Here is a 57,671-nt window from a genome sequence, read left to right on the forward strand (position 1 = left end):
TTTTACACGTCCTAAAGGCAAGGCTATGGGAGGTGACGCAGGATTTCATCGTGAAGTTTCTATAGATAGTCTAAAGTTTAACGAAGATGGTTCGATCATTGAAGTTAAACCAACTCTAGAAGGAATAGCACCCCTAGAATGAGAAAATGAGAAATTTGCTTACATGGTGTGTTTTTGTGTTGGTTTTTTCAGGAGTTATTTCTTGCAAACAAACTTCTTCTGAAGATAATTCAGAGAAGGCTTCAGGTCTCAATTCCGAAGAAAAAGCTAAGGAAATAATGGCCGCTTATTTAATGGTCTATTTTAAGGATAACGATCATAGCTTGCACATGGCTTTAAGTAAAGACGGTAAGAGTTTTAGTGATATTAATGATGGCAAAGCCGTAATTGCCGGCGATACTATTGCAGAGCAAAAAGGAATTCGCGATCCTCATATTTATCGTGGCCCGCAAGGCAACTTTTACTTGGGAATGACCGATCTTCATATTTTTGCAAAACGTGACGGCATTCGAGAAACCGAATGGCAGCGCGATGGCGATACATATGGATGGGGAAACAATCGCGGATTTGTACTGATGAAATCCAACGATCTAATTCACTGGAGCAAAGCAAATATTCGTTTAGATCAATCTTTCTCTGGTTTAGATGAAATTGGCGCTGCCTGGGCACCAGAGACGTTATTCGATAAAAAAGCGGGTAAATTTATGCTGTATTATACTATGCGAATGGGTAATGAGCGTAATCAGATGTACTATTCGTATGTAAACGATGATTTTGATAGTTTGTTGAGTGCACCAAAACTGATTTTTGAGTATCCAAAAGAAGTATCTTATATCGATGCCGATATTAGTGAAATTGAAGGGAAATATCATATGTTTTACACTCCACATGATGGTATGCCGGGCATAAAGCAGGCGGTTTCTTCTGAAATTAATAAAGGATATAAGTACCAGGAAAAATGGATTGATAAAGAAACAGAGGCTAGTGAAGCTCCAAACGTATGGAAAATTATTGGTGAAGATAAATGGATTTTGATGTATGATATCTACGGAATTCAGCCGCATAATTTTGGATTTTTAGAAACAACAGATTTTGAAAATTTTAAAAACCTTGGACATTTTAACGAAGGAGAAATGAAGGCCACTAATTTTTCTTCTCCTAAACACGGTGCGGTGATTCATCTTAGCCAAAAAGAAGCTGAAACTCTGGCTGATCATTGGAAGTTTGATTTTTAAAATAGAATTATGAAATTAAGATTTGGTTTATTATTCCTATTATTTATTTCACAAATATCGATCGCCCAGGATAGTATGGATGCGTATCTTTTTGCTTATTTTGAAGGAAAAGGAAAAGGCGAACTTCAGGAGCAGTTACGATTTGCAGTAAGCAGAGATGCTAAAAACTGGAAAGCTTTAAATAATAACCAACCTATTATAGGTTCAGATAGTATTTCGAATTCCGGCGGTATTCGTGATCCTCATATTCTAAGAAATGAAGGTCAGTTTTTTATAGTTGCTACAGATATGTTCACCATAAAAAACGGCTGGGGAAGTAACCCTGGAATCGTTTTAATGCATTCCGATAATCTGATAGATTGGAAAACTTCAGCAATAGATTTTAAAAAACAGTTTCCTGAAACTTTTAAAAATGTACAATGGGTATGGGCACCACAAACTTTTTACGATAAAGCCAAAGATAAATACCTAATCTATTTTACGATTCGATTTGAAGGACAGGATAATCTTGATTTTTATAGTGCGTATGCCAATAGAGATTTTACCGGATTTGAAAGTGAACCTACTTTAATGTTCAGAGCTAAATATGGTGCAATAGATGGTGATATCATTTATAAAGATGGTCTTTATCATCTGTTTTATAAAGGAAATACAAAAAATGAAGAAGGAGAAGAAATAAAAAATGGAATTCAGCAGGCGGTTAGTAAATCTTTGGAAGGGCCATGGAAAGAAGATTTTAAATATTTAGATGCCTATGCCGGTACAAAAACACATGTAGAAGGATCTTCTGTATTTAAGCTGAATGATAGTAAAGAATATATTTTAATGTACGACCTGTATTCTAGTGGTCGTTATGAGTTTCAGAGAAGTAAGGATCTTTTTAATTTTTCAGAAGAAACCGAAAGTTTTACTAAGGATTTTTTTCCACGTCATGGTAGTGTAATTGGTATTACTGAGGTTGAATTAGAGCGACTTGATAAGAAATGGGGTGGTGTACCCGAAAAAAATAAATTAATATTTAAGATTAATGAAATTAAGAAACATTTTTTTAGTGATAATATGTTCACTTTTCGCAGTGAACACTTATGCGCAGCAAGATTCATCTGTAGTTTTTAAACCTACTCAAAATCCAATTTTTACGCATAAATACACAGCAGATCCAGCTGCTCTTGTAGAAGATGATGTTTTGTGGTTGTTCACAGGACATGATTATGAAGGTGGACAAAAAGGTTATAAGATGAAGGATTGGCTCGTATTTTCAACAAAAGATATGAAAACCTGGAAAGAACATCCCATCCCTTTAAAAATTACCGATTTTAAATGGGCAACTAGTGGTGATGCTTATGCTGGTCATGTTGCTAAAAGGAATGGAAAATATTACTGGTATATTAGTACCAATTGGAATGGAATTGGAGTGGCAGTAGCCGATAAGCCAGAGGGGCCTTATAAAGATGCATTGGGAGAACCACTATTGACCAATGAAGATTGTTTCGCTTCATCGCATAACTGGACGTGTATAGATCCTGCAATTTTTATTGATGATGATAATCAACCATGGATTTTTTGGGGAAATGGGGTTTGTTATTATGCAAAGCTTAAGGACAACATGATCGAGATCGACGGAGAAATCAAGAAAATAGATTTTGAAGGTTTAAATTTTACCGAGGCACCTTGGGTGCATAAGGCTAATGGAAAATATTATCTGACGTATGCTACAGGTTTCCCCGAAAAAATAGCTTATGCCATGGCCGATGATATCGAAGGGCCTTATGAGTATAAAGGAATCTTAAACGAAATTGCAGGGAATAGCAATACCAACCATCAGTCAATCGTAGAGTTTAATGACGACTGGTATTTTATTTATCATAATGGGGGTATTCAAACCGATGGTTCCAGTTATAGTAGATCTGTTTGTATTGAAAAAATGGAATACAACGAAGATGGAACTATAAAACCAATTGTTATGACTACTAAAGGAATTTATAAAGAAGAATAAATTATTCATTTGCTTCTAAATTCTAGAAATTACTCAACTGCCAGAAACAAATAAAAGTTCTGTAGACTCTGAGGAATAAATCTAGATCACCACTTTATTCATTTTATTAAAAAAGATTTTTTTTGAATAGGCTAATTTTTATACAGATGGTAATTTATGTTTTAAAATTTCAGAAATCTGTATTTCAATCTTTATAAAAGTATCTAAATTAATTAATTCTGATTTTAAGTGCGATAAAATTAAATTGCTATCGAAAACGATTTTTTATTTTTTTATATCTTAATGCTAAACCTTACAAAATATGTTTTTATGGGTTGTAAACAGACCTTATTTTGGTTAATATTAATTGTTTAAATTTTGATGTTATGTATGCTGATATGAAAAGGACAGAAATTAGAGATTCTTTAAAAAAGTTAATTACTCAATACATTGAAGAATGTACAAATTGTGATAAAATTTCAGACGATTTCTATAATTTATTAAAGCATAATTTCATGGCGAAATTTGTGTTCTATAATAAAGAAGAAAAAACCATAGAGATTGGTATAAATGAAGGATCAGAGCCAACTACCTATCCTAAAATTAAGGTTTTTAGTTTTCCGGTTACTAAGTCTACAGAATGGTTAGATAAATCGTTTAAAAGCAATCGAACCGATCTAGAATTTTATGGAAAGTTATTAAATAGAGGCGATATTCTTAGTGCTTCAGAATTGACGCTTATTTAAGCTATAACGTATATTTTAAAGAAAATAGATACAATAAAAAAAGGCCGAATTTTGGCCTTTTTTTATTGTTAGTATGTATTAGTTTTTATGCAAAATATGATTCACAATAATTTTAGCATGCATTCTAGAATTTTCAATAAACCATTTGTAAGTTTCCATTCCTCCACAAATTACACCTGCTAAATAGATTCCTTTAATATTGGTTTCCATTGTTTTTTCATCATACATCGGTATTTTTTTATCTTCGTCTTTTAGAGAAATACCAATTTTATCTAGAAAAGCAAAATTAGGTTGGTAACCAGTAAGTAAAAGTACAAAGTCATTTTCCAGAGTTTGTTCACCATCTGGAGTATTTACAATAACCTTGTGTTCTTTAATTTCTTTGATATCAGAATTAAAAAGAGCTTTAATACTTCCTTCTTCAATTCTATTAACAATATCAGGGCGTACCCAATATTTTACACGGGGACCTATATCTTCAGATCTAATAACCATAGTTACTTCTCCACCTTTACGATAAATCTCTAAAGCTGCATCTACAGCAGAATTACTGGCACCTACTACAATTGTTTTTTGTGTGGCGTAGTAATGAGGATCGTTATAATAATGGGCTACCTTAGGTAAATTTTCACCGGGAACATTTAAGTGATTCGGAATATCGTAAAAACCGGTAGCAACAATTACATTTTTGGCTTTATAATTACCTTTTGTAGTTGTAACTTCTTTTAAATTAGAATTTGATTTTACTTGAGTAACTTTTTCAAATAATTGAATATTTATTTCATTCGAACTTACAATTCTTCTGTAATATTCAAGTGCTTCAGCTTTTCTAGGCTTCGGATTATTGCTTATAAATGGAATATTATCTAACTCTAATTTTTCAGAAGTAGAGAAAAATGTCATATTCGTTGGATAGTTATAAAGGCTATTTACTAAACATCCTTTTTCAATAATAAGATAAGAAAGATTATGTTTCTTGGCTTCTAGTCCACAAGCAATACCTATTGGGCCGCCTCCTATTATAATTAAATCGTAATTTTCGTTATGCGTTTGCAAGGGTTTTTAAATCTTTAATTGTTTGTGTTTGGTTTTCTGCTTTAAAAACAAAGCTGCCAGCCACCAAAACATCGGCTCCAGCTTTAATTAGTTTGGCAGCATTTTCAGTAGTGACACCGCCATCAATTTCAATAAGAGTATCTGCGTTTTGGTCTATTATTAATTGTTTTAAACGCATAACCTTATCGTAAGTATGCTGAATGAAACTTTGGCCACCAAAACCAGGATTTACACTCATTACAAGTACTATGTCGATATCTTTAATAACTTCTTTCAATAAATCTACAGGAGTATGTGGATTTAAAGCTACTCCGGCTTTCATACCTTCATTTTTAATAGATTGTAATGTGCGGTGTAAATGCGAACAAGCTTCATAGTGAACTGTAAGATTAGTGGCACCTAATTTAGCAAATGTTGAAATATACTGATCTGGATTGGTGATCATTAAATGTACATCCATAGTTTTTTTGGCGTGTTGTTTAATAGCACTAACTACAGGCATACCAAAAGAAATATTAGGTACAAAAACACCATCCATAATATCTACGTGAAACCATTGTGCTTCACTTTGGTTAACCATTTCGATATCTCGCTGTAAGTTACCAAAATCTGCTGCTAATAACGACGGTGCGATTATTTTTTCTTTCATTATAAAAGTTCTATGTTCTATTTACAAAAATACTAAGAATAAGTTGCTGTTTAAAAATAAATCGAAGAACTAATTTTCCTTTTTAAATTGAATATCTTTGAGGTAGTTTTTAAAAAATGAACTATGGTATTTATCGAAAACGAAGGAATTACCAATCCTTTTATAAATCTAGCATTAGAAGAATATATTTTACGAAATTTTGACGATAGTAAAGATTATTTGCTTTTTTATATAAATGAACCTTCAATAATAATTGGGCGAAACCAAAATACAATTGAAGAAATAAATCATTCCTATGTAGAAGAGAAAAATATACATGTAATTCGTCGAATCTCGGGTGGTGGAGCCGTATATCACGATTTCGGGAACTTAAATTTTAGTTTCATCACTAATTATGATGTGAAAAGTTTAAATAATTTTAGAAAATTCACAGAACCCGTAATTAAAGTGCTTAATAAAATGGGTGTTCCGGCAGAATTAAAAGGACGAAATGATATTGTTGCTAACGATCGTAAAATTTCCGGAAATGCACAATTTAGTAGTGTAAAACGGATGTTTAGTCATGGAACATTATTATTAGACTCCGATTTAGATGAGGTTACCAAAGCGCTTCAAGTAAAAATGAGTAAAATTCAATCTAAGGGGCATAAATCGGTTCGTAGTCGTGTAGCTAATATTAGCGAATTTTTAGAAGAACCAATGGATATTAATTCTTTTCGAGCATCAGTTTTAAAAGGGTTATATGAAGAGCGAGAAGAATTCGAAACTTACCATTTAACGCCAGAAGATTGGGAGGGCGTGCATAAATTGAAAGCTGAAAAGTACGATACATGGGATTGGAATTACGGACGATCGCCAAAATTTAATATCCAACGAACTAAACGATTTTCGGTTGGTGAATTAGATCTTAGAATTTTTGTTGAGAAAGGAATTATTGAAGAATTTAAAATCTACGGAGATTTCTTTGGTAAAGAACCAGTCACTAATATCGAAAACCGATTAATAGGGGAGCGTTACGATAAAAAAACAATTGAATCTAAATTAGCCGATATCGATACTAAATTTTATTTCGGCGATTTACCAAAAGAAGATTTTATCGAACTTATTTATGGAGAAGATGAAGAATAAGTAATCCATAATTTCTGTTTTTTGATAGTGTTTTTAGTAAAACAAAAACCTCTATAAATGAATCGACCCCGGGTCATCACTCCGGGGTCATTCATCAATCAAAAAACGAACAGTTATTATTGCAGTTGGGTCATCACTCCCAATACTAAACTGTTGTTACCTTAAATATTTTATAAAAAGATAAGTAAAATACTTCTCTAATTTTAGTTATTATCAATTTCTAATCGACAAATTAAATACGTTTTATTCGGAAATAATAAATTTTAATTAAAGTTTAGTATTTCAATTCTTACCAAATTCTTTTAAATATCCAGAAAAACACTCGTTTTATTCGCTTTTATAAAAGCAGTAGGAGATTGTCCTGTAAATTTTTTAAAGGTTCTGCTAAAATTACTTAAGGTATTGTAACCTACGCTATAGCCTACCTTTTCTATATCTTCATTATAATCGGTGAACAGTTCTATAGCATGTATAATTCTAACATGGTTTAAATAATTAGTAAAACTCATCATTTCTTTTTTAAATAAGCGCGTTAAATTTCGTACTGAAAATCCAAATTTATCCGCAATTTGTGTTAAGTTGATTTGTTCCTGATAATTCTTGTCGATAAAAGATAAAACGTTTTGAAGCCTTTCATTTTTAGAAGAAATAAAGCCTTTTAAAGGAAACGATTGTAAGCTATCGATGGTTTTAATCATTTCAAGAAACGAGTAAGTAAAATTATATAATTCTAAATGTTTTTTTTTGTTTAATTGTTCGGATTGTTGGCTTATGTAGAGTAAATTTTCTAAAACAAAACTATTTGAAGTGAGCGGTAAAAACTGTTCTAATTTTATTGAATTAGGGAAATAAATAAGGAACATTTTTACCCTTTCGTTACGACTTTGAAGATTATGAGCACATTTAGCGGGTATAAGTCCAATAAAGCGTTCAGGTAAAAAGTATTGTTTTTTATCAACGGTAATATGTAACGTTCCCTTAATCATAAAAATAAGTTGATGGTGCTCTTCATGTAAGTGTGTATCCATATTTAGATACTCAATTTCAGTAGTTGTACTATAAATGTCGCTTTTGTTCATTCTGAAATCTTAATATAATCATAATGGCCAAATAAGTTAAAAAGTAGTCTTTATGTACCATATCGGCTCAATACGTATCGTCTAATTTAGTAAAAAAATAAAATCATGGATACTATAAAAGAATTAGATGAATTTTTAGGAGGACATTTCCTATATACTTACGATAATGGATGGAATTACGAAATGTATGTGAAGAATAAAAATACCATAGATTATAGAATACATAGTGGTATGGTTGGTGGCCGTTGGGTAAGAGACCAAAAGGTTGATATCGTAAAAATTGTGGATGGTGTTTTTAAAATTTGTTGGACAGAGCCAACAGGTACCGATGTTAGTTTAGATTTTATACCGAATGAAAATAAATTACATGGTGTAATATTTTTTCCAAAATGGGTACATGAGCGTCCTGATATTACAGTATGCTTTCAAAATGATCACATCGACCTCATGGAAGAATCTAGAGAGAAGTATGAAACGTATCCTAAATATGTTGTACCAGAATTCGGGAAGATTTTCTTCAAAAAGAATGAAGGTCAGAATAACGAAAAAGTGGTAGCAGAAGGCCCTAAAGAAGGTATGATAGAAAAAATGGTTAGTGGAGAATTAAGCTTTTCATAAAAATTACATCCAGAATAGTGTGAAGCTATTCTGGATGCTTATAATCCTTAAATAAATTAGTTCAAAGTAATTATAAAAAAGATAGGCATGTCAAATTTAAAAATTAAGGTTTTTAACGGGGGAGATACCCTAGCTGGGTTTGCTGTAAACTCCGTTTTAATTTATAGCGAAAACGATGCAGTACTATTAGACACGCAATTCTCACAAAGTAGTGCCCATAGGTTTGTAGGTATGGTAACAGAAAACGGCGTAAAACCATCTCGTATTTATATAAGCCATTTTCATCCCGATCACTTTTTAGCTTTAAATGTCATAAAAAAGAATTTCCAGATATCGAGGTGCTATCGCTTCCCAATATTGCAGATTTAGTTAATGGTGCATTCGATTTTAAAATTGACTATTGGGGAAAAGAAGTCTTAAAACTAAATGGAGCAAAAGAAGCCATAGAAGTAAAACCTATGTCGAAGCCTTATTTAGAATTGGAAGGTGAAAAAATTGAAATTTTAGGACCTCTTAGAGGAGATTCTGATGATGCCTCAGCGCTATGGATCCCATCTATAAAAACCTTGCTCGCGATTGATGCCGTTTTTGCTGATGCTTACGTTTGGATTGCTGATGCAAAAACAATCGAATCCCGTAAAGATTGGTTTAAAGTTTTAGATGATTTTGAAGCTTTAAATCCAGAAGTTGTGGTACCCGGACATTCTCCTTCTAATGATCCTAAATATTTCGATCCAAAAAATATAAAGTTCACAAGAAAATATATTAAAGATTTTGAAGAAGTCTGGAGAAATGCCAATTCAAGTGATGAAATTATAGATAAGATGCTGGAAAAATATCCAGGACTTGCTGCAAAAATTTGCTTAGAAATGAGTGCTAAAATTTTAAAAGATCGTTATGCATGGCCAGGAGAATATCCACAGGAGTTAAGAGATCTTGAACCTGAGATTTAATAGTAAAACCAATAAAAAGACAGAATTATGGAAAATAATATAAAATTTAATTATAGTAATAAAACAGTAGTAATTACTGGAGCTGCATCCGGTATTGGAAGATCTACAGCTATAGCATTTGCCAAAAATAATGCTAATGTGATTATAGGGGATATTAGTGATGATGCTAAAGAAACAACTAAAATGATTCAGGATCTTGGTTTTAAGGCCGATTTTGTCAAAACTGATGTTTCAAAGTCTACAGAAGTAAAAAACCTTATCGATTATGCTGTAGAAAAATATGATAAGATCGATTTTGCTTTCAATAATGCGGGAATTTTGCCCCCAACATCTCCATTTGCGGAGGTGGAAGAGAACGACTTTGATAAAATTATTGATGTAGATTTAAAAGGAGTTTTCCTTTCAGTGAAATATGAAATCGAAGCGATGCTAAAAACTGGAGGAGGAGCGATTGTGAATACAGCATCTGTCGCTGGTGTGGTTGCAGATCCAGGGATGGCACCTTATGCGGCTGCTAAACACGGTGTAATTGGATTAACAAAAGCCGCTGCTTTAGATTATGCACAAAAGAATATTCGTGTAAATGCAATTGCACCGGGGTTAATACGAACACCAATGACGGAGCGCTGGTTAGATGATCCAGAAATTAATGAAGCACTGATGAATAACAGTCCTATGAAACGTCCGGCAGAACCAAGTGAAGTTGCTCATCCTGTATTATTCTTATGTTCGCCAGAAGCTTCTTTTGTTAATGGAAGTGTATTTACGGTAGACGGTGGTCAAACCGCTCATTAAATTAGTTTCATTTGGATTATAATTCCTATTATTGATTAAATTAAAAGCTTTTCTCATTTGGAGAAAAGCTTTTTGTTTTTAAGCATATAGAAAAGTCAAAACAAAAACCTTTATAAATGAAGCGACCCCGGGTCATCACTCCGGGGTCATTCATCAATCAAAAAACGAACAGTTATTTCCATGGTTGGGTCATCACTCCCACCACTAAACTGTTGTCATCTTAAATATTTTTAACCTAAGTAGGTTTTTAAAATTTTACTGCGAGACGTATGTTTTAAACGTCTAATCGCTTTTTCTTTAATTTGTCGAACACGTTCTCTTGTAAGATCAAAAGTCTCGCCAATTTCTTCCAATGTCATTGGATGTTGGTCACCCAATCCAAAATATAGACGAATAACGTCGGCTTCACGAGGAGTTAATGTCTCTAAAGCACGCTCGATTTCTGTTCGTAAAGATTCATGTAATAAATCTTTATCTGGGTTAGGAGATTCACCAGAACGCAATACATCATATAAGTTAGAATCTTCACCTTCTACTAAAGGAGCATCCATCGATACGTGACGACCAGAATTCTTCATCGATTCCTTAACGTCATTAACCGTCATGTCTAACTCTTTCGCAATCTCTTCAGCACTAGGAGAACGTTCATGAGATTGTTCTAAGAAAGCAAAAGTCTTATTGATTTTATTAATAGAACCAATCTTGTTTAAAGGTAAACGAACAATACGAGATTGTTCAGCTAAGGCTTGTAGAATAGATTGTCTAATCCACCAAACTGCGTACGATATAAATTTAAAACCACGAGTTTCATCAAAACGCTTTGCCGCTTTAATTAGTCCTAAATTTCCTTCGTTAATAAGATCGGGAAGTGTTAAACCTTGGTTTTGATATTGTTTTGCTACAGAAACTACAAAACGTAAATTCGCTTTTGTAAGTTTTTCTAAAGCACGGTTATCACCCGCTTTTATTCGTTGTGCTAATTCTACCTCTTCATCAGCGGTAATTAAATCTACTTTACCAATTTCTTGCAAATACTTATCTAGCGAAGCAGTTTCACGGTTAGTTACCTGCTTCGTAATTTTAAGTTGTCTCATCTATCTTCTCCTGGGTTTTTAAATATGAATAGCTCTTGTAAAGTGTTATACGTAAATAGCCCTGTAAATGTTACAAATAGAAATATAATTTTTTGTGAAGTATAATGAAAAACAGATATTTTTCTGCTTAAAATCTGCGTTACTTACAGTAAATAAGGGCTTTGAGTATGAATTTTGAAAGGGAAATAAAAAATTATAAAAGAATGTTTTTTTTGAAAATAAAATAAAAAAGGCATCGATTATCGATGCCTTTTTTAAAAGTATAACAGGAAAACGATTATTTTTTATCGTTTCTTGAATTTCTATCGTTACGTTTATTAGGAGTACGTTCTTCAGATTTATCATCTTGTTTACGTTCCGTACGTTCAGGTCTTGGAAGTAATGCTTTTCTAGAAACTTTCTCTTTTCTAGTTTTCGGATCAACTCCAAAGTATTTAACATCAATAACATCACCAAGGTTTACTACGTCAGTTACATTATTAGTACGTTCCCAAGCTAGTTCTGAGATATGAAGTAGCACTTCGTTTCCTGGAGCTTCAACATATTCTACTACTGCACCAAAGTCTAGCAATTTAATTACTTTAACCTCGTATACGCTACCTTTAACCGGTTTAAAAGTAAGTGCTTCTAGTTTAGCAAGTACTTTTTCGATTCCTTCTTGGTTTGTTCCTAATATTTCAACAATACCTTCTTCTGTTTCAGGATCTTCGTTTATTACGATTTCTGTTTCTGTAACTTTTTGAAGTTCTTGTATGTTTTTACCACCAGGACCAATAAATGCTCCAATAAATTCACCAGGCATTCTTCTGGTGATAATTTTAGGCGCATGTGCTTTTACTGTTCCATTAGGCTCAGCAATAGTTTCGGTTATTTTTCCTAGGATATGAAGTCTACCTTCACGAGCTTGTTTTAATGCATTTACCAAAATTTCATAAGATAAACCTTTAACTTTGATGTCCATTTGGCAAGCTGTAATACCGTCTTCTGTACCTGTAACTTTAAAGTCCATGTCTCCTAAGTGATCTTCATCACCAAGAATATCAGAAAGTACGGCATAATCTTCACCATCAGAAATAAGTCCCATTGCAATTCCGGAAACTGGTTTTTTCAATTGTATACCAGCATCCATAAGTGCCATTGTACCAGCACATACTGTTGCCATTGATGAAGAACCATTAGATTCTAAAATTTCAGAAACAACTCGGACAACATAAGGACAATCTTTAGGAATCATTCCTTTTAATGCACGTTGAGCAAGATTTCCGTGTCCGATTTCTCGTCTAGACGTTCCTCTAATTGGATACGCTTCTCCAGTTGAGAAAGGAGGGAAGTTATAATGAAGGTAAAAACGTTCTTCTCCTTCTATAGATGGAGTGTCTACTTTATTAACTTCTCTAGAAGTACCAAGAGTTACTGTAGCTAAGGATTGTGTTTCACCACGAGTAAATATAGAAGATCCGTGTGGAGAAGGCAAATAATCTACTTCGCACCAGATTGGTCTAATTTCAGTAGTTTTTCTTCCGTCTAAACGAAGTCCTTCTTTAAGTACAACATCTCTTACAGCTTTTTTATGAGATTCTCCGAAATAAGAAGAAATTAATTTTCCTTTTTCTTCTAATTCTTCTTCACTAAATAAGCCTAAAACTTCTTCTTTTAAATCAGCAAAAGCTTCTGTTCTTTCTTGTTTTGTACTAGCAGCTTTCGCTATTTCGTAAGCTTTGTTATAAGTAGCTTCGTTTATTTTATCTCTTAAAGCTTCATCATTCTGAGCAACTTCGTATTCACGAGTTTCTTTTTTACCAAAAGCTTCAACTAATTTAAGCTGAGCTTCACATTGAGTTTTGATAGATTCATGAGCAAATTTAATGGCTTCAATCATTTCTTCTTCAGAAATTTCATCCATTTCACCTTCAACCATCATTACAGAATCTGCTGAAGCTCCTACCATAATATCTAGGTCTGCTTTTTCTAATTGAGCAAAACTAGGATTAATCAATAATTCACCATCTACTCGAGCTACTCGTACTTCAGAAATAGGAGTCTCAAAAGGAATATCAGATAATTGTATAGCTGCTGATGCTGCTAAACCAGCAAGTGCATCTGGCATAACTTCAGGATCGTGAGACATTAACTGAATCATTACCTGAGTTTCGAATTTGTAATCTTTTGGGAAAAGAGGGCGCAATACTCGGTCTACCAAACGCATTACTAAAATTTCTTCGTTACTTGGTCGAGCCTCTCTTTTAAAGAATCCTCCAGGAAAACGACCAGCTGCCGCAAATTTTTCACGGTAGTCTAAAGTAAGCGGGAAAAAATCCATGGTAGTAGGCTTGTAAGATGAAACTACTGTACATAGTAACATTGCATCTCCCATTTTAACAACAACCGACCCGTGAGCCTGTTTTGCTAATTTTCCGGTTTCGATAGAGATTTGTCTTCCATCTCCTAAATCGATAACCTCTTTACATGTTTTTGGAATCATAAAATTTTAATTGTGGTATTACTGCTTTTTAAGCAGTTACTTGTTAAACAAAGGTCTGCGTCATTTTTCAGACGTCTAAAGTTGTGTTGTTGTAGGAAGACCAATGAAAAACTACCTAATAAGGTGACAATTTGTAATAGAAATAAAAAATAGTAAAATTTTTAGAAAAGAAATTAGATTATTTCTATAAAAAAGGGGGCAAAAAAGCCCCCTGAAATTTTATTTTCTTAATCCTAATTCTTTAATGATAGCACGATATCTCATGATATCTTTCTTCATTAAATAATCCAAAAGTCTTCTTCGCTTACCTACAAGACCTACTAGTGAACGCTCAGTGTTATAATCTTTACGATTCTTTTTTAAGTGTTCTGACAAGTGAGAGATTCTGTAAGTAAATAACGCGATTTGTCCTTCTGCAGAACCAGTGTTGGTTTTTCCTTCACCGTACTTTTCGAAAATTTCTTCTTTCTTTTCTTTAGTTAAATACATTCCAATATTTTTTAATGATTTTTATGTATTAACAGGATTTCTGTTACGGGCGCAAATGTACTACTTTTTTACAGATGAACCACTTAAAGTGAAAAATATTTTAAGCTCTTACTGGCTGATTTTGAATAAGATCCAGATAGAGGTTGATTTTGTTTTTTAGTTCTGACCGTTTAGTAATGAAATCTAAAAAGCCGTGTTCTTGTAAAAATTCTGAAGTTTGAAAGTCTTTAGGAAGATCTTTTCCGGTAGTATCTTTAACTACACGTGGCCCTGCAAAACCAATAAGAGCACCGGGTTCAGAAATATTAATATCACCAAGCATAGCGAAAGATGCAGTTGTGCCACCTGTAGTAGGATCTGTACAAAGTGATATATAAGGAAGTTTAGCCTCTGCTAATTGGGCTAGTTTTACAGAAGTTTTTGCTAGTTGCATTAACGATAAAACAGCTTCTTGCATTCTAGCACCTCCTGATTTAGATATTATTAATAAAGGAAGTTTATGTTCTATAGCATAATCTGCAGCTCGTGCAATTTTTTCTCCGACTACAGAGCCCATAGAACCACCAATAAATTTAAAATCCATACAGGCAATTACAATATCTTTTCCTTTAGATTTTCCTGTCGCAGTACGGATGGCATCTTTAAGGTCTGTTTTTTCTTGAGCTGTTTTTAAACGCTCGGTATATTTTTTAGAATCTTTAAAATTTAAAGGATCTTTTGCAGAAAGGTTCTTATCTAACTCTTTGAAATTATTATCATCAAAAAGTATTTTAAAATATTCAGTACTTCCTATTCGAACATGGTAGCCATCTTCTGGGCTTACGTAAAAGTTACTTTCCAACTGATCGGCATCTACAATTTTTCCTGTTGGCGACTTATACCATAAACCTTTTGGAACATCTTTCTTCTGCTCAGTAGGAGTCTGGATACCTTTTTGTGTTCGTTTAAACCAAGCCATAATATTCTAATTTTATCTCATTGGGATTTGTTCCCTAGAGTATTACTATCAAAAAATAAAAACAGCTGAAATTATAGTAATCTCAGCTGTTTACTATGCTTTTTATTAAAGCGTATTTACATTATTTAAATCTTCGAAAGCTTTTTTAAGACGAGTCTTGAATGTAAGCTCTCCTTCACGTACCCATTTTCTTGGATCGTAATATTTTTTATTTGGAACATCGGCACCTTCCGGGTTTCCAATTTGAGAAGCCAAATATTCTTTTTTATCACCCATGTAATCACGGATACCTTCAGCATAAGCATATTGAAGGTCAGTATCGATGTTCATTTTGATAACACCGTATCCAATAGCTTCACGAATTTCTTCTACTGTAGAACCACTTCCTCCATGGAAAACAAAGTCGATATGATTTTCTTCAACTTTATACTCTTTAGTGATATAATCTTGAGAGTTTTTAAGAATTTTTGGAGTTAATTTTACGTTTCCTGGTTTGTAAACACCATGAACATTTCCAAAAGCAGCAGCAATAGTGAATTGATCACTTACTTTACTTAATTCTTCATAAGCGTAAGCAACTTCTTCTGGCTGAGTGTATAATTTTGAAGAATCTACATCAGTATTATCTACACCATCTTCTTCACCACCGGTAATACCCAATTCAATTTCCAAAGTCATTCCCATCTTGCTCATACGATCAAGATATTTCTTACAAATTTCAAGGTTTTCTTTTAAAGGTTCTTCACTAAGATCAATCATGTGAGAACTATAAAGTGGCTTTCCTGTTGCTTCAAAATGTTTTTCACTAGCATCTAGTAAGCCGTCTATCCAAGGTAATAATTTCTTGGCACAGTGGTCAGTATGCATAATTACTGTAGCTCCATAAGCTTCAGCAAGTGTATGTACGTGTTTAGCACCGGCTACAGCTCCTGCTATAGCAGCTTTTTGACCTTCGTTAGAAAGACCTTTGCCGCCGTTAAATTGTGCTCCTCCGTTAGAAAATTGAATGATTACTGGAGAGTTAAGCTCAGCAGCAGTTTCTAGAACTGCATTTATGGTACTAGAACTAATAACGTTTACTCCAGGAAGGGCAAATCCTTTCTTTTTAGCATAATCAAATATTTCTTGTACTTCCTTTCCGGTTGCAACACCGGGTTTAATGTTGTGACTCATAACTTTAGTTGAATTAGGTTTACAAAATTAAGAAAATAATATGGGTTAAAAGGGATAATTGATACCAACATTATAAACAGCATGTGCAAAATTATATTCTTTGAACCATCTATTGCCAAGTGTCCTTGCTGGATTATAGGTTTTAAACCCAATATCGAATCTTAAAATGAAAAAATTAAAATCGTATCGAAGTCCGAAGCCAGAACCTATTGCGATTTCTTTTAAATCGGACAAGGAGGTAAATGTAGAAGCATCGTCTTCAACTATATCTAACACATTCCAAATATTACCTGCATCAATAAAAAATGCGCTATTTAATGATCCAAATAAATTATAGCGATGTTCTAAATTAAAAGCCAGTTTCATGTTTGCTTCATTAAATTCATTTCTTCCACCGCTACTACCAGGTCCTAAATCGTATGCTTGCCAAGCCCTATTATCGTTAGGTCCACCGGCAAAAAAACTACGTGTAAATGGAATGCTATTTGCATTTTCGTATGGGATAGCAACCCCACCAAAAGATCGGAAAGCTAATATATTATCGTGTCCCAAATCCCAGTGTTTTATAAAATCAATTTCCGGTTTTATATATTGAGAGAAGTTAACACCTAGAATCTCGTAATTACCATTGTTGTTTTTATTTAAACCGGAAATTTTAGAAACTGCCGATAAAAAATTTCCTGCTGCTTCTATTTTAAAGCGGAATCTAGTAAATTCTTGGTCATACAAATTTTCTTTTGTATTCCATAAATAGGTATAGCTAGAAGCGTAAATTAAATTATTTTCTGTGAGTCGTAGTTTTCGTTCATCAATATTTCTAACAATATTAGTCTCTCCACTGGTTAGTCCAGTAGTGGTTGTATTATTATTACGTATGTCGGCAATAAAACTCTCGATTCCGTTAGGGATACTTAAATTGCCATTAGTATTAAAATATGCCGAATTTGTAGTTACAGTTTCCTGATTTGCAATCTCATTTAGATCGTTATAAGAACTTCTATATACATTAAAATAATTATCGGTATTTAAATTTCGAACATATTGAATATCCAAAAGCTCGAAACTATTTGTTAAATTTTTTGAAGGATTCCATTTATAACTAAATTTTCCAGTTAAATTTTGCTTATCTAGTCCTATGTTTTTCTGAGTACTCACCCCAAAGCTAATAGCTGTAAAAGGAGCCATATATTTAGGAATAACCTTGTCGGTATTTAATGGAAAGAAAATTCTGGGTAAGGTTAAGCTAATGTCAGCACCAATTTCAGTAATATCAAAAAATTGATCTTGATTTTTATTAGAAACGGCATCTTTTGAAGATCCTATACTTCCTCTAGCAGAAATTTGAAGATTTTCAGCTCTTCTAAATATATTCCGAATTAAAAAAGATCCGCCAAAACCAATCCCAAATTTTTGAATATTTGATTGAGAAAGGTCAAAATCGAAACCTAACGAATATTTTTTTTGAGGAGTTAAAAAGATGTTGGTAATTAGTTTTGTATCTGTAGTGTCTGCCGGATCTGGCATGTATTGAATGTTAGGGTACTTGAAAACCTGATAGGAATTTAAACGGCTATAGGTTCGGTTTCTATCAATATCTCTATATTTTTTGTCCGGACGAATAAATATAGCATCTGTAATAGCTTCTGGTTTAAATGCTAACTTATCGTAACTATATAAGTAATAATTTCCGACTTGTGCACTATCTAATAAAGGAGCATTTTTGTTCGCAAATTCATAATCTGTAATAATGTTTACCCGGCTTATATGTTGAACTTTAAAAGTTTGTAGCGTATCGGTATTACCTTCATTAGCTTGTAAATCCTGAATTCGGAGTGTGGTATTTACATTGTGGTTGGTCTGTATAGTATCAGCATCGAACGTAATTAATTCCTGTTCGAAATTATGAATACCGTTATTTCTGAACAATCTAGTTAAGCGTTCGCGCTCTGCATTGAAATCTAATGTTTTATATTGTTTTCTCTTTTTTATAAAAGAATTTTCTTGATGCTCTTTATAAATTGAATCCAAAACCGGCGCTTCTATAAGCGTTTTTATAGAATCTATTTGGTACGGTTTTCCTGTTTCAATAGTATACGTTACTTGAGCTCGTTTTTCTTTATCTAATTCAGTAATTTTTGAAGTGGTTTTTACATTAAACCAACCATTATTCCAGTAATAAGACTCTAATTCAGCTTTAGATTCTTCAATTTTATTTTTATTAACAATTGCCGGAGCTTCTCCAGTTTTTTTAATCCATTTATTGAAATTTTTTCGACTTTCAATATATTTATCAAATTGCTTTTTTGATAATTTTCGGATTAAACGCTTCTGTTTTACTGTATCTTCAACATATTTTTTACTTAAAATAGAATCTATATTAGGGCGCGCCAAATTGTAAAAATGCAAACGAAATGGAAAGCCTAAAAAACGTGTGTTTGGTTTTTGTTCCAATAAATTATAAACGCTGCTATTAGTAGATGTCTCGCCATTTATAACAATATTATTTTTTTTTAGTAAAAGATCATCTCCATCTAAGCGTTTTACAGTATTGCAAGAGTAAAGTACTAGAATTGGTAAAAAAAATAATGATATTTTTGCAAAGAGTCTTTTCAAATAATTGTTTTTTAAAGAAATCAAAAATACATTTTTTGCATGGTTAGTAAAAGCCAAATTAAATTAATAACGAGTCTTGCTCAAAAAAAATATAGACAACGAAATGGAATTTTTGTTGCTGAAGGAATTAAAGTAATTCGTGAGCTGTTAGCAGCTTCAATTCCCTTAGAGCATTTGTTTACTACTGAAGCTATTTTTGATGCACCCGAAGAAAAAACAGCAATTGTAGATTTAAAATCTCTAAAAAAGGTTAGTTTTTTAAAAACACCACAAACCGCTCTTGCGCTTTTTAAAATTCAAAATTCTGAAATAAAAGAAGTGCAAGGATTAACTTTAGCCTTAGATGGTGTTCGTGACCCTGGTAATTTAGGAACGATAATACGACTGTGCGATTGGTTCGGAATCACTAATTTAGTATGCTCTACAGATACAGTAGATTGTTATAACCCTAAAGTTATACAATCTACCATGGGGTCTATTGCTCGTGTAAAAATACAGTATACTGATTTGCCAGTTTTTTTAGAGTCTAAACAAATACCTATATATGGCACTTTTATGGAAGGTGAAAATGTTTATAAAACTGAATTAAACGAATCCGGAATTTTAGTAATGGGAAATGAGGCTAATGGAGTTTCTTTACCCATAGAAAAAATGGTCACTCAAAAAATTAGTATTCCACAATTTGGTAATCAGCAAAAAACAGAAAGTTTAAATGTAGCTACAGCTACAGCCATCTTTTTGAGTGAATTCCGAAGAGGAATGTGATTTTTACTGAAAAGTAAAGTTAATAAAAACGGCATTCGATGTCATTTTAGCTACATTTCCAGTATAAATACTATTTGGATTATTATCTCGAACAAGCTCGTCGTTTAAACCAAAAACACCTCGAATAGATGGAGAAAATTTAAAGTAGTATAAATAAAAATCAATCCCAATACCAAGTTCATAATAATAATTATGAGTTGTCATTCTAAATTGTCCGTTAGAATTATCATCTGGGCTATCTTCATTACTCGCTAAATTTATAGAATACGAAAATCCGCCTTCTATAAATGGTTTAAAATTATTTACTCGGTTAGTAGATATTTTTAATAGTAAAGGAATGTGTACGTAAGTTGATCTAATCTCTCGATATGTCTCACTAGACGAGTAACCAGCTGGTTTAAAACTACGAGAATTGAAATTCACACCGGGTTGTAATCGTAAATCGATATTTTTATGAAGCTTTAAATTTCCTAACAAACCAACATTAAAACCGATGTTTCGCTCAACCTGTAAATCTTGTCCTCTGTATGGATTGTCATCGTACGATTTGTAATCGAAATTAAAATCATATACATTAAACCCTAAAAAATATCCCCAGGACCAACGCTTTTCATCTAGTTTTACACCATATTTAACATGCTCTTTGGTGAAGAGTTGAGCATGTGTTTCTACAATAGTAAATAGAAAAATAAAAATAGCTAAATAACGCTTCATAGATTTATTTTGATGCATTATAGATTGTAGCAACTCCTAAAGTTTGCGGATTGTTTGCTATGTTTGTAAAGCCAACTTTAGATAAAATAGTATTGAATTTTTCACCATGAGGAAATTCGGCAGCACTTTTACTTAAATATGCATAGGCATCTTTATCTTTAGAAAACAATTTACCAATATTTGGTAGAACAAAGTTAGAATAAATACCATATCCTTGTTTAAAAGGAAATTTAGTAGGGACAGAGGTTTCTAAAACAATAAAAAGCCCTCCTTTTTTTAATACTCTGTAAATTTCAGATAAACCAAGTTCTAAATTTTCAAAATTACGAACTCCAAAAGCTACGGTAATAACATCAAAAGATTGATCTTCAAAAGGCAAGTTTTCAGAATCGCCCTGAACCATTTCTATTTGAGTTTGCAGGTTTTTAGACATAATTTTTTTACGTCCAACCTTTAACATACCTTCCGATAAATCTAAACCAATGATTTTCTTTGCAGAAGCAACTTCTGCTATTTGAATGGCTAAATCTCCGGTTCCTGTGGCAATATCTAAAACTCTTTCTGGATTATGGTCTTTAACCATATTTACTACTTTTTTGCGCCAACCGGTATCGGTACCCATAGAGATTACTCGGTTTAATCCATCATATTTGCCCGAGATGTTATCGAACATTTTTTCAACTTGCTTTTTTTTACTTTCCGAAGAATCTTTATAAGGCGTAATTTTACTCATTCTTACAATTTTGCTTCAAATATAAGTTATATCATACAATTCACGATGTTGATTTATGAAATGTTGTGACACAGTGATTTTTCATTTGTCTAAAATAACTTACATTTGTCTTTTCTACACAATTTTAGGCAGTTATATGAAGATAATTATCGCAGGTGCAGGAGAAGTAGGTTTTCATTTAGCAAAATTACTTTCTTTTGAATCTCAAGATATCACTTTAATAGATACCAATAGAGATAATTTGCAATATGCAGATACTCATTTAGACATTCGTACCATTAAAGGTGATGCTACTTCAATACGAATATTGAAAGAGTCTAATGTTAAATACTGCGATATGCTTATTGGTGTAACTTCTAGCGAGGCCACTAATATAACAACTTGTGTTTTAGCTAAACAGTTAGGAGCATCAAGAACTATTGCGCGAATTTCGAATACTGAATTTTTAGCACAACGAGAAGAAATTGGTTTTACTCAATTTGGTATAGATGAGTTAATTTCTCCAGAAGCATTAGCTGCTAGAGAAATAAGTTTATTATTAAATCAGTCTGCTTTTAATGATAGTTATGAATTTGAAGAAGGAGCGCTAACCATGATAGGGTTAAGCCTTTCTAGGAGTGCTGAATTTGTAGGTAAAACGGTTAAAGAAGCTGCCAGAATATTTCCGCAACTTAATTTCGTCCCCATAGCAATTCAACGTTTTGGTACCCAATATACATTAATACCTAGAGGAGATACTCAGTTTAAAGAAGGTGATCAGGTTTATTTTATTACGTTAAAAAGTGGGGTAGAAGAACTTTATAAACTAACAGGTAAAAAAAAGCAAGATATAAAGAATGTGATGATTTTGGGAGGAAGCAAAATCGGAACAAAAACAGCTCGAGATTTATGCCAAAACGGATTCAATGTAAAACTAGTAGAAACCAACAAAGAAAAAGCTTATGATTTGGCAGATGAGCTACCAAAGACTTTAATTATTTATGGAGATGGCCGAAATGTTGAATTATTAGAAGAAGAAAATATCCACGACATGGATGCTTTTATTGCCGTAACCGGTAATTCGGAAACTAATATTATGTCTTGTTTGGTAGCAAAATCTAAAAGTGTAAAAAAAACCATCTCTTTAGTAGAGAATATGGATTATTATCAGCTAAGTCACTCGATAGGAATTGATACTTTAATTAACAAAAAGCTATTAGCAGCTAATACTATATTCCGTTATATTCGTAAAGGTGAGGTGGTAGCTATGACAAAGCTCAATAATATGAATGCGGAACTTCTCGAATTTATCGTGAAACCCGGTTGCCAAGTAGCTAGAAAGAAAATTAAGAATATCGATTTTCCCAGATCTGCTATAATTGGTGGAATTATTAGAGAAGGCGAAGGAGTTATTGCTTTGGGAGAATTTTTAATTCAGCCGGGCGATAGAATTGTAGTTTGTTGTTTACCACGATCTATTAAGAAAGTAGAAAAACTCTTTTTATAATGCCTAGGCTTAATTATAAAATCATAACGCATGTAATGGGAGTATTGCTGCTGTGTAATGGTGGTTTTATGCTCTTTTCGGTTCTTATTAGTTTTTTATATAAAGATGGGGTTACCTTGCAACTTTCCACAGCAACTTTAATCACACTTTTAATAGGAATAATACTTATGTTCACTACACGAGGACATCGTAAGGAAATGAAAGTTCGAGAAGGATATATTATTGTAACTTTCGGTTGGATTTTTATGACTCTAAGTGGTACATTACCTTATGTTATAACAAAAGCAATCCCAGATTTTACGAATGCTTTTTTTGAAACCATGTCTGGGTATACCACAACAGGAGCATCTATTCTGAATGACATTGAAGCAATTCCGAAAGGAATTTTGTTTTGGCGTAGTTTAACGCATTGGATAGGTGGGATGGGAATTATTGTTCTTGCAATAGCTATTTTGCCTTTACTAGGAATAGGGGGGATGCAACTTTTTGCTGCAGAATCTCCCGGACCAAGTGCCGATAAATTGAAGCCAAGAATTGCAGATACCGCAAAACGTTTATGGCTTATTTATGTAAGTTACACAGCAGCAGAAACCATTTTATTAATGGCAGCGGGCATGAGCTTTTTTGATGCTATAAATCATGCTTTTAGTACACTTTCTACCGGAGGTTTTTCCACAAAAAATGCAAGTATGGCATATTGGAATGATCAACCATTAATTCAATATATAGTTATTCTATTTATGTTTTTAGCAGGGAGTAATTTTGTAATGAGTTACTTTGCATTTAAAGGAAAGGTACAGCGAGTTTTAAAAGACGACGAGTTTAAATGGTATTTTTATTTTGTAGCTTTTTTTACAGCAGTTTCTGCAATAGTAGTTTATTCACAAGCAGATGTTTCTATATCTTCAATAGATCATCCAATGGTTTGGGGAGAAGGTGAAAGCGCTTTTCGGCATTCATTATTTCAAGTATTAACTATAATTACTACTACCGGTTTTGTATCGGCAGATTATACACTTTGGACTCCTTTTTTAACGATTTTCTATTTTGGAATGTTCTTTTTAGGAGGGTCTGCAGGGAGTACCGCTGGAGGTGTAAAAGTAATGCGGCATATTATCATGATTCGAAATGGGTTTATAGAGTTCAAACGGACATTGCACCCTAATGCTATACTACCAGTACGATTTAATAAGAAATCGATAAATGATAATATTGTATTTAATATTCAAGGTTTCTTTATTCTTTATATGCTTTCTTTTATAATTGGAGCTATAGTGTTAGCTGCACTAGGTTTAGATTTTGAAACTGCTATTGGAGGAGCCGCATCTTCATTAGGAAATATAGGTCCGGCTTTTGGAGCATTAAGCCCGGTAAATAATTTCGATTTACTACCCGATTTTGGAAAATGGTGGTGTTCTTTTTTAATGCTAATTGGGCGGTTAGAGTTATTTACAGTTTTAATTATATTAACACCTTTTTTCTGGAGAAATAGATAACTGCTGGAATTTATTCAGTATTATTTTCATGTTGAATAAGACTTCATATCGACTATACCTTCTTTTGAAGAAATTTAGAATAAAAACAATCGATAATCAATAAAAAACCTTCATAATTTTATTTATGAAGGTTTAGTCTATTGTATAATTACATCGAAAAATTATGCTTCAGAAAGTGCATTTTTAATTCGTAGTAAAGCTTCTTTAATTTGTTCTTCACTAGCAGCGTAAGAAATTCGGATACATTCCGGATTTCCAAAAGCATCACCAGTTACTGTAGCAACTAAAGCTTCTTCTAGTAAAAACATAGAAAAATCTGTAGCATTATTAATTGTATGGCCTTTTATTGTTTTTCCGAAAAAAGAAGAAATATTTGGGAAAACATAAAATGCTCCTTCTGGTTCGGTGGTTACAAAACCTTCAATTTCATTTAAAAGATCAAGAATGAGTGTTCTTCTGGATTTAAATTTCTCAACCATGTAACTAATTTTGCTAACTGGTGCTTCTAAAGCTGTGATTACTGCTCGTTGAGCAATACAGTTGGCACCACTAGTTACCTGACCTTGTAGTTTGTTGCAGGCACGTGCTATCCAAGCAGGCGCTCCAATATAACCTATTCTCCAGCCTGTCATAGCAAATGCTTTTGCAACTCCGTTGACAGTTACGGTACGATCGTACATATCCTCGAACTCGGCCATAGAAGCATAATCGCCTATATAATTAATGTGTTCGTAAATTTCATCACTAACTACAATAATGTCTGGATATTTTGCTAATACATCAGCTAAGCCTCTTAATTCCTCTTTTGTATACACCATTCCACTTGGGTTACATGGTGAGCTATACCAAATCATTTTTGTTTTAGAAGTTATAGCTGCTTCTAGTTGTTCTGGTGTAATTTTAAAATTAGTTTCGTGCGTAGTAGGTACTTCTACCGGTACTCCTTCTGCTAATTTTACAATTTCAGCATAACTTACCCAATAAGGACATGGAAGAATAACTTCATCACCTTTATTTAAAACCGCAAGAGCTACATTTGCTAACGATTGTTTTGCTCCTGTTGATACTACAATTTGTGGATAGGTATATGTAAGGTTATTATCACGTTTAAATTTAGTGATAATTGCATCTTTTAATTCTACATAACCATCAACAGGGGTGTATGAATTATAGTTGTCGTTGATAGCCTGGATAGCCGCATCTTTAATAAAATCTGGAGTATTAAAATCTGGCTCTCCTAGTGATAGCCCAATCACATCTTTACCTTCGGCTCTTAATTCACGTGCTTTAGCAGCCATTGCTAATGTTTGTGAAGTCGCTAAATTGTTAATTCTGTCAGAGAGTTTTTCTTGCATTTTAGTTGAGTTGATAAAATTATTTTATAATTGACTGTGTATCTTTTATGAAATTTCCTGTAAACTTACATTTACTATAAGCTATTTTAGAAATTTGTATTCAAATTGATAATTATTATTTCAAAGGTAAAATATTAATTTTCTGAAACGAATTAAATCCTCATTTTCGTACTAAATTTCTAATTTTGTTTAAAAATCGTTCAATTTGGATTTACTACATAAATATTTTAAAGATTTAACGCCACAGCAAGTTTCTTATTTTAAAGAGTTAGAGACGTTATATAAGGATTGGAACCTAAAAATAAATGTTGTTTCTCGTAAAGATATTGATGAGTTGTATTTACGGCATGTTCTTCATTCTTTAGGAATAGCTAAGATACAGGCTTTTAATCCTGGGGCAGATATTGTAGATGTTGGTACAGGTGGAGGTTTTCCGGGCATTCCACTTGCCATTTTATTTCCTGAAACGAATTTTCATCTTGTAGACTCTATTGGTAAAAAAATGAAGGTTGTAGAAGAAGTTGTAGCTGGTTTGGGGTTAACTAATGTGAAGACCACAAATGATAGGATTGAAAATGTTAACGGAAAATACGATTTTATTATTAGTAGAGCCGTAGCTGCAATGCCAACCTTTGTTCACTGGACAAAAGGTAAGATTAAGAAAAAAAGTAACCATGAATTAAAAAATGGGATACTATATTTAAAAGGAGGTGATCTTTCTGAAGAACTTTCTGATTACCAAACTGCCACTATTTATGAATTAAGTGACTATTTTGAAGAAGAATTCTTTGATACCAAGAAAGTGGTTCACCTTCCTCTAAAATATAGAGGTTAGGGAATTATGCATCTAGCGTTTTATAATTTTTTTATTGATTATTTGAGATTCAGCATATAGTTTTAATAAATAAGGAGCTGTACTTTTTGGATGATTCATGCTATACCGTACTATTTCCTGAATGGGGATGTTTTCATAAACATTTATAAGGCTTCCTTTTAAATCGTAAATTAATAATTTGTTTAGTTTTTCTAACCTAGGGTTTTCAATATATATAGTATTTTCATCTGTTATGTAATAAATCTTTAGACCTAAAGAATTTTTTGTGGAATCAGGTATTTCCGGTTCTTCTTCCTGTCCCTCTTCTATAGGTTCTTCTTTTTCGGGGTTCTGAGTTTCTTCTTCTTGTGGTTCTTCTGCGGATTCTACTCTTGAAAAAGTAATAGCAAAGGTATCGTTGTATTCTCCAGGCTGTAAAATAGTCTTGTAATTTCCTTTTTTTAAATCGAAATAAGTACTATCTGTTTTGTCGAGAAGGTATACATTCAATTCCTCTCCAATATTTTCTAGTGCAATTACTTCTATATTAAATTCTTTACTTTCATTAATTATAACACCTAGGTCTAGAATCCTTTCATTATTAAAATCAGGAACTCCTTGAATAACCATTGCATCGTTTTTGTTAATAATCCAATACATATCTTCTTTTTGAAGATCGTAAATAGGAGCATCGTATCCTAAATCATATCCACTTGTTGTATTTGGATCTTCTCCAACAATTATTTGCCTGCGCATACCTCCAGGAGAATTGAAATTTAATCTAATTTTTCTACGTTGATCTTTGTTATTAATATGATGCGATTTTTCTACAAATTCTGGTTTTAAAAAAACAGATTCAGCATTCTCAAATTCTTTAGCAAATAAACGTTGGCTATTATTAAAAGTAATATTTCCTTCAGAGATTGTAATTTCGTTAGATGGATCAATAGTGCTATTGATGAAAAATCCCTGTCCGATTGGTAAAATAATACCTGGAGTTTTCTCACTAGTTTCATTAGTCGTATTAATCCGTTCATTATTTGCTATTGCAGGAATACCGCCAATTAAATTTACCGTAGCATAGCCACCAACGTATTCTCTTAAGTAATGAGAGTTTCTAGGGCCAAAGTGATCCCAGAGATAAATATTGCCATTGAATAAATTTTTATCACCTCTTGCGTTAGCTACAGTATTTTTATCAAGATTATCTAAAATAAAATCTTTTAAATTTATTGCTGAAGGATATGGATTTCCTAATAAGAAGTTATCACCTGGCTTACTATAAAGTTTTATTTCTCCATTATTGGGTAACCCCTTAAATGTGTAATTTTGTTTTGTTGAAATAGGAATATCCCCAGAGGTTCCCTTCATAGAGAATCCAATACCTGTTTTTAAGAGTTGGTTTTGATTAAATCTTTTCCAACCATAATAATTATTGGCTGTTTGCTGAAATGTATGAAGCCAAAATGTACTTATTCGTTTTGGACCGCTATAATTTTTAGAATCTGCCCATGTATGAGCAGTTCCAAAATTAATATCTAGAATATTTTCAGGATTAGTAGCATCTTTTAAGACTTCAGCTAATGTAAAGCCTCCATTAACTCCCCGAGAACTCACAGGAGAAGTCCAGTAATTATAATTAAAAGAATTGGCAGTACCTTTTTGATCTCTTGTTAGATATCCCAAACTTGAGTTATCTAATGTGCTATTTTGAGTTTGTACTAATTGAGATTCTCCATTTAAATCTATAATTCCATCTAGCTTTAAATAATCGGTAATAATAAGTGCTGTTCCGGATCCGTCATTTTGTAGACTATTACCATCCATAGTTAAAGTAGCATCTTGATTTACAAACAAGCCTAATATTTGTAAATAGTTTGTTTCATTAACATATGGGAAAGTTGTAGATTTTGAAATTTCAATGATATTCCAATTTACTTTATTAGTATTATCTATTCCGTAGCTTCCTGGGATTTGCCATACATCATTAATAGTTATATTATCACCAAAAGCATTATCAGGAACTAACCAAGATGAAGGGTTGTTCCAAGAACTATTTCGCTGATTCATAATGTAAGGAAGGGGGGCGCTGTTTTCTTGTGCTGAATGAGTATTTCGAATAGTCGCTCCTAATATATTTCCGGTAATGTCTTTTATTTTACCATCTATAAAATTTTCAGAATTTTGAAGTGGTAAATAAACTATTAAGTTATTCCATGAAAGATTTTCAGGTACAGCCTTTGGTAAAATAGTTCCTTTTAATGGATTACTTTCCGCTACCAAACGTTGATTCATTAGAAAATGAAGTTGATTTTCACTTAATTTTTTATTCCATATTCTTACTTCTTGAATAGAACCTCTAAAAAAATCTTTAGCCTGTTTCTCATTGGAAAGATCTTGTGATGCACCTATTAAAAATGGAGTAGTAGGAATTATAAAATTTGCGTTTTCTTCAGTTTTTAATAATTGAATTCCATCTACATATAAATAATAACTGGTACCATCGAATAATACTGAAATATGATGCCATTTACCTACTTTTAATTTATGTGGAGTAACTATAGAATTATTTTGATACTTAAAAGCAGGCGAACCATCTTTAAGTAACAAACTATATTCATCATTAGCTATTATATTTTGAATACTTTTATTACTGATTGTTTTAACCCAAGCCTCTATTGTAAAACCGGATTGAAGCTGACTGAAGTCTGCAGTTCCTAAGAAAATATGATCGTCTATACCATCAAAATCTACTGTATTGCAAGGTTCAGCTATTTCAATTGTTACATCTTTAAAATTAGAACAGTTGTCATTAAAAATAGTCCATCTCAGTGTATATAAACCAGGATCTCCACTGAAAGTAGTATTAGGATCAGTATTATCTTTAAAATTATAATTATTTGGACCTGAAACAACACTCCAAAGTCCGTTGCCTACTTGAGGTGTTTTTCCATTTAGTATAATGCTATTATAACCGCAATCTAGCGAAATAGGTTCTCCAGCATTAGCTGTAGATAATTGTTGAGGTGCTTTAATTTCAAAACTTTTAATAGCTTGACAATCATAGGCATCTAAAACCGTCAGGGTATATGTTCCTGGTTTTAAATTTTTTACCTCTTTTGTTGTATCGTTATTAGGAGTATTCCAGATGTAATTATATGGATCTCTATTAGTATCTGTAAAAGGAGTTCCTCCCGTTGCACTGGCAATTACAGAGCCGGTTTCTCCAGCACATTTAGGTTGCGTAATATCGAATTCTATAGTTATAGGAAATTCGGGTTGTGTGATAGTAACAGACGGAATTTTATAAATTGTTCCTTCTGAATCTTTAACCCAAACGGAATAATCTCCAGCTTCTAATATTTTAAAACTGCTACTGATTTGATACCCAGAATCTGCTCCAGTAATACTGTATTGATAAGGTGCTTTTCCTCCATTAGCGACAACAGTTATTGAACCTAATTTAGAGTCGTAACATTTTAATTCATAACCTTGTGCTTCTGCAAACAATGGTGTAGAGATTATTTGATCGTTATCTGTAGAATAACATTTAGGATTCTGACTTTGTCCACAGGATCTATCTTTTTTATTAGAAAATTTAACATAAATGTTTTCTATTGTAACTTCATCACCACAAGTGTATTCAATAGGGATTGTTTTAGCTACAGAAGGAATTACTTGTTTTTCATAAAAGCAGTTACTCGTTCTGTAAGATTTGGTGATTCCGGTTTTTATACTTTTAACAGTATATTTAAATTCAGTATACAGCGAATATCGGCTAGGATTCTGATCTAACAGAATATAGATATACTTTAAGCTATTATCGTTACAATTTGCAATAGTGATTTCATTTCCGTTTTCGTCTCCAATAAAAAAACCACCTAAATCAAAATCATTAGATCCACAATTATCAATAAAACACTCACCTACATATTGGTCGTAAAAAAACTCATTACTGAAACCTTCCGCATCGGTTACTGTTAATTTTATTTTATAGTTTCCATCATTGGCGTAAACAACTCGATTAGGTCCGGAATTTGTGTAGCTACTTGCGCTTTCATGATCTCCATAATCCCATTTATAGGTATAAGGAGCTACACCACCTTGAGCAGAGCCATTTAATATTTCAAAATATGAAATACGTATAGGATTGTCTTCACAAACGGAAGTTGGTAATATTTCTGTATATAGAATTTCATTAACTTTTACTGTAATAATTTCTGAACAACCATTATTGTCGATAATGGTTACTTCATAATCTCCAGAGTTAAGATGCTGAGCTGTTTTTGTAGTGGTTATAATCTCAGAAGTACCTTTAATTCTCCATTGATAAGTATAACCAGGAGTTCCTCCTGAAGGATAAACTGTAGCCGTTCCTGTTGGAGTGTTAAAGAATGTAGTTCTTGTACTTGTTGAGGTTACAGTTAAAGGATTTGTAGGTTCTGTAATTTCTATGTTTTTAGCAATTGTTGTTGAGCAATTTTGGTTAGCAGCATCTCTTATTTTTAGTTGATAGCTTCCTTCTTGAAGATTATTAAATACATTTGAAGCTGACCAATTAATTCCATCTATACTATATTCATAATTGCCGCTACCACCATTGCTGTTTTGAAATCTAATACTACCGGAAGATCCTCCGTAACATTTTATATTTGTTTTAGAAAAATTAGAAGTGATTTGTTCAGGCTGATTAATTGTGAAAGCTTGTTCTAAAATACAGTTGTTTGCATCTTTAATCACTAAAGTATAGTTACCTGCATTTAAATTTTCGAAAATAGTCGAGGATGAAAAATTAGTGCCATCTACAGAATATAGAAAGGGAGGTGTACCACCATAAATATTACCTACTATTAATGTTCCGTCATTATTATTATTATTATAACAAGAAACTTCAGTAGTTTCTGGAAATTCAGCATATAATCGGCTAGGTTGTGTTATTGTAAATTCTTTACTGATAATACAGTTATTAGCATCTTTAGCAATTAATAAATAATTACCAGCTTTTAATTGCTCAAAATTAGGACTGGTTTGAAAGTCAGTGCTATTTATTGAGTATTGATACGGTGCCGTACCACCATTAACAGAACCTGCCGTAATCGATCCGTCGTTATTTCCGTTACAAGAAATGTTGCTAACCGTAGGATTTTGCATTGTAAGAACTTGGGGTTCATTAATGGTAATAGTTCTTTCAGAAGAATTATTTTCATCATCCGTAACAACAAGAGTATAAATGCCTGCACTTAAGTTTTCGATATCTTTAACTTCAGCTGTAAAAGAATTAGAACTTGACCATTGATAGGTGTAATTTCCGGTTCCGCCTGAAACCATGGTAGTTATTCGACCGTCGTTTCCATTTGCACAGGAAACATCTGTAGAATTTAAATTAATTACAATACTATTCTGCTTTGTATTTGCATATATATTTCCTGCAAATATTAAAATACATGCTATCGTAATTAATGAAAAATAAAAAATCTTGGTAAAAAAACGCATCAATAAACCAGTTTTAGGGTTGTAAAACTACTGGTTATTCGATTAAGTGTGGTTTAGAATCCGTAAATGTAATGTTTTTTATTTAAATTAAAATAATTTGTAAGAAAAATCTTTAGTTAAGTAAAAAAAGCCACTTTAATAAGTGGCTTTTAGCTTCTATAAGCTTCTGTAAATTATTTCATATGAGGATAAGTATAATCCGTAGCTGGAACAAAAGTTTCTTTAATTAATCGAGGAGAAATCCAACGCATTAAATTTAATTTAGAACCTGCTTTATCGTTAGTTCCACTTCCTCTTGCTCCACCAAATGGCTGCTGTCCAACAACTGCTCCGGTAGGTTTATCGTTAATGTAGAAATTACCGGCAGAATTTTGTAAAATATCAGTTGCCCTAGCCGCTTCATATCTATCTGCTGAAAATACAGCACCTGTAAGGGCATATCCACTTGTATTGTCTAATATATGCAATGTTTCTTCCCATTTATCATCTTCATATACATAGATAGTTACAACAGGACCAAATAACTCTTCTTCCATAGTTGTGTAATGCGGATCTTTTGCAAGAATTACTGTTGGTTCAACGAAATATCCTTTAGATTTATCGCAATTACCACCTACCACAATTTCAGCATCTTCATCTTTTTTAGCTTTCTCAATATAAGAAGATAATTTATCGAATGATTTTTCGTGAATTACTGCTGCCATGAAGTTAGAAAGGTCTTCTGGAGATCCCATTTTTATGGATTTTATATCTTCAATCACATAATCTTTAATTTCTGGCCATAAACTTTTAGGTAAATATACTCTAGAGGCAGCACTACATTTTTGGCCTTGATATTCAAAAGCACCTCTTGTTATGGCTGTAGCTACTTGTTTTGGGTTCGAAGTTGGGTGTGCGATAATAAAATCTTTTCCTCCAGTTTCTCCTACAATTCTTGGATATGATTTATAGGTATGAATATTATTACCAATTTTAGCCCAAATATTTTTAAATACAGCTGTACTACCTGTATAATGAATTCCTGCAAAATCCGGACTAGCTAATACAGTATCTGTAATCATTTCAGGGTCTCCCATAACCATATTAATAACACCATCAGGTACACCTGCTTCTTTAAATACTTCCATTATAACTTGAGCAGATAACATTTGGCTATCACTAGGTTTCCAAACAGCTACATTACCCATTAATGCAGCACTGGCAGGTAAGTTACCAGAAATAGCCGTAAAGTTAAATGGGGTTATTGCATAAACAAAACCTTCTAACGGTCTGTATTCTATACGATTCCAGTTTCCATCTGAAGAGTTAGGCTGTTCATTATAAAGATCAGACATATATTCTACGTTAAAACGTAGAAAGTCACAAATCTCTGCTGCTGAATCAATTTCGGCTTGATAAACTGTTTTGGATTGCCCAATCATAGTAGCAGCATTCATTTTTTGGCGGTAGGGTCCAGAAATCAAATCGGCTGCTTTTAAAAAAACAGCAGCTCTTTGTTCCCATTCTAATTTAGCCCATTTTTTTCTAGCCTCTAAGGCTGTATCAATAGCTTTTTCAATATGTTTTTTTTCAGCTAAATGATATACACCACATTCATGTTTATGATCGTGAGGTGGGTTTATAGTAGCTGTTTTTCCTGTTTTTATTTCTTCAGATCCTATATAAAGAGGGACATCTACTTTAGTATTGTATAATTCTTTATAAGTAAGTAATACTTCTTCTCTTTCAGGGGATCCTGGAGCATATGTTTTTACTGGTTCGTTTTGTGCTTTTGGAACATGAAAAAATCCTTTTCCCATAATATTATTTAAATTTTTTGATTCTTATTAGTTTCTTTTTTAAAGGTATGAAAATCTTACTGTAATGTAGAATCTTAATTGCGGATTCACTAAAGCTTAACTTTTTTTGTAAATTCATACTTCATGATTAAGAAAATTTTATGTGTACCGTCACTTTTATACCGAATATTGAGGCTTCAGAATTGAATTCATTTTTAATAACTTTTAATAGGGATGAAGCTATAGGTCGAGAAACATTTCCGCCAAGTTGTAAAACTGAAGAAGGGGTGGGAATGGTATTTCCGAAAGATGGAGTAGCAGGGGGAACTTGGTTAGGTATTAGTAGTCGAAAAAGAGTGGTGGGAATTATGAATGGCGGTTTTAAAGCTCATAAACGAAATCCGCCTTATCGAAAAAGTAGAGGAGTAGTTGTAAAAGAATTTTTAGCTACTGAAAACTTTATTGATTTTACGAAAGATTATAATTTTCTAGGAATAGAACCTTTTACACTGTTAGTGGTTGAATTTGAAAAAACATGTAAAGGCTGGCAATTGGTTTGGGATGGAACCGATTTACATCAAAGTATAATTGATAATAAACCTGCTATTTGGTCTTCTTCACCTTTATATGATAAAAACATGCATCAAAAACGACAAAATTGGTTTGCCGAAAACTTAAATAAAAAAGGAATAAGTGCTGAAGCATTGTGGAATTTTCATCATAATGCCGGAGAAGGGAATCCTGAAACAAATTTAGTGGTAGATCGTGGTTTTTTAAAAACCCAAAGTATCTCCCAAATTGAAATTAGTGAAAAAAAGCAACATTTTAAGTATGAAGATCTTTCAACTGGAAAACTAACATTTTTAGACTTGTCTAATTTAATGCAAAAGGAGCACTCAGTTTAAAAGAAGGAATAATTACTTTAACTTTACGAGTAGAAGTGAAATTTACCATGTTATAATATCCTTTCATAGAACCAAAAGCCGTATTTAAAAGGCATCCGCTATGGTAACTATGTTTTTCTCCAGGGTTAATTACTGGTTTTTTGCCAATAACGCCTTCACCTTCTATATATTCTTTATTGTTTAGAGCATCTTTTATAGTCCAAAATCGAGATTGTAATTGGACAACATCATTGCTATGATTCTCAATAGTTATATGATAACCAAAAGCAAATTTTTCTTGTTTTTGATGATAGAATATACCTTTAAAGTATGTGCATACTGCAATTCTAATTCCTTGAGTGATTTGTTCTATCATAATTGTTATCAAAAAAATGCAAAAGATCCAAATAAAGATAATAAGCCCATAATTATGGCTAATATAAAAAATATAGTATTGAGTAGTATAAATTTAACAAGGGTTTTAAATCTACCTTGATTGTAAAAATTTCGTAACCCTTTATATAAATAACCAATAAAAATAATATGAGCAATATTTGTAGCGATATCACTTTTACTTAGAATATCGATTGTAAGTGCTAAGCTATATAACATAAAACACATACTTTGCGTATGGAAGCTAAAAGTTAGATGCTCCATATAATTATAGTTTGAACGCAAATAAAGTAGACTTATAAAAAGAGTGAAAACAGGCAGAAATAAGAAAATTATAAAGGGAAGTTTGCCTATTAGGTAATTTACAAATAACTGCGGATTTTGTTTTAAAAGATTAAAATCAGTTACTTTTTTATACAACCATCGGTTGTAAGCTGAATTTTCTATATTGAGTTCGTTAAGAGCAGCTTCTGGAAACGAATTTTTAGTTTCTTCAAAGTATAAATTGAATAATTTAATTTTTGAAAGGAACGATTTTGTTGTTGTTAATGAATCGATTTCTTCTTGAGAAAGCAAAAAATCTTTATAGTTTTTTACTTTTGATTCTGGCTTTTTAATTAAAAAATCTAGCTGAGTTGTGGGTAAACCTTCTAATTGAAGAGCTACCTTATTTTGTGTGTTGATACTGTCGATTTCTTGAATTACCTCTTGCTGATTAGAAGACATATTGGGTATGTTCAAAGACGAGTCAAATCCGTAGATTAAAAAAAATACGATAGCAGTAGTCAGAAAAAATCGGTAGGGATTAACATAGCGCATGCGTTTCCCTTCAATATAATCTTTAGATATTTTTCCGGGCTTAAAAAGCAAAACTCTAAGTGTCCGTATAAATCGAGAATCGTAAGCAAATAAACCAGAGAATAATTCGGATAAAAGGTCTTTAAAAGATAATTTTTTTTCAATTCTTGCTTGCCCACAGTTTGGACAAAACTTATCGGTTTCGCGTAGTGGAGTGTGGCAATTTAGGCAACTATAATTTTTATAGAAAGCTATCTCTTTTTTATTCATTTTGGATTAATTACGTAAGTTTTTAGAGTTCGCAGCTCCAATCCCAATTAATTGATCGTATCGACCACCGATATCTCGATAATAGACTAAAATTTTATAATTATTTTCGGTTTCATCGTAGTTTCCGCTTATAAAACCTTCATCTATATTATTGTCTTCTTTTACTAATACATATTTGTAATCGTAATATCCCTGTTTAAAAAGTCTGGCTGTTTCATAAAATCCGGTTTCTTCATTTAAGTAAAGCGTAGTGCTTTCATCGATTGTGAAATTATTAAAAGCACCATAAATATGTAGTTTACCTTTGCCAATAGACTCGTAATTTTTTAGTTGAAAATGAACCCAAGTATATTCAGCTTCAATTTCAGAATTTTCAGCGTTTAATTGTCGCACAATATAATTGCCGTTAATGTCCGGGTTATAGGTGTATGGTGTAGATTCTCTAGATAAATCTAATGTTAAATAGTGGTGGTATAATTCATCTAAACTGATATGAGAAATAGCGGCGTTAGTTCCGCGTAAATCTTTAGTGTCAAACTTCAAATATTCGTTACCACCATAAAATGATGTTGGTAAATCGTATTTATAAATAAGTTCATTCCCAAGTGTATATTGTGGTTTTATATTTTTAATAGCTGTTTTTAAATTATCGTTTTGAGTTATAAGAATTTTAATGGTTTGTTCCGGACGTTTTATTGCGAAATTTTTGGTGATGATTTTAAAATTGACCAACTGTTTTGTTTGAATATAGTTTAAATTTCTAGCTCTAACAATGCTAGCAGCAACAGGAAGTTTATCCTCGAAGACCATAAATTTTCTTGAAAATACTAATTCTTTATTTTCATTATATACAGATAACATATAATTCCCTGAAACTTTTAAAGCTTTGGTGTACTTGTTAGGAATTTGAAGTTTATAATGTGAGTAGGGTTGAAGTGTGTTGTAGGAATTTTTATAATTTATAATTCGGACATCATCTATACCTTCTAAAAACTCATTTTTAGCAAGTTGAGAAGGTTCCCAGTTGTAATTGTAATGTTGTATAGTGTAAAAATAATCTGCTTCATCTCCAATTAAATCGTCAAAGGTTAATGTTAACGTTGAATTAAGAGGAATACTAGGGTTTGTTTTATTGGTTGGTTCGTTTTCAGTTCCAGATAAAGAAACAGTCCTAATATAATTAGGAGGTAAGACTTCTGTAGCTGTTTGCCCGATTACTTGAAAACCAAAAACTAACAGGCTTATAAAAAAAAATGATTTTTTCATGCTTTAAAATTATAGTAAAATAAAGACATTTTCGAAATATGAACAAATACGAATATTTTTAACAGAAGTGTCTTTGTAAAAAGTTAGTGTTTATTGGGAAAAATGTTATGAAAAAACTAAATTTGCGACACTTTAAAATAAACTCATAATATACACTCCATCCTATGTCAAAAGACATTCGAATAAAAAGAGGACTTACTCTACGATTAAAAGGGGAGGCGGAAAAGCAAATTGTTGAGGCCCCAAGGTCTAAGACCTACGCGATTAAACCTCCAGATTTTCATTCAGTTGTTCCTAAAATGGTTCTTAAAGAAGGAGCTAAAATACTTGCAGGAGATGAGCTTTTCTTTTCTAAATACACAGAAGAGGTTCGTTTTACATCACCAGTAAGTGGGACTTTGAAAGAGATTAAACGCGCTGCAAAACGTCGAATTATCGAAGTGATAATTGAAGCTGATGCTACCGATTCTTATAAAGATTTTGGGAAGTTGAATGCTGCTACGGCACCTGCGGAAAGCGTTAAGGAAAAGATTTTATCTAGTGGTTGTGGCGCTTTTATTATGCAACGCCCCTACGATATTGTAGCAGATCCTAAAGATACTGCGAAATCTATTTTTATCTCAGCTGTTAGTACCGCACCTTTATCAGTCGATTTAGGGTTTGTCTTAAAAGACAAAGTTAAATCCTTCCAAGAAGGAATTTTTGCATTGCAAAAATTAACGCCAGGAAAAGTACACCTTTGTGTAGACGATTCTTCATACCCGGTATTGAAAGATATTAAGGGAGTAGAATTACACAGAGTTAGTGGACCTCACCCTGCAGGTAACGTTGGTGTTCAAATCCATAAAATCGATCCTATTAATCAAGGAGAGCGTGTTTGGATTGTAGCTGCAGATAATGTACCAGTAATAGGGGATTTATTCCTAACTGGGCAATATCATGCTAAGAGAACTATTGCAGTTGTTGGTAGTGAAGCAAAAGATAGAAAATATTATAGTTCTATAATAGGAGCGAATTCTGCCGATTTTATTGGTAACCAAAATCCAGATGATGTACGTATTATTTCTGGAGACGTGTTAACAGGAGATAAACTCTCTAATAATCAATATCTAGGTTTCTATCACAATACATTAACTTTAATTCCAGAAGGTAATAACTATCGTTTATTCGGATGGCTTCCTTTTACATATAATAATATTCACTCTAATTCTAAAACTTCATTGTCTTGGTTGTCGAATAAAAAATTTGAACCAACAACCAATCTTAATGGAGAAGAACGTGCTTTGGTAGTAACAGGAGAAATGGAAGAAGTTTTTCCTATGGATATTTATCCAATGCAATTGATAAAAGCATGTTTAGCAGGAAATATCGAAAAAATGGAGAATTTAGGAATCTACGAAGTAGCTCCTGAAGATTTTGCGTTGATAGATTATGTGAATACTTCTAAAATAGAAGCTCAGGAAATCATTCGACTTGGACTAGATTTAATGATTACTGAGGTAGGATAAAAAGTTTAATTATGGAATGGATAAGACAACGATTAGATAAATTAAAAGAGCCTTTTGGCGAGGGTAAGAAGTTTGAAAAATATGCCCCTGCTTTTAATGCTATTGATACTTTTCTATTTACACCAAACCACACTACTAAAACTGGTGCTCACATTCGTGATGGTGTAGATTTGAAACGAACAATGATTACAGTAGTATTAGCGCTAATACCAGCTTTAATTTTTGGTATGTGGAATGGCGGTTACCAATATTTACACCAGTTACCTGAATATGCAGACGGGGTTCCGTTTATGGATGCTTTTTTAGAAGGTGCTTCTAAAATTGTACCTATGATTATTGTATCCTATGTAGTAGGACTGGGGATAGAATTTGTTTTTGCTATTTTTAGAGGACACGATGTTAACGAAGGTTATTTAGTAACTGGATTGTTGATACCTATGATAATGCCAATAGATATTCCACTTTGGATGGTTGCATTATCTGTGGTTTTTTCTGTAATTATAGGTAAAGAGGCATTTGGTGGTACAGGGATGAATATATTAAACCCTGCGCTAACGGCTCGTGCATTTGCCTTTTTTGCATATCCAACTTATATGTCGGGTAACTCAGTTTGGGTACATAATGCATTCCAAGTAGATGCTGTTTCTGGTGAAACTATTTTAGGTAAATTAGCTTCTGGTACTACAGTGCCTTATAATACTATGGATATGTTTTCAGGAGTTATTCCTGGATCTATAGCTGAAACGTCTACAATTTGTATTCTTGCAGGTGCATTACTTTTAATTTTAACTAAAGTAGGCAGTTGGAGAATTATTGTAAGTGGTTTTATAGGCGCAGCTTGTATGGCTCTAATCTTTAACTTTTTTGGAGGAAGTTTTCCAGATAATCACTTAATGAATTTTCCTTGGTATAATCATCTTTTAATAGGAGGTTTAGCTTTCGGTGTAGTGTTTATGGCAACAGATCCTGTTTCTGCAGCACAAACAATAAAGGGTAAATGGATTTACGGATTTTTGATTGGACTTTTCGGAATCATGATTCGAATATTTAATCCAGCATATCCAGAAGGAATAATGTTGGCAATTTTATTAATGAATGTTTTTGCACCAGTTATCGATCACTACGTAGTTCAAGCAAATGTGAATAAGCGAAAGAAAAGATTGGCAGCAGTTAAGGGACAAGTAAAAACAGCAGCTTAGTTATGGAAGAGAAAACAGTTAATAAAACAAACACAAACGGCTACACATTTCTATTTGCCATCATTATGGTATTAGTAGTAGCCAGTGTACTTGCTTTTACAGCAACATCGCTAAAACCAATTCAGAATAAAAATGTTCGAAATGAAAAAATGCAGAACATTTTAGCAACAGTAGGTATTCAAACAAGTAGGGATAGCGCTCAGGCTTTATACGATAAATATATAACTGAAACTATTTCTTTAAAGCAAGATGGATCTGTAGATAAGGATGTAGATGCTTTTGAAGTAGATTTAAGTAAAGAATTACGTAAGCCGGTAGACAAACAGGTTTATCCTTTATATATTGCAAATATCGAAGGTTCTAAATATTATATTATTCCTTTAAGAGGAAAAGGACTTTGGGATGCAATTTGGGGATATATTTCTATTAAGAATGATGTAAATACTGTTAAAGGTGCAGTGTTCGATCATAAAGGTGAAACGCCAGGTTTAGGTGCCGAAATTACAAAAGCATGGTTTCAAGAACGTTTTGCAAATGAGAAAATATTTGACAAAAACGGAAATCTTGTAGGAGTGTCTGTTGTTAAAGGAAGTAAAGGAAATGCTAATAAGGACGATAATCAAGTTGATGCTATTTCTGGCGCAACTATTACTGGAAATGGTGTTTCTGATATGATTTCTGAAAGATTGAAGCATTATCTCCCTTATTTTAAGCAACAAACTGATGTTAAAGTAGCAACAAAGTAATTATGAAGACAGATAACACACAAACTTCAAAGCAGTCTGTTGAGACTGATGAGAAGAAAAAAAATGAGATGATTCTGTTCTTATCTAGTTCAGAAGAAAAAGAACATTTTCTGTCTAAGAATAACAGAAAATTATTGTCAGATCCGCTAAACGATAACAACCCAATTACTGTTCAGGTATTAGGTATTTGTTCTGCTCTAGCGATTACTGTTCAATTAAGGCCTGCATTAGTAATGGCAATTGCTGTAATGGTAGTTGTAGCATTTTCTAATGTAATTGTTTCTTTAATTAGAAATCTAATTCCAAACCGAATTAGAATTATTGTACAGCTTGTAGTAGTTGCATCTTTGGTAATTCTAGTAGATCAAGTTCTTAAAGCTTACTCTTATGATGTTAGCAAGCAATTATCGGTTTTTGTAGGTCTTATTATTACGAATTGTATTGTAATGGGGCGTTTAGAAGCCTTTGCATTAGGAAATGGAGTTTGGAAGTCATTTCTAGATGGTATTGGTAACGGTGCAGGTTATGGATTTATCCTTATTGTAGTAGCTTTCTTTAGAGAATTATTAGGGTCTGGAAAATTATTCGGTTTCGAAGTACTTGGTCATAAAGCACCTTTGTTAGCAGATTCTACTGGTCTTTATGCCTTAGGGTACGAAAATAACGGATTAATGTTGTTATCTCCAATGGCTCTTATTATTGTAGGAATCATTATTTGGGTACAACGTTCAAGAAATCGTAAACTAATCGAAGAATAATAATCAATAGCGAATTATCTTATTATGGATTATATAAATTTATTTGTTAGAAGTATTTTCGTAGAAAATATGATCTTTGCCTACTTCTTAGGAATGTGTTCCTATTTAGCAGTGTCAAAAACAGTGAATACTGCTGTTGGTTTAGGAGCCGCAGTAATCTTCGTATTAACTGTAACAGTACCTATCAACTTTTTATTAGACCAGTATTTATTAAGCCCTGGTGCTTTAAAATGGATAGGCCCGGAATATGCTAACGTAGATCTTAGTTTCTTGAGTTTTATCATGTTTATTGCAGTAATCGCATCAATGGTACAGCTTGTAGAAATGATTGTTGAAAAATTTGCTCCTGCACTATATGGTGCATTGGGGATTTTCTTGCCGCTTATTGCAGTAAACTGTGCAATTTTAGGTGGGTCATTATTTATGCAACAAAAGAATTTTGGAGGAATTGGAGAATCTATTACTTATGGTTTAGGTAGTGGTATTGGATGGTTTCTTGCAATTATAGCAATTGCTGCAATTCGAGAAAAAATTGCTTACTCTAATGTTCCTGCTCCATTAAAAGGTCTTGGTATTACATTTATTATTACCGGATTAATGGCGATTGGATTTATGAGTTTTATGGGAATTAAATTATAAAAGAAAAACAACAACAATGACAGTTATAATTGCAAGTATAGTTGTATTCTTAATTTTGGTCCTTCTTTTGGTTTCTATTTTGTTAGGAGCTAAAGCGAAGCTGATCCCTTCTGGACCTGTAAAAATTAATGTAAACGGAGAAAAAGATCTTGAAGTAAGTTCAGGAGGAACACTCTTGGGAACTTTAGGTTCAGAAAAACTTTTCCTACCCTCTGCATGTGGTGGAGGTGGTACCTGCATTCAATGTAAGTGTATCGTAAAAGAAGGTGGAGGAACACTTTTACCAACTGAAGAACCTCACTTTACCCGTAAGGAAATTGCCGACGGATGGAGATTAGGTTGTCAGGTAAAAGTAAAACAGGATATGAAAATTCAGATTCCTGAAGAAGTATTCGGAATCAAAAAATGGGAAGCTACTGTTGTTAGAAATTACAATGTTGCTTCATTCATTAAAGAATTTGTTGTAGAGATTCCAGAAGATATGGATTACAAAGCTGGGGGTTATATTCAGATTGAAATCCCTAAATGTGAAGTAGCTTACAAAGATATTGATATTACTGCTCACCCAGAAGAGCACGAAACACCTGATAAGTTTCAAGCTGAGTGGGACAAATTCAATCTTTGGCCTTTAGTAATGAAAAATAGCGAAACAGTAGAACGTGCATATTCTATGGCCTCTTATCCTGCAGAAGGACGTGAGATCATGTTAAATGTTCGTATTGCTACTCCGCCATGGGATAGAGCTAAAAATGGATGGATGGATGTAAATCCTGGAATCGCTTCTTCTTATATTTTCTCTAGAAAAAAAGGAGATAAAGTAACCATCTCTGGTCCCTACGGTGAATTCTTTATCAACGAAAGTGATGCAGAGATGCTTTATGTTGGTGGTGGTGCAGGTATGGCACCAATGCGTTCTCACTTATATCACCTTTTTCGTACAGTAAAAACTGGTAGAAAAGTAACTTATTGGTATGGTGGACGTTCTAAACGTGAACTTTTCTATACTCAACATTTTAGAGATTTGGAAAAAGATTTTCCTAACTTTAAATTCTATTTAGCACTTTCAGAACCTTTAGAAGAAGATAACTGGAAACTTAAAGATGGAATTGATGGAGAAGGTGATGGATTTGTAGGATTTATTCACCAAGTAGTTATTGATAATTATTTGAAGTATCATGATGAGCCAGAAGATATAGAATTCTATTTCTGTGGTCCTCCAATGATGAATAAATCTGTTCAGAAAATGACAGAAGATTTTGGTGTACCACCTGAAAATGTAAGATTCGATGATTTTGGAGGTTAATCCATAACTTATAATATATTAAAAAAGCCGATTATTTTAATCGGCTTTTTTTATGCAGCTTAATCTTTCTCTTCGTAATTTTGCAATATGGCAAAAGAGTTAACAAAACAGGAATTACATAATCTTGCAATGAATGTTGTGGGAAAAGATCTTGAAAAAAAGGGATTTGAATTTTTGGGTGTTAATAGCGATATAAAAGCAAACCCACAATTTGTAGCTTTAAAAAATAAAAAACTACATTTTGTTGTAGTTCGAGCTATATTGTATCCTGAAAATCCTAAAAATGTAGATAGGATTTATATGGAATCTATGAAATCACATGCAACGAAATTTAATGCTGAAACTTTTTATGCTGGTGTTGGGATTGCCAATGCTAGCAATTATGAATTACCAGTTACTCACGAAGAAAATTATATCATAAATTATGATGGTTGGCAAGAAATATAGTATAGCGATATTAGCGATTTTCACATTATTTTTTTTCACATCTTGTGATGGAAACGATATTGAAGAAAAGGACTATGAAGGTTCAGCATTGGGCACAACCTATCATATTAAAATTTATACAGATAAAGGTGATTTAAAAATAACTAAAGGATTAGATAGTATATTTGAAGTTATTAACAAATCAATGAGTACTTATCAACAGGACTCAGATATTTCTAAAATAAATAATGGAGGAGATTCCATTATTGTTGATAAACATTTTCAGAAGGTTTTTAAGGCTTCAAAAGATATTTATAATCAAAGTAATGGATATTTCGATCCGACTGTGGGAAATTTAGTAAATGCTTATGGTTTTGGTCCTAATAAACGCATAGATACTTTAAAACAATCTATAATTGATTCGTTATTGCAGTATGTAGGATTGAATAAATTAAAATTGACTACAGAAGGCAAAATAGAAAAAGAAGATCCAAAAATTTATTTAGATTTTAATGCAATTGCTAAGGGATATACAATAGATGTAATTGCTGAATTTTTCGATAAAAAAGAAATAGATAATTATTTAATCGAATTAGGTGGCGAATTAGTAAGCAAAGGGGATAATGTAGTCAAACAAAAAACTTTTGTAGTAGCTATAGATGATCCTTTACAAAAAGAGGGGGATAGAACCTTCCAAGCAACTTTAAAGCTTGAAAATAGAGCTATGGCAACTTCTGGGAATTACAGAAAATTTAGAACAGACTCTGTTACTGGAGAAATGTACGTGCATACTATAAATCCTTTAACTGGGAAACCCGAAAAAAGTAGTTTGTTAAGCGCTTCTGTTTTAGCAAAAAACTGTATGCTAGCAGATGGTTATGCTACCACTTTTATGGCACTTGGATTTGATAAAGCTAAAGAATTAGCATCGAAATTAGATAATATCGATGTATATTTTATTTATGCAGATAAAGATTCTAAAAATGTATATATGTCTAAAGGTTTTAAAAACGTATTGCTTGATTAATCTTTAATTTAGTTTCCATAATAGTTAAATTAAATTTTTTTAGTTTGAATTACATCCAAAAAGGAATGAATTTTTGTGATTTAAGTTTGTAAATGCTGTTTGCTAGTTTTTTTGAAGTAATATAATTTTGTAAGATTGTAATGTTCTAATTATCTCTATAAGCTATTATTATTTACAAGATTCTGTTTAATGAGGTGATTTGTAAAGTAGCTATATTAGTTTTTCTAAAATTAGATTGCTTAACAACTTAAGCATGAATACATTTTTTTAAAATGAAAGAAATAGTATTTAAAAGATTTTTTATTTACGGCAAACGGGAATAATTTCACCTTCTTGTAATCTAAATTTATCGATTTCCGAATCTGAAAATTCACTCGTATAATCTACTTCATCTACAGTAAAACCGATACTCCTTAGTTTATCGAAATAGTCTTTTCCGTAAATTCTAACATGATCATATTGTCCAAAAATACGAGCTCTTTCTTTTGGATCGGTGATAGAATCGTCTTCAAAAGTTTTTTCGCGTTTTAAATCTTGCGGAATTTGTAAAATAGCTGTAGCTCCTGGTTTTAAAATCCTATAAATTTCTTGCATGGCTTTAGTGTCATTCGGAATATGCTCTAAAACATGATTGCAAAATATAAAATCGTATTGATTATCTTTAAAAGGTAAATTACAGATGTCGGCTTTTACATCTGCTAACGGAGAGTTTAAATCTGTTGTAGTATAATCAAGATTCGATAAATTTCTGAAACGTTTATAAAAGGCCTGTTCAGGAGCAAAATGTAATACTTTATGCTTTTCTGAAAAGAAAGTAGTTTTTTCTTTTAAATAAAGCCATAACAGTCTGTGCCGTTCTAACGAAAGGGTAGAAGGCGAAAGTACATTTTCACGCTGATTATCGTAACCATATGGTAAAAACTTTTTAAAACTTTTACCATCAATAGGATCTGTATAAGTGTTTCCTTTTAGACTCATTATTAAAAAAGGTCTAGCTAAATAGCTAAAACGGATTAATAACGGTCTAGGGAATGTATTTAAAATAATTTTAAAAAGCTGCTTCATATTTAAATAGAAATATCTTTCCGGAGCCAAAGATATTCAAATTAACTGCTTTTTTCACTTTAGAGTTTACTATACTTCTATATCTCCCCAGTTTTCACCAGATTTTATACGATAAAGTTGCATTTCTGAAACCCCAAATTGTTTTGCAAGTACCCGAATTCTTGTTTTTCTATTAGGATCTAATAATTTTTTCTTCAGGATTACCGCTTGTGCATATGTAAGTTTTGAATAGGATGTTACTTTTCTTAACTTACGATTGCGCTTATTCTCTTTCACACTAGGGCTGTGATATTGATGCGCAACCCATTCTTCTTTGGTTGCCCATGCAATATTTGCTACGCGATTATCGTCTTTCTGAAAATTTTTATGGATCACATATCTATCTTCTTCCTTTTTATCTAAAAACATTTCTGCTACAATTCTATGTATGTAGTATGTTTTCGATTTACCGGTTTTGAGTTTTACTGCAAAATTAAGATAGCCACCTACGCGGCCCCCTCGCATTAACTCACCATCTTCTTTGTTTTTTAGGAAGCTTACCAGTCTGCCATAATTTGATATTTTATAAACAAATCTGTCTTCCCATTCTTCTTTGTGTAGGGTTTTCCAAACCTCTCCTCTGAAACTTTTAATCATAGGGTTTTTTCTCTAAATTCATCTTCTTCTTTACTTTCGATGCCTAAGGCTTCATAAATATAACTGAAAGTAGATAGCAGCTCCGGTTTGCCATCTATAAGTGCTACGTCGTGTTCAAAGTGGGCAGAAGGTTTATTATCAGCTGTTAGAATTGTCCAACCATCTGAAAGTTGCTTAATGCGTTTGGTTCCTAAATTAATCATAGGTTCTATGGCTACCACCATACCTTCAACAAATTTTTTACCTCTTCCTCTTCTGCCATAGTTAGGCATTTCAGGAGATTCATGCATTTTAGCACCTAAACCGTGTCCTACAAGTTCTCGAACTACACCGTAGCCATGATCTTCAGTGTATTTTTGAATGGCATAGCCAACATCGCCTACGCGGTTGCCGGCTTTAAATTCTCGCATTCCTATGTAAAGTGATTCTTTAGTAATAGTTAATAGTTTTTCTACCTCTTCGCTAACTTTTCCTACTGGAAAAGTATAGGCATGGTCACCATAATATCCATTCTTTAAAGCTCCACAATCTATAGAAATAATTTCACCTTCTTCAAGGGGCTTGTCATTAGGAATACCGTGTACTACTTGTGCATTGGGGCTCATGCACAACGAGTTTGGAAAATCGTAAAGGCCTAAAAAGCCTGGTACAGCTCCATGATCTCTAATAAATGTTTCCGCTAATTGATCTAAATGAAGAGTGGTAACTCCCGGTTTAATTTCGGTAGCTAACATTCCTAAAGTTTTAGATACAATTTGAGCACTTTCCCTAATTAATTCAATTTGTTCCCTTGTTTTAGGTATAATCATTAGTGTTAGATTTATTAAAAATTGCCAAAATAATGGCGGTTTTCTTATTGTTTGCTTTTATTTATAATCATATCAATATTGACATGATAAATATTTCAAATTACGGTCATGAATAAAAAATATAAGCTAAGATGTAGTCTATATTCTTTATTCTGGATAACTTTTATTTACAACATAAAAGTTTATGTCTTATTGCAAAAGGTTAGTACTTTTCTTAATAAAGTACCGCTACGGAGAGTGTAGAGTAATAAAGTATACTCTGGTTCCTGAAATTTTTCCAGGATTTTGAAAACATTTAGCTTGGTTTTACCAATGCTAGTAAAGCTGTTTTCTACAATTGTTACATTATAATCAATTGCTAATGTCTGTGTAGGGTACATAACTTTAAGCAAAATATTAAAATAGAAAAAAATCTATTAAATTAAAAAAAAATTATTTAGCGTACGGATTTTTATATTCTTTTCCGCTTACAATTTTTGCAATATCTTCCTCGATACTTTCTTGTGAATATTCTACAAAGCGATTTACTTCTTTACCATTTTTGTAAAAAATAATTGTCGGTACGCGATGCAAATTTACATTTTCTTCTGTTTTTTCAGGTGTTCTTTTAGAATGATCTACTGCATAAGCTGTTAAATTTTTCATTTTGAACCCAGATTCTTCTAAAACTTTAAATAAACGGGGTGTTTCACGTTTACTATCTCCACACCATGTTCCCATATATAACGTAATTTTATAATCGTTAATATGTTTACTAATGGTTTTTATTGAAGATTTTTTTGGTTCGTAATTTTCATAACGAGGCTTGAACCATCTTGAATAAGGCTCTTTTAATAAATCTTTTTCAGAAAATTTACCTAACAACATACTTTGTTGCGAAAATTTTTCAATTTTATCACTTTCTTTATCTTTATGTAAAGAACTAGAAAAGTTGCCGTAATTAAAAATCACGGCAACCATTATTATTAATAATTTATTCATTATAATAATTATATTATTCTACTAGAGATTCCTGTGTCATTAACTCAGGTTTATCTACACCCATTAATTTTAAAATCGTAGGAGCAATGTCTCCTAATATTCCACTTTTAATTTCTTTAATTTCTTTATCTAATAATATTAATGGAACTGGGTTTGTTGTGTGGGCTGTATTTGGAGAACCATCTTCATTAATCATGGTTTCACTATTACCGTGGTCTGCAATTACTATAACTGAATAGTCATTTTCCATTGCAGCATTACAAACATCTTTAGCACATTCATCTACAGCTTCACATGCTTTAACAGCAGCTTCAAAAACTCCAGTATGGCCAACCATATCTGCATTAGCAAAGTTTAAACATACAAAATCAGCAGATTTTTTATTTAATTCAGGAATAATTTTATCACGAATATCGTAAGCACTCATTTCCGGTTTTAAATCGTATGTAGCTACTTTTGGAGAACTACACATCAATCTATTCTCTCCTTTAAATGGTTCCTCTCGACCACCAGAAAAGAAAAATGTTACGTGTGGATATTTTTCAGTTTCGGCAATACGAATTTGTTTTTTACCAGCTTTTTCTAGAACTTCTCCTAATGTATCTTTCAAATTATCTTTTTTGAAAATAACATGGATGTTTTTAAATGTATCATCATATTTAGTAAGTGTTACAAAATATAATGGTAATTTTTTCATGTCTTGATCAGGAAAATCTTCTTGGCTTAGTACCTGTGTTAATTGTCTTCCGCGATCGGTTCTGAAGTTGAAAAATATAACAACATCATCTTCTTTTAAGGTTGCAACCGGCTCGTTATCTTCTTTAGTAACTACTATAGGTTCGATAAATTCATCGGTAACATTGTTTTTGTAGCTGTTTTTTATAGCTTGTACAGGATCTTGTGTTTTTTCACCTTCACCTTTTACAATGGCATCATATGCTTTTCTTACACGTTCCCATCTTTTATCACGGTCCATTGCAAAATATCTACCTACAATAGAAGCTAATTTACCATTTGTTTTGTCTAAATGTTTTAAAATATCTTCAACAAAGCCTTCTCCTGATTTGGGATCAACATCTCTACCATCGGTAAAAGCGTGTAAATATTTTTCAGAAATACCAAATTCTTCCGCAGCGGTAAGAAGTCCTTTAATGTGTTTAATGTGAGAGTGAACACCACCATCACTTAATAATCCCATAAAATGTACGGCCTTATTATTTTCTTTGGCATATTCAAAAGCAGCTTTTAAATCTGGCTCGTCTAATAAGGTTTTATTTTCTACAGCTTGATTAATTTTTACTAAATCTTGATATACAATACGGCCAGCACCTAAATTCATGTGGCCAACTTCGCTATTTCCCATTTGTCCTTCAGGAAGACCAACATTCATTCCATCTGTTCTAAGGTGAGCATGTGGATATTTTTTTAAAATTTCGTCTACAAAAGGAGTTTTTGCATTTGCGATGGCAGATACTTTAGGATCTTGGGTTTCTCCCCAACCATCAAGAATCATTAATATGACTTTCTTATTCATTTTGGGTAAATTTTATATAAAAGTATAAACAATATTAAGGCTGTTCAATCTTAAAGCCTTAATGTTTTATTAAAGTTAATGAGATTTTAGGTAATAAAATTAGTATTTTCTGAATAATTTGAACGAAAACGTTGTAAATTGACATATTCTATTTTAACGTATTTTATAAATTTAAAATTTTAAACTTTAACATAAAAAAAAGATTTTGGAATACTAATTGAAACTAATTAATCGTTTACAAGGAATATGCAAATTTTTAATATACTTAATTATAGAGCGGTTTTTCGCTATATATAGTACTTATTTTGTTGGTCTGCATATTTTTTGTAAGTTGGTAAAATATTTAGAAAATTTTAACTAAAATAGATACGTGTGAATAGACTGATGATTGCTGGAGTCGTATTAATGTTTTCAACCGCTTTTTCTGGCTCAACACCCAAGACACCCCTAAACCCATCAAAAATTGAAGAAGAAAGAAGTGCTGTTACGGCAATGATGAAACCTTCTTTTGAAGAAAAAATTGCAACTATTTATTCTGATTTTACAGAGAAGAATGAAAGTATGCCTGCTTTAACAACCTTTCAGCATGCAATGAAAGGATATTACAAATTATTAGAACAAGGAAAGGTTGATAAAAAAATACTAACCATTATAGATTTTAATTTATCTTCTAAAATAAAGCGGTTTTGGGTTTTGGATATGAACACCCAAGATGTGTTGTTTAATACCTATACGGCACATGGTAAAAATTCTGGAATGGAATTCGCAACTTCTTTTTCTAATAGTGTGAATAGCCATAAGAGTAGTTTAGGTTTTTATGTAACAGGAGAAACTTATTACGGGAAAAACGGACTCTCTCTTTTTATTGATGGAATGGAAAAGGGCTATAATAATAATGCGCGAAAAAGATATGTGGTAATACATGGTTCAGATTACGTTAATAGAAATTTTATAAGCACTAGAGGTAGGGCTGGTAGAAGTTATGGTTGCCCAGCAATTCCAAGAAAATTAACTCGTAAGGTTATAAATATAATTAAAGGTAAGTCTGTAATTTTCATTAATAAATCTAACGAAGATTATTTAGAGCATAGTAGTTACTTAAATTCATAAGAATTTACTATTTATAAAAAAGCGTCTTCTAATCTAGAAGACGCTTTTTTTATTTGATACTTATATATTTAAATAAAAAAAATAATTAAGCTCTTACATCTCTAAATTCTTCATAACGCTCAAACATAACCTCTGCAAATGGGCAAAGTGGTTCAATTTTTAAATTTCTATTGCGAGCATATTGAACGCAAGCTTTTAAAAGTTCAGTAGCTATACCTTGTCCTTCTAGCTCTAGTTTAACTTCAGTATGATCTATAGTAATAAGGCTGTTACTGTTTATAACATAAGTTAATTCCGCAAAAACACCTTGTTCCCCTTTCATATAGAACATTCCTCTACTATCGCTTTCTTTGTGTTTTATTGGAGTATTTTTCATAATCTTATTTTAAAATGTTGTCTACAATGCCATAAGCTAAAGATTCTTGAGCACTCATCCAATAATCCCGATTAAAATCTTTCATTATTTTTTGTACACTGTGGTTGCAGTTTTCCGCTAAGATTTCAGCACTAATCTCTTTTGTCTTTATAATTTCTGTAGCTTGAATCTCTATATTAGAGGCTTGTCCGTTTGTACCTCCTGATGGTTGTTGAATCATTACTTTTGCGTGGGGTTGAATAAAACGTCTCCCTTTTTTTCCGGCAGAGAGTAATATAGCCCCAATAGAAGCTGCTAATCCTGAACAAATAGTAGAAACAGGTGCTGTTATTTCTTGAATGGTATCGTAAATGGCAAAACCATCAGTTATATAACCTCCTGCACTACTAATATATAATTGAATTTCTTCTTTTCCTTCTAAATCAAGGTAAAGTAAACGGTCAATTACATGTTTAGCTGATTTTTCATCTACAGGTCCCCACATAAATATTTTTCGCTTTTCTAAAAATCTAGCATCAATTTTATCTTGTATTTTCCCTCGTTTACCTTTCATTCGTCTTAACTTGAAAATTTTAGTTTGCAAAAATATAATTAATTTTAAATAAATATTAGAGAGGATTTAGTTTGAAATACGTAAACTAAAATAAGTGCTATTAAATAGATGAAGAAAATCGAAAATTAATTTTTATAGAAGTTATTGAAAGACAATAATTTATTATTTTGGTGTTTTAAAGTTTGAAAAAAATGGCTAAAAATGTTTTATAAATATCTAAATCTAATTTATATTTGTACCCAGTTAATGCGGGAGTAGCTCAGTTGGTAGAGCGTCAGCCTTCCAAGCTGAATGTCGCCGGTTCGAACCCGGTCTCCCGCTCAAAAAGCTTCATTTTTAAATGAAGCTTTTTTTATTATAATTATATAAAATTCTAAATTTTATAAATAAAAAAAAGCGACAAATTTTGTCGCTTTTTAATTATATCATAAGAAGTAAATTCTATTGGTTTAGCCATTCATGCTAATTAAGAATTCTTCGTTATTTCTGGTTTGTTTTATTTTTCCGTTTACAAATTCCATAGCTTCTATAGGATTCATATCTGCTATGTATTTACGCATAATCCACATTCTTTGGATTGTGTTTTCATCTAATAAAAGATCATCTCGACGAGTACTAGAAGAAATAAGATCGATAGCTGGGAATACTCTACGGTTTGATATTCTTCGGTCTAATTGAAGTTCCATGTTACCGGTACCTTTAAATTCTTCAAAGATAACTTCATCCATTTTAGAACCGGTTTCTGTAAGTGCAGTTGCAATTATAGAGAGAGAACCACCATTTTCAATATTACGAGCTGCACCAAAGAAACGCTTAGGTTTATGTAAGGCATTGGCATCAACCCCACCACTAAGTACTTTCCCGCTAGCAGGTTGTACGGTGTTATAAGCACGTGCCAAGCGAGTAATAGAATCTAACAGGATAACTACATCATGGCCACATTCAACTAATCGTTTTGCTTTCTCTAATACAATATTAGCTACACGAACATGTTCATGCGCTTCTTTATCAAAAGTTGAAGCAACAACTTCACCTCTTACATTTCGTTGCATGTCGGTTACCTCTTCTGGACGTTCATCAATTAATAAAATAAGTTGATAAACTTCAGGATGGTTGGCGGCAATAGCATTCGCAATATCTTTAAGCAACATAGTTTTCCCTGTTTTTGGTTGGGAAACAATCATACCACGTTGTCCTTTTCCGATAGGGGCAAAAAGATCCATAATTCGAGTAGAAATAGAACTTTGCTTATCGGCGATATTAAATTTTTCTTGTGGGAAAAGAGGGGTTAAGTGTTCAAAAGAAATACGGTCTCTTACCACTTGTGGATCTAAACCGTTAATCTTGTTAATTTTGATAAGTGGAAAATACTTTTCACCTTCTTTAGGAGGGCGTATTTGTCCTAAAATAGTATCTCCGGTTTTTAAACCAAATAAACGAATTTGAGATTGAGAAACATAAATATCGTCTGGAGACGTTAAGTAATTATAATCTGAAGAACGTAAGAAACCATAATTATCTTGCATGATGTCTAAAACACCTTCGCTTTCGATAATTGCGTCGAACTCATAATCAGGCTCGCGGTATCGGTTCCGGATATCTTTATTTCCGTTTTTATCGTTCCGATTGTCTTTACGGTTATCTTTTCGATTATTATTATTATTATTATTATTCCCGTTATGCTCTTTATTATCGGAACTCTCAGATTTCTTTCTGGTATCTTCTGTTGGTTTCTTTCTCGTGTTTTTTGGCTTGTTAGTGCTTTCAGGAGTTTTAGAAACTTTTTTGGTTTCAGTTTTAGGCCTTGCTTTAGCTTTAGGCTCAATGTCCTTGCTAGCCTCTTTTTTCTCAGGAGAATTATCTGTAGGTTTTTTTTCTACATCAGGAGTCTTCGTGTTGTTGGTAGACTCTTGTTTTTTATCTGTTCCTATTTTTTTAGTACGTATGGTACGTTTTCTTTTAGGCTTTTCCTCTGCTTGTTTATCGTTATCGGTACTTTCCGTATTTGTAAGTACTTCTTTAACTTTATTAGGATTAGCTGCCTGGTAATCTAAAATTTGATATACTAAATCTAATTTTTTTAGGCTTCTAAATTTAGGAACATTCAGTGATTTTGCAATCTCCTGAAGTTCAGGTAGCTTTTTAGCTTTTAAATCAGAAATTTCAAACATGAATAGTCAAAATAAATTTTGTTTGGTTGTTGATTGATAACTTCTTTAAGAAGAATTGAATTATTTTTTGAAGTCTTAAGTAGCCTGTAAAGAACAGGTTACGAAATGTATATGCAATTATACAACTTTATTTAGAAAATAAACTGTTTTTTCTGAAAATAATATTTTATTTTTGCAGAATATTAAATAATTATGCTGCAACGAATACAAACTATTTATTTGCTTATAACAGCTATTGTAAGTCTTGGTTTAATTTTTGTTTTTTCTTTATGGGAAACTGCCGAGGGAACTTTAGTTTACGCTCAAGACCAAATTATGGTTTTTATGGCGTTTTTGTTTTCTGGAGCATTAGCAGTAATTAGTATTTTTATGTTTAAAAATCGGAAGCTTCAATTTGTTTTGGGGCGTATCAATATCTTATTAAACTTTTTTTTACTAGGATTGTTTGTATATTGGTCACTAAGTTTACCTGGAGAAATGGATATTTCGGAGAAGGGTATTGGGATGTTTCTTCCTATTATTTCTATCGTTTTTCTAGTTCTGGCGAATAAAGCCATTAAAAAGGACGAAAATCTCGTAAAATCTGTAGATCGATTACGATAAGCCTATCATCTTAGTAGTATTAGTGCGTAGAAAGGCCTGAAGTTTTACTTTAGGCCTTTTTTATTGTTTTTATTGAAGTTCTATAACTTCTAAATCTTTTATATTTTCTCCATCAATCACAAAGCGGAGCATAGTTCTTTTTTTATGCCAGCCATGTTTTCCTGCAGCACCCGGATTCATATGTAATAAACCTAAATTTTTATCCATCATTACTTTTAGAATATGAGAATGCCCACAGATAAATAGTTTAGGTGGATTTTTATTAATTTCGTCTTTTATGTTTGGGTTGTATTTTTTAGGATAGCCACCAATGTGGGTAATCCAGACATCTACACCTTCACACATCCAACGTTGATTTAATGGAAATTCTTTCCTAATTTCAGCATTATCAATATTTCCGTACACCCCAATTATTGGTTTTCCGGTATTTTTTAACTGGTCGGTTACGTTTAATTTCCCAATATCTCCAGCATGCCATATTTCATCTGCTTGTTCTGCATAATAGAGAATACGATCGTCAATATAGCTATGGGTGTCGCTTAGTAATAGAATTTTTTTCAAAATGTATAGTTTAAAAAGGATTGAAAGCTTTTGTATAAATACAGTTTTAGAGTAATAAATCCCTTATCTTTGTGTGCTGCAAAAGTAAAAATTTCAGTTTAGGTTTGAGATATTTTATAGATTTAGCTTATTTAGGAACAGCCTATCATGGGTGGCAAATACAGCCACATGCTATAAGTGTTCAGGAGGTTATTCAAAAAGCACTATCTAAAATTCTTCAGCAAGAAATAGAAGTAGTGGGAGCTGGTCGAACAGATGCTGGTGTACATGCAAAGCAATTGTATGCTCATTTTGATGCAGAATTGAAATTTGATGAAAAAACACTTCAATTTAAGTTAAACTCTTTTTTACCTAAAGATGTTGCTGTTAATCAACTTTTTGCTGTTACAGCCGATGCACATGCACGTTTTGATGCAACTAGTAGGAGTTACGAATATCATATAACCACCAGTAAAAACCCTTTCAATATTAACCAAGCCTATTATTTATTGAAGGAATTAGATATTGAAAAAATGAATAAGGCAGCAGAAATGTTGCTCGATTATACTAATTTTAAATGTTTTTCGAAAAGTAGAACTGATGTTAGAACCTATAATTGTAAAATTAAAAAAGCAGTTTGGGAACAAACGCCAGACGGATTTATTTTTCATATTACAGCCGACCGGTTTTTACGAAATATGGTACGAGCAATAGTTGGTACTTTATTAGATATCGGAATTGGTAAAAATTCAGTAGAATTTTTGAAAGAAATTCTTAAAAGTGAAGACAGAGGTATGGCCGGAACCTCGGTTCCTGCTCATGGCTTATTTTTAACCCAAATAGAATACCCTAAAACAATATTACTTAATGGCCTCTAAAACGGGAAACGCATTCGATTTTGATCTTTTTAAACGCCTGCTAAAATATAGCAATCCCTATAAAATAACTGTATATTTTGTAGCAATTACTGCTATATTATTGTCATTTTTCGCGATAGCACGTCCCTATTTACTACAAATAACCATAGACGATTCTATTATCCCTAAAGATAATGATAACCTTATTTTTTATATTTCTCTAATAGTTGGGTTTTTAGTTTTAGAAGTTACCTCGCAATTTTTCTTTATCTATTTTGCCAATTTGTTAGGTCAAAATGTAGTGCGAGATTTACGAGTAACCCTTTTTAAGCATATGCTTGAATTTAAAATGCAATATTATGATACCTCAGCAGTAGGGCGCTTAGTAACACGAGCAGTAAGTGATATAGAAACTATTGCAAGTATTTTTAGTCAGGGTTTGTTTATGATTATTAGTGACCTATTAAAAATGCTGGTTGTAATTAGTTTTATGTTTTATAAAAGTTGGCAACTTACTTTATTAGTACTTGTGGTGCTTCCTTTTATAATGTATGCTACGCGAGTTTTTCAGAAGAAAATGAAAATTGCTTTTGAAGACGTACGTACGCAAGTAGCTAATTTAAATACGTTTGTACAAGAACGAATTTCAGGAATGAAAATCGTACAACTATTTAACCGAGAAGAAGCTGAATACGATAACTTTAAAGCAATTAACGATAAACACCGTACAGCTTGGGTAAAAACTGTTTGGTATAACTCTATATTTTTTCCAATAGCAGAAATGTCTACTTCTATAACCATCGGACTCCTTGTTTGGTTTGGTGGTTTACAAGCGGCAACCGATAATCCTAACATTACACTAGGGGTTATTATCGCTTTTATAGAATTAGCACAAATGCTTTTTAGACCTTTACGGCAGATTGCCGATAAGTTTAATACCCTACAAATGGGAATGGTGGCTGCCAACCGTGTGTTTGGTATTTTAGATACCGAAGCATCAATTAAAAACGAAGGCACTAAAAAATTCACAGACATTAAAGGAGATATTGAATTTAAAGATGTTCGGTTTAGTTATGTAAAAGGAGAAGAAGTGTTGCGAGGTGTTAATTTTAAGGCAAAATCTGGAGAAACTATAGCAATAGTAGGAGCCACAGGAGCCGGAAAGTCTACCGTAATTAACTTGTTAAACCGATTTTATGAGATTGATAGCGGAAAAATTTTAGTTGATGGTGTAGATATTAAAAATGTTACTTTAAAATCATTACGAGCCGAGATAGCTGTAGTACTTCAAAACGTATTTTTATTTGCAGATACTATTATGCACAATATAAAATTGGATAATCCTGATATTTCTGAAGACGACGTAATTACAGCAGCTAAACAAATAGGAATTCACGATTTTATAAGTGCTCTGCCAAACGGCTATTATTATAATGTAAAAGAAAGAGGGGTAATGCTTAGTTCAGGTCAACGTCAGCTTATCTCATTTTTACGAGCTTATGTAAGCAATCCAAGTATTTTAGTGTTAGATGAAGCAACCTC

General features: G+C 32.4%; 52 protein-coding genes and 1 tRNA gene (1 of these 53 running past the window's edge). 27 read left to right on the top strand and 26 right to left on the bottom strand.

Annotated features, from left to right (window positions below; genetic code table 11):
• The first annotated feature begins 146 nt into the window (after window positions 1-146).
• The 4 genes from ACN0WI_RS14505 (at window position 147) to ACN0WI_RS14520 (ending at window position 3,956) form a co-directional block, all read left to right on the top strand.
• The gene (locus ACN0WI_RS14505) at window positions 147-1,235 is read left to right on the top strand and encodes a glycoside hydrolase family 43 protein (RefSeq protein WP_417887764.1); all 1,089 of its coding nucleotides are present in this window, start codon (window positions 147-149) and stop codon (window positions 1,233-1,235) included.
• A 9-nt stretch (window positions 1,236-1,244) separates the two neighbouring features.
• Window positions 1,245-2,351, top strand: coding sequence for a glycoside hydrolase family 43 protein (locus tag ACN0WI_RS14510; RefSeq protein ID WP_417887765.1), 1,107 nt, complete (start codon window positions 1,245-1,247; stop codon window positions 2,349-2,351).
• Window positions 2,311-3,231 (top strand): glycoside hydrolase family 43 protein, encoded by a 921-nt coding sequence (locus ACN0WI_RS14515; RefSeq protein WP_417887766.1) that lies wholly within the window; start codon window positions 2,311-2,313, stop codon window positions 3,229-3,231. Before ACN0WI_RS14510 ends, ACN0WI_RS14515 begins: the two co-directional genes overlap by 41 nt.
• 377 nt (window positions 3,232-3,608) lie before the next feature.
• Window positions 3,609-3,956, top strand: a complete 348-nt coding sequence (locus ACN0WI_RS14520) for a hypothetical protein (protein WP_417887767.1) — start codon at window positions 3,609-3,611, stop codon at window positions 3,954-3,956.
• 78 nt (window positions 3,957-4,034) lie between these two features.
• Here the strand turns inward: ACN0WI_RS14520 and ACN0WI_RS14525 are convergent, their stop codons facing one another.
• Together ACN0WI_RS14525 and rpe are read right to left on the bottom strand one after the other, a co-directional pair.
• Complete coding sequence (locus tag ACN0WI_RS14525) at window positions 4,035-5,012, bottom strand: YpdA family putative bacillithiol disulfide reductase (protein ID WP_417887768.1); 978 nt, start codon at window positions 5,010-5,012, stop codon at window positions 4,035-4,037.
• On the bottom strand, window positions 4,999-5,661 hold the full coding sequence (gene rpe, locus ACN0WI_RS14530; protein ID WP_417887769.1) for a ribulose-phosphate 3-epimerase: 663 nt from the start codon (window positions 5,659-5,661) through the stop codon (window positions 4,999-5,001). Before rpe ends, ACN0WI_RS14525 begins: the two co-directional genes overlap by 14 nt.
• 123 nt (window positions 5,662-5,784) lie before the next feature.
• Here rpe and ACN0WI_RS14535 point away from each other — a divergent pair, with 123 nt between their 5' ends.
• Window positions 5,785-6,789, top strand: coding sequence for a lipoate--protein ligase (locus ACN0WI_RS14535; protein ID WP_417887770.1), 1,005 nt, complete (start codon window positions 5,785-5,787; stop codon window positions 6,787-6,789).
• 302 nt (window positions 6,790-7,091) lie between these two features.
• Here the strand turns inward: ACN0WI_RS14535 and ACN0WI_RS14540 are convergent, their stop codons facing one another.
• The gene (locus ACN0WI_RS14540) at window positions 7,092-7,868 is read right to left on the bottom strand and encodes a helix-turn-helix domain-containing protein (RefSeq protein ID WP_417887771.1); all 777 of its coding nucleotides are present in this window, start codon (window positions 7,866-7,868) and stop codon (window positions 7,092-7,094) included.
• A 105-nt stretch (window positions 7,869-7,973) separates the two neighbouring features.
• Between ACN0WI_RS14540 and ACN0WI_RS14545 the strand changes: the two genes are divergently transcribed.
• From ACN0WI_RS14545 to ACN0WI_RS14560, 4 genes are all read left to right on the top strand, one after another.
• Window positions 7,974-8,486: a phenolic acid decarboxylase gene (locus ACN0WI_RS14545; RefSeq protein WP_417887772.1), complete on the top strand. Its 513-nt coding sequence runs from the start codon at window positions 7,974-7,976 to the stop codon at window positions 8,484-8,486.
• 87 nt (window positions 8,487-8,573) lie between these two features.
• Window positions 8,574-8,855 carry an MBL fold metallo-hydrolase gene (locus ACN0WI_RS14550; protein WP_417887773.1) on the top strand — a complete coding sequence of 94 codons (282 nt, stop codon included), beginning with the start codon at window positions 8,574-8,576 and terminating at the stop codon, window positions 8,853-8,855.
• Entirely contained in the window at window positions 8,825-9,439 is a 615-nt protein-coding gene (locus ACN0WI_RS14555; protein ID WP_417887774.1) for a hypothetical protein, read from the top strand. Before ACN0WI_RS14550 ends, ACN0WI_RS14555 begins: the two co-directional genes overlap by 31 nt.
• A gap of 27 nt (window positions 9,440-9,466) precedes the next feature.
• On the top strand, window positions 9,467-10,234 hold the full coding sequence (locus ACN0WI_RS14560) for an SDR family NAD(P)-dependent oxidoreductase (RefSeq protein WP_417887775.1): 768 nt from the start codon (window positions 9,467-9,469) through the stop codon (window positions 10,232-10,234).
• Window positions 10,235-10,464: 230 nt separating this feature from the next.
• On the opposite strand, the gene ACN0WI_RS14565 is transcribed toward ACN0WI_RS14560, so the two are convergent.
• The 6 genes from ACN0WI_RS14565 to ACN0WI_RS14590 form a co-directional block, all read right to left on the bottom strand.
• Window positions 10,465-11,328: a sigma-70 family RNA polymerase sigma factor gene (locus ACN0WI_RS14565; protein WP_417887776.1), complete on the bottom strand. Its 864-nt coding sequence runs from the start codon at window positions 11,326-11,328 to the stop codon at window positions 10,465-10,467.
• Between the two features lie 277 nt (window positions 11,329-11,605).
• Entirely contained in the window at window positions 11,606-13,810 is a 2,205-nt protein-coding gene (locus ACN0WI_RS14570; RefSeq protein ID WP_417887777.1) for a polyribonucleotide nucleotidyltransferase, read from the bottom strand.
• Window positions 13,811-14,029: 219 nt separating this feature from the next.
• The gene (gene rpsO, locus ACN0WI_RS14575; protein WP_417887778.1) at window positions 14,030-14,299 is read right to left on the bottom strand and encodes a 30S ribosomal protein S15; all 270 of its coding nucleotides are present in this window, start codon (window positions 14,297-14,299) and stop codon (window positions 14,030-14,032) included.
• A gap of 100 nt (window positions 14,300-14,399) precedes the next feature.
• Window positions 14,400-15,257, bottom strand: a complete 858-nt coding sequence (gene accD / locus ACN0WI_RS14580) for an acetyl-CoA carboxylase, carboxyltransferase subunit beta (RefSeq protein WP_417887779.1) — start codon at window positions 15,255-15,257, stop codon at window positions 14,400-14,402.
• Window positions 15,258-15,362: 105 nt separating this feature from the next.
• On the bottom strand, window positions 15,363-16,430 hold the full coding sequence (fbaA, locus tag ACN0WI_RS14585) for a class II fructose-bisphosphate aldolase (protein ID WP_417887780.1): 1,068 nt from the start codon (window positions 16,428-16,430) through the stop codon (window positions 15,363-15,365).
• A 45-nt stretch (window positions 16,431-16,475) separates the two neighbouring features.
• Window positions 16,476-19,043: a BamA/TamA family outer membrane protein gene (locus tag ACN0WI_RS14590; RefSeq protein WP_417887781.1), complete on the bottom strand. Its 2,568-nt coding sequence runs from the start codon at window positions 19,041-19,043 to the stop codon at window positions 16,476-16,478.
• Between the two features lie 39 nt (window positions 19,044-19,082).
• Here ACN0WI_RS14590 and ACN0WI_RS14595 point away from each other — a divergent pair, with 39 nt between their 5' ends.
• Window positions 19,083-19,808, top strand: a complete 726-nt coding sequence (locus tag ACN0WI_RS14595) for a TrmH family RNA methyltransferase (protein ID WP_417887783.1) — start codon at window positions 19,083-19,085, stop codon at window positions 19,806-19,808.
• 3 nt (window positions 19,809-19,811) lie between these two features.
• Here the strand turns inward: ACN0WI_RS14595 and ACN0WI_RS14600 are convergent, their stop codons facing one another.
• Both ACN0WI_RS14600 and ubiE read right to left on the bottom strand, forming a co-directional pair.
• A complete protein-coding gene (locus ACN0WI_RS14600; RefSeq protein WP_417887784.1) occupies window positions 19,812-20,522 on the bottom strand; it encodes a porin family protein in 711 nt (236 codons plus the stop codon).
• A gap of 4 nt (window positions 20,523-20,526) precedes the next feature.
• Window positions 20,527-21,255 (bottom strand): bifunctional demethylmenaquinone methyltransferase/2-methoxy-6-polyprenyl-1,4-benzoquinol methylase UbiE, encoded by a 729-nt coding sequence (ubiE, locus tag ACN0WI_RS14605; protein WP_417887785.1) that lies wholly within the window; start codon window positions 21,253-21,255, stop codon window positions 20,527-20,529.
• A 136-nt stretch (window positions 21,256-21,391) separates the two neighbouring features.
• Between ubiE and trkA the strand changes: the two genes are divergently transcribed.
• On the top strand, window positions 21,392-22,741 hold the full coding sequence (trkA, locus tag ACN0WI_RS14610) for a Trk system potassium transporter TrkA (RefSeq protein WP_417887786.1): 1,350 nt from the start codon (window positions 21,392-21,394) through the stop codon (window positions 22,739-22,741).
• On the top strand, window positions 22,741-24,237 hold the full coding sequence (locus ACN0WI_RS14615; RefSeq protein WP_417887787.1) for a TrkH family potassium uptake protein: 1,497 nt from the start codon (window positions 22,741-22,743) through the stop codon (window positions 24,235-24,237). Before trkA ends, ACN0WI_RS14615 begins: the two co-directional genes overlap by 1 nt.
• A 161-nt stretch (window positions 24,238-24,398) precedes the next feature.
• On the opposite strand, the gene ACN0WI_RS14620 is transcribed toward ACN0WI_RS14615, so the two are convergent.
• Complete coding sequence (locus ACN0WI_RS14620; protein WP_417887788.1) at window positions 24,399-25,592, bottom strand: pyridoxal phosphate-dependent aminotransferase; 1,194 nt, start codon at window positions 25,590-25,592, stop codon at window positions 24,399-24,401.
• A 205-nt stretch (window positions 25,593-25,797) separates the two neighbouring features.
• Here ACN0WI_RS14620 and rsmG point away from each other — a divergent pair, with 205 nt between their 5' ends.
• Entirely contained in the window at window positions 25,798-26,427 is a 630-nt protein-coding gene (gene rsmG / locus ACN0WI_RS14625) for a 16S rRNA (guanine(527)-N(7))-methyltransferase RsmG (protein ID WP_417887789.1), read from the top strand.
• A gap of 12 nt (window positions 26,428-26,439) precedes the next feature.
• Here the strand turns inward: rsmG and ACN0WI_RS14630 are convergent, their stop codons facing one another.
• Together ACN0WI_RS14630 and pruA are read right to left on the bottom strand one after the other, a co-directional pair.
• Window positions 26,440-31,899, bottom strand: coding sequence for a LamG-like jellyroll fold domain-containing protein (locus tag ACN0WI_RS14630; RefSeq protein WP_417887790.1), 5,460 nt, complete (start codon window positions 31,897-31,899; stop codon window positions 26,440-26,442).
• Between the two features lie 173 nt (window positions 31,900-32,072).
• On the bottom strand, window positions 32,073-33,698 hold the full coding sequence (pruA, locus tag ACN0WI_RS14635) for an L-glutamate gamma-semialdehyde dehydrogenase (protein ID WP_417887791.1): 1,626 nt from the start codon (window positions 33,696-33,698) through the stop codon (window positions 32,073-32,075).
• Window positions 33,699-33,838: 140 nt separating this feature from the next.
• Here pruA and ACN0WI_RS14640 point away from each other — a divergent pair, with 140 nt between their 5' ends.
• On the top strand, window positions 33,839-34,582 hold the full coding sequence (locus tag ACN0WI_RS14640) for an NRDE family protein (RefSeq protein WP_417887792.1): 744 nt from the start codon (window positions 33,839-33,841) through the stop codon (window positions 34,580-34,582).
• On the opposite strand, the gene apaG is transcribed toward ACN0WI_RS14640, so the two are convergent.
• Genes apaG through ACN0WI_RS14655 form a run of 3 tightly spaced genes read right to left on the bottom strand, consistent with a single transcriptional unit; the run spans window position 34,551 to window position 37,288 of the window.
• Complete coding sequence (gene apaG / locus ACN0WI_RS14645) at window positions 34,551-34,937, bottom strand: Co2+/Mg2+ efflux protein ApaG (RefSeq protein WP_417887793.1); 387 nt, start codon at window positions 34,935-34,937, stop codon at window positions 34,551-34,553. The two genes, ACN0WI_RS14640 and apaG, sit on opposite strands and share 32 nt — an antisense overlap.
• A gap of 8 nt (window positions 34,938-34,945) precedes the next feature.
• Window positions 34,946-36,022, bottom strand: a complete 1,077-nt coding sequence (locus tag ACN0WI_RS14650; protein WP_417887794.1) for a DUF3667 domain-containing protein — start codon at window positions 36,020-36,022, stop codon at window positions 34,946-34,948.
• A 6-nt stretch (window positions 36,023-36,028) separates the two neighbouring features.
• The gene (locus tag ACN0WI_RS14655) at window positions 36,029-37,288 is read right to left on the bottom strand and encodes a DUF5103 domain-containing protein (protein ID WP_417887795.1); all 1,260 of its coding nucleotides are present in this window, start codon (window positions 37,286-37,288) and stop codon (window positions 36,029-36,031) included.
• Between the two features lie 164 nt (window positions 37,289-37,452).
• Here ACN0WI_RS14655 and ACN0WI_RS14660 point away from each other — a divergent pair, with 164 nt between their 5' ends.
• The 8 genes from ACN0WI_RS14660 to ACN0WI_RS14695 all read left to right on the top strand — a co-directional run bounded on the left by ACN0WI_RS14660 (window position 37,453) and on the right by ACN0WI_RS14695 (window position 44,894).
• Complete coding sequence (locus ACN0WI_RS14660; protein WP_417887796.1) at window positions 37,453-38,796, top strand: Na(+)-translocating NADH-quinone reductase subunit A; 1,344 nt, start codon at window positions 37,453-37,455, stop codon at window positions 38,794-38,796.
• Between the two features lie 11 nt (window positions 38,797-38,807).
• Window positions 38,808-39,995 carry an NADH:ubiquinone reductase (Na(+)-transporting) subunit B gene (locus tag ACN0WI_RS14665; RefSeq protein ID WP_417887797.1) on the top strand — a complete coding sequence of 396 codons (1,188 nt, stop codon included), beginning with the start codon at window positions 38,808-38,810 and terminating at the stop codon, window positions 39,993-39,995.
• Between the two features lie 2 nt (window positions 39,996-39,997).
• The gene (locus ACN0WI_RS14670) at window positions 39,998-40,741 is read left to right on the top strand and encodes a Na(+)-translocating NADH-quinone reductase subunit C (RefSeq protein WP_417887798.1); all 744 of its coding nucleotides are present in this window, start codon (window positions 39,998-40,000) and stop codon (window positions 40,739-40,741) included.
• Window positions 40,742-40,743: 2 nt separating this feature from the next.
• On the top strand, window positions 40,744-41,499 hold the full coding sequence (locus ACN0WI_RS14675; RefSeq protein ID WP_417887799.1) for an NADH:ubiquinone reductase (Na(+)-transporting) subunit D: 756 nt from the start codon (window positions 40,744-40,746) through the stop codon (window positions 41,497-41,499).
• 24 nt (window positions 41,500-41,523) lie between these two features.
• Window positions 41,524-42,138 (top strand): NADH:ubiquinone reductase (Na(+)-transporting) subunit E, encoded by a 615-nt coding sequence (gene nqrE / locus ACN0WI_RS14680; protein ID WP_417887800.1) that lies wholly within the window; start codon window positions 41,524-41,526, stop codon window positions 42,136-42,138.
• Between the two features lie 16 nt (window positions 42,139-42,154).
• Window positions 42,155-43,441 (top strand): NADH:ubiquinone reductase (Na(+)-transporting) subunit F, encoded by a 1,287-nt coding sequence (gene nqrF, locus ACN0WI_RS14685; RefSeq protein WP_417887801.1) that lies wholly within the window; start codon window positions 42,155-42,157, stop codon window positions 43,439-43,441.
• Window positions 43,442-43,528: 87 nt separating this feature from the next.
• A complete protein-coding gene (locus ACN0WI_RS14690; protein ID WP_417887802.1) occupies window positions 43,529-43,888 on the top strand; it encodes a Na(+)-translocating NADH-quinone reductase subunit F in 360 nt (119 codons plus the stop codon).
• A complete protein-coding gene (locus ACN0WI_RS14695; RefSeq protein WP_417887803.1) occupies window positions 43,866-44,894 on the top strand; it encodes an FAD:protein FMN transferase in 1,029 nt (342 codons plus the stop codon). The genes ACN0WI_RS14690 and ACN0WI_RS14695 overlap by 23 nt, the downstream gene beginning before the upstream one ends.
• 300 nt (window positions 44,895-45,194) lie before the next feature.
• Here the strand turns inward: ACN0WI_RS14695 and ACN0WI_RS14700 are convergent, their stop codons facing one another.
• The 5 genes from ACN0WI_RS14700 to gpmI all read right to left on the bottom strand — a co-directional run bounded on the left by ACN0WI_RS14700 (window position 45,195) and on the right by gpmI (window position 49,919).
• Window positions 45,195-45,959, bottom strand: a complete 765-nt coding sequence (locus tag ACN0WI_RS14700; RefSeq protein ID WP_417887804.1) for a class I SAM-dependent methyltransferase — start codon at window positions 45,957-45,959, stop codon at window positions 45,195-45,197.
• 69 nt (window positions 45,960-46,028) lie between these two features.
• Entirely contained in the window at window positions 46,029-46,595 is a 567-nt protein-coding gene (locus ACN0WI_RS14705) for an HNH endonuclease (protein WP_417887805.1), read from the bottom strand.
• Window positions 46,592-47,404: a type I methionyl aminopeptidase gene (gene map / locus ACN0WI_RS14710; protein ID WP_417887806.1), complete on the bottom strand. Its 813-nt coding sequence runs from the start codon at window positions 47,402-47,404 to the stop codon at window positions 46,592-46,594. The genes ACN0WI_RS14705 and map overlap by 4 nt, the downstream gene beginning before the upstream one ends.
• Before the next feature lie 432 nt (window positions 47,405-47,836).
• Entirely contained in the window at window positions 47,837-48,385 is a 549-nt protein-coding gene (locus ACN0WI_RS14715) for a thioredoxin domain-containing protein (protein WP_417887807.1), read from the bottom strand.
• A 13-nt stretch (window positions 48,386-48,398) separates the two neighbouring features.
• Entirely contained in the window at window positions 48,399-49,919 is a 1,521-nt protein-coding gene (gene gpmI / locus ACN0WI_RS14720) for a 2,3-bisphosphoglycerate-independent phosphoglycerate mutase (protein ID WP_417887808.1), read from the bottom strand.
• Between the two features lie 372 nt (window positions 49,920-50,291).
• On the opposite strand from gpmI, the gene ACN0WI_RS14725 reads away from it, so the two are divergent.
• Entirely contained in the window at window positions 50,292-51,029 is a 738-nt protein-coding gene (locus tag ACN0WI_RS14725) for a murein L,D-transpeptidase catalytic domain family protein (RefSeq protein WP_417887809.1), read from the top strand.
• 85 nt (window positions 51,030-51,114) lie between these two features.
• Here ACN0WI_RS14725 and ACN0WI_RS14730 read toward each other — a convergent pair whose 3' ends face one another.
• Window positions 51,115-51,405, bottom strand: coding sequence for a GNAT family N-acetyltransferase (locus ACN0WI_RS14730; protein ID WP_417887810.1), 291 nt, complete (start codon window positions 51,403-51,405; stop codon window positions 51,115-51,117).
• A 4-nt stretch (window positions 51,406-51,409) separates the two neighbouring features.
• Window positions 51,410-51,958, bottom strand: coding sequence for a ClpP family protease (locus ACN0WI_RS14735; RefSeq protein ID WP_417887811.1), 549 nt, complete (start codon window positions 51,956-51,958; stop codon window positions 51,410-51,412).
• Between the two features lie 248 nt (window positions 51,959-52,206).
• Between ACN0WI_RS14735 and ACN0WI_RS14740 the strand changes: the two genes are divergently transcribed.
• Window positions 52,207-52,279, top strand: a tRNA-Gly gene (locus ACN0WI_RS14740).
• Window positions 52,280-52,407: 128 nt separating this feature from the next.
• Here the strand turns inward: ACN0WI_RS14740 and rho are convergent.
• Window positions 52,408-54,129: a transcription termination factor Rho gene (gene rho, locus ACN0WI_RS14745; RefSeq protein WP_417887812.1), complete on the bottom strand. Its 1,722-nt coding sequence runs from the start codon at window positions 54,127-54,129 to the stop codon at window positions 52,408-52,410.
• A gap of 192 nt (window positions 54,130-54,321) precedes the next feature.
• Here rho and ACN0WI_RS14750 point away from each other — a divergent pair, with 192 nt between their 5' ends.
• A complete protein-coding gene (locus ACN0WI_RS14750; protein WP_417887813.1) occupies window positions 54,322-54,732 on the top strand; it encodes a DUF4293 domain-containing protein in 411 nt (136 codons plus the stop codon).
• A 69-nt stretch (window positions 54,733-54,801) separates the two neighbouring features.
• Here the strand turns inward: ACN0WI_RS14750 and ACN0WI_RS14755 are convergent, their stop codons facing one another.
• Window positions 54,802-55,293: a metallophosphoesterase family protein gene (locus ACN0WI_RS14755; RefSeq protein WP_417887814.1), complete on the bottom strand. Its 492-nt coding sequence runs from the start codon at window positions 55,291-55,293 to the stop codon at window positions 54,802-54,804.
• A gap of 104 nt (window positions 55,294-55,397) precedes the next feature.
• Between ACN0WI_RS14755 and truA the strand changes: the two genes are divergently transcribed.
• Together truA and ACN0WI_RS14765 are read left to right on the top strand one after the other, a co-directional pair.
• On the top strand, window positions 55,398-56,150 hold the full coding sequence (truA, locus tag ACN0WI_RS14760) for a tRNA pseudouridine(38-40) synthase TruA (protein ID WP_417887815.1): 753 nt from the start codon (window positions 55,398-55,400) through the stop codon (window positions 56,148-56,150).
• A protein-coding gene (locus tag ACN0WI_RS14765) for an ABC transporter ATP-binding protein (RefSeq protein ID WP_417887816.1) crosses the window boundary here: on the top strand, window positions 56,140-57,671 show its 5' portion. It continues 238 nt past the right edge of the window; 1,532 of the gene's 1,770 nt are visible here — the first part of the coding sequence; it begins with the start codon at window positions 56,140-56,142; its stop codon lies beyond the right edge, outside the window. The genes truA and ACN0WI_RS14765 overlap by 11 nt, the downstream gene beginning before the upstream one ends.

Origin of the sequence: Zunongwangia sp. (assembly GCF_048269745.1) — a bacterium.
GTDB lineage: Bacteria > Bacteroidota > Bacteroidia > Flavobacteriales > Flavobacteriaceae > Zunongwangia.

What these genes read in the sequence shown, in the direction of transcription:
- rpsO (WP_417887778.1), bottom strand. Translation starts at nt 14,299, where the DNA reads ATGTATTTAACTAAAGAAAAGAAAGAAGAAATTTTCGAAAAGTACGGT.
- ACN0WI_RS14730 (WP_417887810.1), bottom strand. Translation starts at nt 51,405, where the DNA reads ATGAAAAATACTCCAATAAAACACAAAGAAAGCGATAGTAGAGGAATG.
- ACN0WI_RS14715 (WP_417887807.1), bottom strand. Translation starts at nt 48,385, where the DNA reads ATGAATAAATTATTAATAATAATGGTTGCCGTGATTTTTAATTACGGC.
- ACN0WI_RS14595 (WP_417887783.1), top strand. Translation starts at nt 19,083, where the DNA reads ATGGTTAGTAAAAGCCAAATTAAATTAATAACGAGTCTTGCTCAAAAA.
- ACN0WI_RS14675 (WP_417887799.1), top strand. Translation starts at nt 40,744, where the DNA reads ATGAAGACAGATAACACACAAACTTCAAAGCAGTCTGTTGAGACTGAT.
- ubiE (WP_417887785.1), bottom strand. Translation starts at nt 21,255, where the DNA reads ATGAGTAAAATTACGCCTTATAAAGATTCTTCGGAAAGTAAAAAAAAG.
- accD (WP_417887779.1), bottom strand. Translation starts at nt 15,257, where the DNA reads ATGGCTTGGTTTAAACGAACACAAAAAGGTATCCAGACTCCTACTGAG.
- nqrE (WP_417887800.1), top strand. Translation starts at nt 41,524, where the DNA reads ATGGATTATATAAATTTATTTGTTAGAAGTATTTTCGTAGAAAATATG.
- ACN0WI_RS14700 (WP_417887804.1), bottom strand. Translation starts at nt 45,959, where the DNA reads ATGAAGCAGCTTTTTAAAATTATTTTAAATACATTCCCTAGACCGTTA.
- ACN0WI_RS14550 (WP_417887773.1), top strand. Translation starts at nt 8,574, where the DNA reads ATGTCAAATTTAAAAATTAAGGTTTTTAACGGGGGAGATACCCTAGCT.
- ACN0WI_RS14705 (WP_417887805.1), bottom strand. Translation starts at nt 46,595, where the DNA reads ATGATTAAAAGTTTCAGAGGAGAGGTTTGGAAAACCCTACACAAAGAA.
- ACN0WI_RS14535 (WP_417887770.1), top strand. Translation starts at nt 5,785, where the DNA reads ATGGTATTTATCGAAAACGAAGGAATTACCAATCCTTTTATAAATCTA.
- ACN0WI_RS14560 (WP_417887775.1), top strand. Translation starts at nt 9,467, where the DNA reads ATGGAAAATAATATAAAATTTAATTATAGTAATAAAACAGTAGTAATT.
- gpmI (WP_417887808.1), bottom strand. Translation starts at nt 49,919, where the DNA reads ATGAATAAGAAAGTCATATTAATGATTCTTGATGGTTGGGGAGAAACC.
- ACN0WI_RS14600 (WP_417887784.1), bottom strand. Translation starts at nt 20,522, where the DNA reads ATGAAGCGTTATTTAGCTATTTTTATTTTTCTATTTACTATTGTAGAA.
- ACN0WI_RS14520 (WP_417887767.1), top strand. Translation starts at nt 3,609, where the DNA reads ATGAAAAGGACAGAAATTAGAGATTCTTTAAAAAAGTTAATTACTCAA.
- pruA (WP_417887791.1), bottom strand. Translation starts at nt 33,698, where the DNA reads ATGGGAAAAGGATTTTTTCATGTTCCAAAAGCACAAAACGAACCAGTA.
- trkA (WP_417887786.1), top strand. Translation starts at nt 21,392, where the DNA reads ATGAAGATAATTATCGCAGGTGCAGGAGAAGTAGGTTTTCATTTAGCA.
- ACN0WI_RS14505 (WP_417887764.1), top strand. Translation starts at nt 147, where the DNA reads ATGAGAAATTTGCTTACATGGTGTGTTTTTGTGTTGGTTTTTTCAGGA.
- fbaA (WP_417887780.1), bottom strand. Translation starts at nt 16,430, where the DNA reads ATGAGTCACAACATTAAACCCGGTGTTGCAACCGGAAAGGAAGTACAA.
- ACN0WI_RS14640 (WP_417887792.1), top strand. Translation starts at nt 33,839, where the DNA reads ATGTGTACCGTCACTTTTATACCGAATATTGAGGCTTCAGAATTGAAT.
- ACN0WI_RS14735 (WP_417887811.1), bottom strand. Translation starts at nt 51,958, where the DNA reads ATGAAAGGTAAACGAGGGAAAATACAAGATAAAATTGATGCTAGATTT.
- ACN0WI_RS14660 (WP_417887796.1), top strand. Translation starts at nt 37,453, where the DNA reads ATGTCAAAAGACATTCGAATAAAAAGAGGACTTACTCTACGATTAAAA.
- ACN0WI_RS14510 (WP_417887765.1), top strand. Translation starts at nt 1,245, where the DNA reads ATGAAATTAAGATTTGGTTTATTATTCCTATTATTTATTTCACAAATA.
- ACN0WI_RS14545 (WP_417887772.1), top strand. Translation starts at nt 7,974, where the DNA reads ATGGATACTATAAAAGAATTAGATGAATTTTTAGGAGGACATTTCCTA.
- ACN0WI_RS14570 (WP_417887777.1), bottom strand. Translation starts at nt 13,810, where the DNA reads ATGATTCCAAAAACATGTAAAGAGGTTATCGATTTAGGAGATGGAAGA.
- ACN0WI_RS14695 (WP_417887803.1), top strand. Translation starts at nt 43,866, where the DNA reads ATGATGGTTGGCAAGAAATATAGTATAGCGATATTAGCGATTTTCACA.
- ACN0WI_RS14750 (WP_417887813.1), top strand. Translation starts at nt 54,322, where the DNA reads ATGCTGCAACGAATACAAACTATTTATTTGCTTATAACAGCTATTGTA.
- ACN0WI_RS14650 (WP_417887794.1), bottom strand. Translation starts at nt 36,022, where the DNA reads ATGAATAAAAAAGAGATAGCTTTCTATAAAAATTATAGTTGCCTAAAT.
- rho (WP_417887812.1), bottom strand. Translation starts at nt 54,129, where the DNA reads ATGTTTGAAATTTCTGATTTAAAAGCTAAAAAGCTACCTGAACTTCAG.
- ACN0WI_RS14615 (WP_417887787.1), top strand. Translation starts at nt 22,741, where the DNA reads ATGCCTAGGCTTAATTATAAAATCATAACGCATGTAATGGGAGTATTG.
- ACN0WI_RS14690 (WP_417887802.1), top strand. Translation starts at nt 43,529, where the DNA reads ATGGCAAAAGAGTTAACAAAACAGGAATTACATAATCTTGCAATGAAT.
- ACN0WI_RS14620 (WP_417887788.1), bottom strand. Translation starts at nt 25,592, where the DNA reads ATGCAAGAAAAACTCTCTGACAGAATTAACAATTTAGCGACTTCACAA.
- rpe (WP_417887769.1), bottom strand. Translation starts at nt 5,661, where the DNA reads ATGAAAGAAAAAATAATCGCACCGTCGTTATTAGCAGCAGATTTTGGT.
- map (WP_417887806.1), bottom strand. Translation starts at nt 47,404, where the DNA reads ATGATTATACCTAAAACAAGGGAACAAATTGAATTAATTAGGGAAAGT.
- ACN0WI_RS14565 (WP_417887776.1), bottom strand. Translation starts at nt 11,328, where the DNA reads ATGAGACAACTTAAAATTACGAAGCAGGTAACTAACCGTGAAACTGCT.
- ACN0WI_RS14630 (WP_417887790.1), bottom strand. Translation starts at nt 31,899, where the DNA reads ATGCGTTTTTTTACCAAGATTTTTTATTTTTCATTAATTACGATAGCA.
- apaG (WP_417887793.1), bottom strand. Translation starts at nt 34,937, where the DNA reads ATGATAGAACAAATCACTCAAGGAATTAGAATTGCAGTATGCACATAC.
- ACN0WI_RS14655 (WP_417887795.1), bottom strand. Translation starts at nt 37,288, where the DNA reads ATGAAAAAATCATTTTTTTTTATAAGCCTGTTAGTTTTTGGTTTTCAA.
- ACN0WI_RS14670 (WP_417887798.1), top strand. Translation starts at nt 39,998, where the DNA reads ATGGAAGAGAAAACAGTTAATAAAACAAACACAAACGGCTACACATTT.
- ACN0WI_RS14665 (WP_417887797.1), top strand. Translation starts at nt 38,808, where the DNA reads ATGGAATGGATAAGACAACGATTAGATAAATTAAAAGAGCCTTTTGGC.
- ACN0WI_RS14540 (WP_417887771.1), bottom strand. Translation starts at nt 7,868, where the DNA reads ATGAACAAAAGCGACATTTATAGTACAACTACTGAAATTGAGTATCTA.
- nqrF (WP_417887801.1), top strand. Translation starts at nt 42,155, where the DNA reads ATGACAGTTATAATTGCAAGTATAGTTGTATTCTTAATTTTGGTCCTT.